Here is a 57,671-nt window from a genome sequence, read left to right on the forward strand (position 1 = left end):
AGAAGGCGTTCTACATCAGCTCTGGGTACGTGACCTTCAACCACATAATCACCAATCATTGCGGTGTGGCAAGACGCCATTTCGCGAGAAATTCCATTCTGTTGTTTCACCTGCATCAAAACAGGAGTTGGTACTTCTTCAACTGCAAAATCTCCTTCCATCATATGACTGCCCCATCGGGTACAGCACTCACAACCTTGATTCTTATACATTACCACCTCGGTCTTGTCGGACATCATGTTGCTTGCGGAACTTCCCGGCCAAAATAGATAACCGGCAACACCCGCTGTTACCAATAGTCCAATAATCAATATCTTATTATTACTCATGTTCAATCTTTGTTTTTAAAAATGATTTGCGTCAAGATAACTCTCTTTCGGCAATTTTGTTTTATCAGAGCTATCAAAATAAGTTAAAGGTTGAGGGGTTAGTAAAATGGTTCTTCTATGCTGGGGCATTCTGGTTGCTCTGCTGCGGAAGCTTAACTTGAGGCTGAGCCTCAGACGTACATTACGGAGCGGAGCTCCGTAACGAGGTTTGGACTACAAAACAACAACAAGCCCTACCCATTCATCAGACGAGCTGTAGTCGTCAGATGAAGATGTGGGAATGGATTGTGACTCTTTGCCTATCAATTATGCTAATCCAGCTTCGCCTTTCCTAATCTTCTTGAATTAAAAACTACATTTATTGAACTAAATGCCATCGCTGCTTCGGCGAGTAGTGGATGGAGCCATCCTACGAAAGCCAGCGGAATCATGATCAGGTTGTAGAAGAAGGCCCAGAATAGGTTTTGCTTAATTTTTGTGAAGGTTTTATTGCTGAGATTTATCGCACGAATCACGGCTGACAAATCTCCTTTCACCAATACTATATCGCCGGATTCAATCGCCACATCGGTTCCGGTTCCAATAGCAATCCCAACATCCGCAAGGGTAAGCGCCGGGGCATCATTAATTCCATCGCCTACCATCGCCACTACTTTTCCGGCTTCTTGTAATTTTCGTATCTCATCTGATTTTTGGTCGGGCAGCACTTCCGCAATCACCTCATCAATCCCAACCTGATTGGCAATAGCCCGGGCTGTTTTTTGATTATCGCCTGTCAGCATGATGGTTTGTAATCCAAGTTTCTTCAGCTCTGAAATGGCCTGCTTGCTGTCTTCTTTAACTTCATCGGCAATTCCGACGAGCCCTACTAACTTTCCGGCATAGCTTATATAGACGGCCGTTTTAGCCTGTTCTTCCAGTTTCGCTTTTTGGGATGAAGCCTCCTCATCCACTTCGATACCAAGCTCTTCCATCAATCCTGAAGTTCCAACCCCGACGGCACCTTCAGCCAAGATGGCCTTCACTCCTTTTCCCGTGATACTTTCAAATCCCGTGACAGAAATCAGCTCCAGCTCTTTTTCTTTGGCGTGATGTACAACCGCCTGAGCCAATGGATGTTCAGAATTATGCTCCACCGATGCCGCCCATTTCAACACCTCTTCTTCTGAATTTTCTCCAAAAGTGATTACGTCGGTAACCGTTGGTTTTCCTTTGGTGATGGTGCCCGTTTTGTCCAACACAATGGCATTCACATCTTTCATTCGCTGAATGGCTTCCCCTTTTCGGATGAGGATTCCGTTTTCAGCTCCCAGTCCGGAGCCTACCATCAATGCGGTTGGTGTAGCCAAGCCTAAGGCACAGGGACAAGCAATGACCAGCACCGCTATCATTGCATAAAACGCCAACGCCGTTGAGCCTAAATCCGGATTTACCCAGGGAAGGAAACTGGCAGCCCATTCAACAATACCACCAAAGAAAGTGGGAAAAATAAGCCAAAGAGCTAAGGTCATTACGGCAAGTACTAATACCACGGGGACAAATACTTTGGTCACACGATCGGCGAAATCCTGTATAGGAATTTTACTCCCCTGCGCCTCTTCTACCATTTTAATCACCTGATTCAGGAAGGTATCTTTTCCGACTTTGGTAGCCTTCACTTTTAACACACTGTTGGTGTTTAGTGTAGCGCCAATAACCTCGTCGCCTGCTGATTTTTCTACCGGCATGGATTCTCCTGTAGCAATAGATTCATCCACGCTGCTGGTGCCTTCAACAATTTCTCCATCGGTAGGAATCTTCTCTCCCGGTCGAACCAGCATTACATCACCCAACTTTAATTCCTTAATTGGGATTTTTACTTCTTCCCCATCTCGAATAACGGATGCTTCTTTTGCTCCCAGCGTTAATAGCTTTCGGATGGCTTGAGATGCACTTCCCTTGGCTTTGGTTTCGATAAATCGTCCGGTCAAATGGAAAGCCATAATCATACCACCAATCATGGCGAAACTGTGGAAATCCGGTCCATAGCCTAGTTCATGAGACAGCTTCACAAATCCTGTAGAAAGCGAAGCTAATGCCCCGATGGCGATCAGCACATCCATGTTGGGACTCAAGTTCAACGAAGACTTCCACGCACTTTTAATGGTTTCCCAGCCGGGTACAAAAATGGCAAAACCGGAGAGCAAGATCATTCCGGCCTCCATTCCCACAGGTCCCAAAAACATATAGCCGGAAATCCACATAGGCAGCATCCATAAGATCATGATGGCTGTCGGAATGCCGGACCAAATCATGTTCCATTTCGCCACTTCAAATTTCTTCTGCTCTCGCTCTTCAACCTGCTCAGCTTTAGATTTGGTCTCAGATTCATCCCGAACCAAGGTATAACCCGCTTTGGAAATCGCTTCAGCAAAATCATCCGTACTGATGTTGCCTTCATATTCTACAATGGCAGATTCGGTAGCAAGGTTAACACTGGCAGACTTCACCCCTTCCAACGACTCAAGTTGTTTATCTACCGCATTGGCACATCCGGCACAATGCATCCCGTCAATTTGAAGTGTGGCCTTTTCCATTAGTTTATGATTTTACGCCTGTCATTTTATATCCGGCTTTTTCGATTGCTTCTTCAAAATCTGAGTGCTTTAAACCCGCTTCGGCATACGAAACTTCTGCTGTTTCATTCTTCAAATTCACCGATGCAGTTACAACGCCATCTAATGAACTCAAGGCTGATTCCACGCTGTCGGCGCAGCCACTGCATCCCATTCCTGATACTTTTAAAACTGTTGTTTTCATAGCATATATTTTTGTTTACTTATTAATTCTAATTTAACTGCTTTGATAGACTTGTGAATGCATAATACTGATGAATGTTTATCGAATTATGTTTGGCAGGTAATGTTCTATCTTCGCGGCAGGGTTGAAGCCCTTTGCTTGTGTAATGGAATATATTTTTCCCTGAATGAATGGTGAGCGAAGCGAAAAAGCATTCCCGTAAACAAGCTGGGCGTTCACGGCTGGTCTTGAGCCTCACATAATTTATAGATCATCCATAAACCAATTTTTGCAATTTTTCTCCTCCAAAGTTTTTATCCTCATCTATCATTTTTAAAGACTCAATCTTTGTCCAACCTATGAAAAAACTGATTCCAATTACTTTAGCACTCCTTCTTTTTGGGGCTGACCTTTTTGCCCAACAGTTTCCTGAAAAGCTAACGATGAAGGATATTTTTCATGAGCCTTTTATCCCGGGAACGCGTCCGTCTTTTTCTCATTTCTCTCCGGATGGAAAAACCATCTATTATTCTGCCAGTGATTCTGCAACTTCCGATACTGATTTATATCAGGTTGGATTGAGCGGCAGGAATAAACAAGAAGCTCCGAATGATGTAGTGAGGAACTATGAGCTTTCTCCTGATGGGAATCATGTTCTCTATATCGAGAATGGTGATCTGGTATTAGCCGACAAAGATTTTGAAAACAAACGAGTAGTTGTTGCCTCAAAAGGTTTTGATTACAGCCCTGAGTGGAGCGCCGATGGTTCTCGCTTTGCCTTCATCCAAAATGGAGATGTATGGGTTTCCGGTGTTGAACAAGCATTTATGAAGCAGATTACGGATCGAGAAGAAGGTCGCGCAGGTTATGGAATTGAGGGCTGGGCTGGTGATAAACTCGTGCTTTCACAAACAGACCGCTCAGATTACCGGACCGTTTACTTCCCGGAATACAACGATACATTTGTTGATCCCGGCCGTTCCAGTCGCGGTATCCCAACCCGCGTAATCTCTATTGCAGGTGTTGATTCCGGTGATGTTGAAATCATTTTTACTCATAAAGGATATTTAAATACCAGTGTGAGTGCATCCGGTAATTTTCTCGCTATCGATCAGATTGATCCTCCTATGAAAAACCGAAAAATTACGGTTTATAACGTGAATACCCTGGAAGCCAAAACGCTTTTTGAGGATTCTACTGAGGGCTGGATGTATAACACCAATCTTGAATTTGCTCCCGCTACCGATCGCCTAATGTTTCAGAGTGAGCAAGATGGGTGGAATCATATCTATACCGTCAACCCTGATGGCACCGGGTTTGAACAGCACACCTTTGGAGAGTATGATATTCCATGGGCAACATGGATGAATGAGCGAACCATTGTGATGGCTACTTCAGAAATGGATCCGGGCGAAATTCAGCTAAATAAGTTGGACATCATTACCAATCTCCCCACCAAATTAACAACAGCAGAAGGTTACCGAAGAGATTTTGAACTGAGTCACGACCGTCGATATGTGGTCTATGAAAAAACGTATTTCAATGAGCCCTTTGAGTTGTATGCAATAGATACCATGATCCCGAATCGGGAAACTCAACTTACCAATACGGTTCCGGATTCTTTTTACGAATACAACTGGCAGGAAGAAGAGTATGTAAAGGTAACCAGCCGTGATGGTGAAACCCGCTTATCAATGTCCGTACTTAAGCCAGAAAGGAGAAACCCGGAGGGTAATCCGGTAGTGGTTTTTGTTCATGGTGCCGGTTCGTTACAGAACGTGTATAAAGGCTGGTCAAATAATTACTGGCGCGAATACATGTTCCACCAATACCTGACGCATCAGGGATATTACGTGATTGAAGTTGATTACAGACACAGCACCGGTTACGGGCGCAAGTTCAGAGAAGACGTCACCAACTGGATGGGTAAATATGAAACCGAAGATATCGAAGACGGCTTGGCCTTCCTTGCCGATAATTATGATAAAGCCGATACTTCCCGAGTAGGAATTTATGGTGGAAGTTATGGAGGCTTTATGGCCCTTTATGCTGTTGGAGTTTCCCCCGAACACTTCGATGCAGCGGCTGGTCTCCGCTCCGTTACCAATTGGGAAAATTACTATTATGCTAACCCTTGGTACACCTTACCCCGTTTAGGAACTCCGGAAGATAATCCGGAAAACTATGCCCGAAGTTCACCCCTGACTTATGCTGACTCTCTGGAACAGCCCGTGATTCTCCTTCATGGCCTGACCGATGACAATGTTGGATTTCAGGATGCGGTACAATACATCGAAGTTCTTATCCAATCCGGAAATGAGGATTTTGAGATGATGATGTATCCGACTGAGCGACATAGTTTTCAGGATGAAGATGCCTGGTATGACGAATACCGACGTATTTACGAGTTCTTTAACAAGCACTTGAAATAGATCTCTTTTTTGAAATGTATTCTTAGTATAAAAGGTTATCATCGAGGACTAAATTACTCCCTATGAACCTATTTACTAAAATCATGATCTGGATTTTCGGTGCGGCGGCACTTTTCGCATTGATTATTGTCATACTTGGCAAAACCTTTTCCCAGCCAGGCTATGATGGTCCGGAATCCAATCACTTCAATGGTACTACCTTCGAAAATACAGGAGATGTTCCATCCAAAGGGTTTCTCGATGTAATGAAATGGTACCTGAATCGGGATCAAGGGGAATGGAAAGAAATACCAGAAGAGGAAGTTGTTTTTGCTGAACGCCCAGCTGACAATGTGACCTCGGGAATGAAAATCACTTACGTCAATCACTCCACCTTTCTCATACAAACAGCAGGAGTTAATATTCTCACCGACCCTGTTTGGAGTGAGCGAGTGAGTCCGCTTGATTTCGCCGGCCCTAAGAGGTTCCGGCCTGCCGGAGTAAAATTTGAAGACCTTCCGCCCATCAACTTGGTATTGATCAGCCACAACCATTATGATCACTTAGATATTGAGACCCTAAAGAAGCTAAATGAAAATTTCAGCCCACGTTTTATTGTGCCATTAGGCGTTGACCGATACCTCACTGAAGAAGGCCTCGAAAATATATCTCCGATTGACTGGTGGCAGTCAAAACCTATTGACAGTGACATCACTATTCACTCCGTTGAAGCCCAGCATTTCTCAGCACGTGGTTTATTTGATAGAGATAAAACATTGTGGACCGGATATGTTATCGATACACCAACCGGTAGCGTTTACTTTGCGGGAGACACCGGTTATGGTGATTTCTCCAAAAAAATTGGCCAGCGACATCAGGATATTAAAGTCGGTTTAATTCCGATTGGAGCCTATAAGCCTCGCTGGTTTATGAAGCCTATGCATGTGAATCCCGAAGAGGCCATCCAAATCCACAAAGATGTTAATGCTGAAATCAGTTTTGGCATGCATTTTGGAACGTTCCCTTTAGCTGATGATGGCATGAAAGACCCTGAAAATGATTTCTCCAAAGCCATGCTACTACCCGAAAATGCCGGAGTGAACTTTAAACTGCTTACCGAAGGGGATAGCTTTCAACTGTCTGAATGAGTTCTTAATAAAACTAATCAGCAATATCACTTTATTGGCCCAATTCCACTCTCCAATTCTTCTCTTCTTTTTGTACATTGTTTCAGATCAAAAGCGACCTTTATAAATGTCAGAAACGTACCGAGCACTTACCCGAAAATACAGACCGCACACCTTTGAGGATATTGTCTCACAAGAGCATGTGAGCAGTACCATCAAAAATGCGATTAAGCAAAACAGGCTATCCCATGCCTATATGTTTTGTGGTCCTCGTGGCGTAGGGAAAACCACCATGGCTCGCGTACTTGCCCGAACCATTAATAAGATTGATACCAGTATCGATGGCGAGTCGCTGAATCAGACGCTCAACATCGTTGAGATGGATGCCGCTTCCAACAACAAAGTGGATGATGTGCATCACCTCCGGGAAAGCGTTCGCATTCCTCCGCAAAATGGTCGCTACAAAGTCTTTATTGTGGATGAGGTTCACATGCTTAGTAAAGCAGCTTTTAATGCGCTGCTGAAAACGCTGGAAGAACCGCCCGAACACGCTATTTTCATTTTCGCTACAACAGAACCACACAAGGTTCTGCCGACTATTTTATCACGGGTTCAGCGCTTCGACTTTAAGCGAATTGCTGTTACTGAAATTGTAGAACGACTTCGCAAGATCTCTCTGGACGAAGATATTTCAATCGATGAAGAGTCCCTCCACGTCATTGCTAAAAAAGCCGATGGCGCACTCCGTGATGCTCTTGGACTGATGGATCAGGCAATTGCATTTTGCGGTGATACTATCACACATGATGAACTGCTCCAAGCGCTGAATGTGGTTGGCAGCGAACGCCTCTTTCAGTTTATGAACTGTGTGAAAGAAAATGATGCCGACAAAGGTCTGGATCTCATCAACACCCTGCTGCAAGAAGGATATGATATTCAGGAATACCTGATTGGACTGACTGAACACCTCCGTAATCTCTATATCGCTCATGAATCAGAACAACTCTATTTAGTTGAAGCCTCAGAAGAAACAAAGAAGCGATATAAAGAAACGGCTACCGATTTTTCACGGGATGATTTGATGCGTATGCTGCACATTATCAGTGAAGCTCAAATAAAACTAAAAGATGCCAGCCAACCGCGTATTCAGTTTGAGATTACCTTATTAAAGCTGATCCATATGGAGCGATCAGAGAAGCTATCTGAGCTTCTTGCCGGCCTTGAGGAGTTAAAAAAAAACTCCGGTAATTTCGTAAAGCCTTCCCAAAACGGTTCAGCTCCAGAAAAACCAACCGCAGAAGCAGAAAGCAACTCTGAGCCAACTTCAGAAGATTTCAAAACTCAAGTTAAGCGGGAAGGTGAACCTTCTGAGCCTCCTCAAAATGAAGTAGTTAATACTGAGGAAGCTTCTAAAACAGAAGCAGATCAAGAACCTGTAAATGAGGTCGAAACTCAACCTGAAGCAGCTAATACAACAGATTTTGAATCTGATCCAGAGCCCTCTAGTTCTGATCAGCAAGAACCTGAGCAGGAACAACCTTCTGAGCCTGTAGCGATTGAAGAAGATGACTTCGATTTTGGCGCTCCTGCCCTTGTCACCAATCTTTCCAAAAAGGCCATGGCCTCTAAAAAGCATGGTTTGCAAAATGGGGCACAATCAGCTCCATCCCCTGCTCCCCGACAAGAGACTGATGAGGCCCCTAAAAAAGTCACCCAGGAATATGTTAAAGAGCAGTGGCCTCAATATCTGGAGTCTTTAAAAGGAGATTTCCCAATGCTGCTTCATCTGCAAATGGAGCGGATGAAAGTCGTCAAAGTAAAAGGATCAGAACTATTTCTGGAATGCGATAATCAGTTTGCTAAGAAAATGGTTGAAGAGCAAAGTTCTGATCTTCAAAAGAAATTAAAGGAATGCGTGGGTTCACTGCTGCGTTTTAATGTATCTGTTGGAGAGCTGGAAGAACGTGAAAAACCAATGAGCGTATATGAACGCTTCAAACAGATCCAACAAAAAGACCCCATCATACGCGATATTGTTGAGATATTTGGGGCCGAACTGGAGTATTAATTTTTGCCACTAAATCTCTAAAACACTAAATGAATGTTTAGAGCGAGGGCATTACAAATTTTGTGCTTTCGTGTTTTAGTGGCCTAATAAAAGTGAAAATTTTAAACTTAATATAGAATTATGAGTGATTTTAACATGGCCGATATGTTTGGCAAAATTCAGGAAATGCAATCTAAAATGCAGGAAGCACAAGAAGGCTTGAACGATGTAGTGGTTGAAGCAGAAGCTGGCGGCGGCATGGTGAAAGTGAAAGCCAACGGTAACAAGCAGATTGTTTCTATAGAAATGGATAAAGATGTAGTAGATCCTGAAGACAAAGAGATGCTGGAAGACTTGATTGTAGCCGGGGTCAACAAAGCTCTTGAGAAAGCTGATGAAGCTTCAAAAGAAAAAATGCAGGAAATGTATAAAGGCATGATACCCGGCGGCGGAATTCCCGGAATGGATATGTCAAAATTTGGACTCTAAGGAAATTCAAAATGAAAAATGAAAGATTAAAAATGGGTTCTCCGAGCCCTAATTTTTCATTTTTAATCTTTAATTTTTAATTCCTGAATGCAGATAACTTCAGAATATTTAGAGCGGGCTATTGAACAGCTTGCCAAACTTCCCGGAACGGGACGGAAATCAGCGCAGCGTATCGCTATTCATCTTTTAAAGCAGAATGATGATTATGCACATAAGCTTGCTCAGGCGATTGTTGATCTCAAAGAAAAAGTTACCCGTTGTTCGATCTGCGGAAACGTAAGTGATTCCGACCCTTGCAAAATCTGCGATAATCCTAAAAGAGATACGACCGAGATTTGTGTGGTTGAGGAATTCAATGATGTGTATATCATCGAGAAATCGAATGAGTTCCGAGGAAGGTATCATGTGTTGGGTGGGGTGATTTCTCCGATGGACAACATCGGCCCCGACAAGCTCCGCATTCAGGAACTATTAAAACGTGTTGGTGAAGATGACCGGATTGATGAAATCATTCTGGCTCTTAACCCGGATGCCGAAGGTGAAGCCACCTCTTACTACATCAATAAATTACTCAAGGAATACGACGTAAGCGTAACCAGAATTGCATATGGTATTCCTATGGGAACCGAACTCGAATTCATCGATGAAGCTACTCTTAGCCGGGCATTTGCTAGTAGAAACAGCTTTTGACATTCTTTTAACCGCATAAAATGCCAAGTTTTCGCAGAGTTCGCTATGTTACCATCGGTAACAGAGTATCAGATTTTAATACAGATGAGTTTTATATAACCTTTAACTTCGCGTCGTTTGCGTAACTCAGCGCTATTCGCGATAAATATCAGATGGATGAAACACCTACTTTCTTTTTTACTGGTCACCCTGCTGGCCATTTCCTCACTAAACGCTCAGAACCGAAATTATTGGCAGCAGAAAGTCGATTACAAAATGGAAATCGATGTTGACGCTGAAAACCATCAGTATTCTGGAACACAGACGCTGAAATACACCAACAATTCCCCAGATGAACTTACCCGGGTTTACTATCACTTATATTTCAACGCTTTCCAGCCGGGAAGTATGATGGACATTCGTTCACGAACTATTGAAGATCCGGACAGTCGTGTTGGAGATCGAATTTATGGGTTGTCGGAAGATGAAATTGGCTACCAGCGTGTAAATTCCCTCACTCAAGACGGTAAAGATGTAGAGTATGAAGTTGATGGTACTGTTCTCGTTGTTGAGTTAAACAAACCAATAAAGCCGGGAGCTTCCACTACTTTTAAGATGGAGTGGGATGCTCAAGTTCCTTTGCAAGTCCGACGTTCCGGCCGTGATAATGCGGAGGGAGTAGAATTCTCTATGAGTCAGTGGTATCCAAAGCTTGCTGAGTATGATTTCCAGGGATGGCATCCTAATGAGTATGTTGGCCGTGAATTTCACGCCCCTTTTGGCAACTTCGATGTGAAGATTATGATTGACCGCGATTATATACTTGGTGGAACGGGAATCCTTCAAAACCCAAACAAAGTTGGTTATGGTTATGAAAAAGAAGGTGCTAAAGTAAACCGACCTTCCGGAGAGAAATTAACTTGGCACTTTAAAGCCGAGAATGTAATCGACTTCTTCTGGGGAGCCGACCCTGATTTTGTACACACCAAAGCTCAGGTTCCAAACGGACCTACCCTTCACTTTTTGTATCAGCAACCGGTTGTTGATGTGGAAGCAAGTGAAGAGCAGAACGCTCAGTTCAAGTCAAACTGGGAGCAGCTTCCTGAACTCACAGTGCGTGCTTTTGAATATGCTAACGAGCATTTTGGTGAGTACCCCTACCCTCAGTTTACAACACTGCAAGGTGGCGATGGTGGTATGGAGTATCCCATGGGAACGCTTATTACCGGCGGACGTGGATTAGGGAGCCTTGTTGGAGTAACCGTCCATGAAATGTATCACAGTTGGTATCAGAATGTGTTAGCCACTAATGAAAGCCTACTGGAGTGGATGGATGAAGGCTTTACCAGTTATGCTTCTGCTGAAACTATGGCCAGCCTTTTTGACCGCCAAGGCGATCCATATCGCGGCTCTTATTATGGTTATTACAGTTTAGCTAATTCCGGAAAAGAGGAACCAATGACCACGCATGCCGATCACTATAACACCAATTTTGCATACGGACGTGCCGCCTATTCGAAAGGTGCGGTATTCCTTGGGCAGTTAAGTTATATCATGGGTGATGAAGCCTTCAGAAAAGGGATGTTAAGCTACCATCAGAATTGGAAACTTAAACATCCGACGGCCCTGGATTTCATTAACGTAATGGAAGAAGAGTCTGGAATGATTTTAGACTGGTACTACGAGTATTTCGTGCAAACAACCAAGACTATCGACTATGGAATTACTTCTGTAATTGGCGATGATAGTAAAACGGTTGTTAAGCTTGAACGAATTAACCTTATGCCTATGCCATTGGATGTATTTGTAGAATATGAAGATGGAACCGGCGAGTATTTCTACATCCCACTTAGAATGATGCGTGGACAGAAGCCGGCTGAAAATGATATGAAACGTACCGTACTTGAAGACTGGCCTTGGGTACAGCCTACCTATAATATGGTGATCGATAGACCAGCTTCCAGCATTAAGTCCGTAACTATTGACCCAAGTCAGCGCATGGCCGACATTAATATGCAGAACAACGGATTCAATGTTTCAGAAATGCTGAAAGACTAAATCCATTATAAAAGCAAGGTGCCTGAATCACAGGCACCTTTTTCATTTTGATAATTTTTATTCAGGAATAACCTACTTACATGTCAAAAGACTACGCTAAACTTGCCATTGAAGCCCACAAAAAAGCAAAAGGCAAAATTTCCATTGAGTCCAAAATGCCCCTTGAGACTAAAGACGATCTGAGTATCGCTTATACACCGGGTGTTGCACGTCCTTGTGAGGAAATTGCTGAAGATGTTGAAAAGGCTTACGAGTATACCTCAAAAGGAAATATGGTGGCTGTTGTAAGTGATGGGTCTGCCGTGCTGGGCTTGGGAAATATTGGTCCTGAAGCCTCCCTACCCGTTATGGAAGGTAAAGCTGTTCTATTCAAAAAGTTTGCCGGAGTAGATGCTGTTCCCATCGTGCTTGCCACTCAGGATACAGACGAAATCATCCAAACCGTAAAAATGATTGCCCCGGGATTTGGCGGTATTAACCTCGAAGATATTTCTGCACCGCGCTGCTTCGAAATTGAACGGCGTTTAAAAGAGGAGTTGAACATTCCCGTTTTTCATGACGATCAGCACGGAACGGCTATTGTAACCTTGGCCGGAATGTATAACGCCATGAGACTCACCGGCAAAAAACTGGAAGATCTCTATGTGGTTGTGAATGGATCCGGAGCTGCCGGAGTAGCTATTGTGAATCTGCTTTTTGAGGCAGGTGTGAAAGATGTTGTAATGTGTGATAGCAGCGGCATCATCCAAAAGGATCGGACGGATCTTAATGCCACTAAGCAAGAAATGGCTAAGATCACCAATAAGGGGCAGCGAACAGGTCAGCTTAAAGATGCTATGTCAGGTAGTGATGTTTTTATAGGCGTTTCTGTGCCCAATGTATTGACCCAAGAAATGGTGAAAACCATGAATAAAGACCCGATGATTTTTGCGATGTCGAATCCGATACCGGAGATTATGCCTGAAGATGCCAAGGCTGCCGGAGCTGCAATAGTTGCCACCGGACGTTCTGATTTCCCTAATCAAATTAATAACGTTTTAGCTTTCCCGGGGCTTTTCCGCGGAGCACTTGATGCACGGCTTACCAACCTAACCACCAAGATGTTCATCACCGCTGCTAAGGCCATCGCTGACTGTGTTGAAGATGTATCTGCTGATATGATTATCCCAAGCCCATTCGATGAACGGGTGCCAGGACGGGTAGCCCAAGCTATCAAAGACAATGCGGAATAGAGCCAACTACTAATCTTCCAGTTTATAGATTTTAACACTCACGATGTTGGTTAAATGCCTAATTTCTGAGCCTGAAATTGGAGTCGGAAAAATTTAAAATCAGCGGCATGAGGGTAACATCAGCTACCTTTTTAGTACTTGTTCTATCTATTCTTCACACAACTTTGAGTATTGCTCAAAGTCAGCCTAAGGTATCGGCACCAACTGATTTTGAGGTTAGAGCCGTCTTTACAGAAATAGCCCCATATATTGATGGTGACCTCAATGATGAAGTCTGGCAGAATATCCCTCCCGTTACGAACTTTACTCAAGTTTGGCCAAACGACGGTGCCGCTGCTACTGAAGATACGGAAGTCCGCATAGCCTACGACCGGGATAACCTCTATTTCGCTTTTCGATTTTATGATGACAACCCCGAGGGGATTAAAGCCCGAAACCTAACGCGAGGCGGACGAAACAGCCGTGATGATCACGCCTACATTGGGTTGGACACATACATGGATGGCCGTAATGCCTACCTCTTTGAAGCCAATGCCCTTGGTACCCAGGATGATGCTTTGATAACAGATGAGCGACTCGACTACGGCGGCTTTTCATGGGATGCTGTTTTTATCACCGAAACTAAAATTGACGACAAAGGCTGGACACTGGAAGTTGCCATCCCATTCCGTCAGTTGCGCTTCCCAGATGAAGAGGAACTAGAGTTTGGACTCATGCTTTCCCGAACCATCATCAGAAAAAATGAACGGGTTCTGTGGCCTGCTATTGGTCAGGAATTTGGGGGATTTAACGGAGTACGTTCAGCCGTTTCACAGTATGGAGTGCTGACTGGTATTAAGAATGTCCGCCGCGGAAATAACATCGAACTGAAACCCTATGTTATTTCAGGAGCACAGGAAATCCGCCCCAACCTTCAAAATGAGCAAACAGATGTAGATTATAATTATGACATTGGTGGGGATTTCAAATGGAGCATTTCCTCCAACCTGACCTTAGACATGACGGTAAATACAGATTTTGCACAAGTGGAATCGGATAATGTGCAGCTTAACCTTTCACGATTCAGTCTCTTTTTCCCCGAAAAACGAGAGTTCTTTTTAGAGCGTGCCGGACTTTTTGAACATGGAAATACCAGATCAACCCAAACTTTTTTCTCTCGCAGAATTGGGTTGAGCAACCAAATTTTAACCGGAGCCCGTGTCACCGGTCAAAGTGGAAGACTTTCCTACGGAGCCATGAATATTGAAACCGGTTCTGAGATGGGAGATCTGTTTGGCAGTCAATCCGCAAATAATACGGTAGCCCGCCTGCAAGCTGAAGTCCTCCCCCGTGCAACCGTCGGCTCTATTGTAACGAATGTAGAAGAAATAGGCGGAGGTTTTAACCGCGCTGTTGGGCTCGATGGAAACTACCGCTTTTGGAGTTCAAGTGAATTCAGAACTTGGGCTACTAATGTTTGGGATGACAACGAAAGCCTAAGCGATCATGCAGGACACGCAAGCCTTCAATTAGATAATGACACCTACTCAGCCGGTTTTGCTTACACTCACGTTGGGCGAAATTACAATCCGGCACTGGGATTTGTAAGGCGTAATGATATCAAACAGTATTCCGGTAGTGCTGGCTACAATCCTGAAGTCGAATATGCTGGTCTTCCAACATTAGCTCGTTTCAATTTTGGCGCAGGTTATGATTACATAGAAGGTCAGGATAGAGTTAAGCAATCTTCTGAATTGGGAGGGTCAGCCCGACTCGAGTTCGTTAATAATCAGTCTGTGGAATTGGAAGCCAGCCAGCAGTTCGAGCGCCTTTTTTCTCCTTTTGATATTCGTCCTGATGCAATCATCCCGGCAGGCGACTATACCTTTTACCGTTATAGCATTGGGGGAGAAACTGATGACAGTAAGCGCCTTTATGCCTCAGCTGGAATGAGTGTTGGTAGTTTTTATGATGGGAATCGAACGGATTTAGAAGCAAGGATTGGTTTTCGCGTTTCCAATCACTTAGGTATTGATGCAAGAATCGATCACTCTATCATAGACTTAAACATTCCAAATGGAGAGTTTGAAGCCACTACAGTTTCTTCGGATTTCTCAATTGCTGTAAACCGCGACCTGTTCGCCAAAGCCCTGATCCAGTATGATAATTTCTCTCGTGACATTCAGGCAAACATCAGAGTGAACTGGATTCATACCCCCGGCAGCGATCTCTTCTTAGTTTACAATACTTCTTACCACCTCACAGGTAATAATGAAATGCTTTTTGATCCCCGCAAAGATCTTATCCTAAACAGCGAAGCCGCCATCATCAAGCTGACTTATCTGATTATGTTATAAAAAAAGCTCCAACTCAAAGCATCGGAGCTAGGTTTTTGAGTAACCCGTAGAACGGACAGGCTGTCCGTTCTACGGGGCGCAACTCTTTAATTATCTAATTATCATTTGAATCTCGATCAGGTCGCTTCCATCGAACAGGGTCGGCGGGTGTTTTAATGATTGGGTCTTCATAATTCTGCAACAACCTGATCGCTTCCTTAATAGCTGCATCGAGCTGAGGGTCGTGACCATTTATGACTTCTTTGGGAAGCTGCATCACTTCGATATCAGGAGCAATTCCTATTCCCTCTACATCCCACTCACCGTCCATATTATAGAATCCACCGCGGGGCGCTACAAAACGTCCGCCATCTACAAAAGGAGGTGTATCCCAGGTACCTACTAAACCACCCCAGGTTTGAGCTCCCACTAACGGACCGATTTCCATCTTACGAAATAAGAATGGAAGCAAGTCTCCACCAGATCCTGCCCGTTCATTAATAACCATAACTTTGGGGCCCCAGATTCCAGCGCCGGGAGTCGTAAATGACTTACGATCTCCGGCTTTGCTGTTGAAGAAGCCGTGTAAATCACGAGCCATGATATCAACCATATAATCAGCGGCCGAACCGCCTCCGTTATTTCTCTCATCAATAATGGCGCCCATTTTATCTTGCTGAGCAAAGTAATAGCGATTGAAATATTCATACCCCCCGTTTCCGGTATTTGGCACCCAGACATAAGCCAGCTTTCCATCCGACATTTCATCAACCTTACGGCGATTTCCTTCAACCCAATCTCGGGTTCTGAGGCCATATTCATTGGAAATTGGAACTACAGTTACCAATCGGGCACCTTCAGCTCTTGGGCGGTCATTTACTAACAGCTGAACCTGCCTGTTTACCGTTCCTTCAAATGGTTTAAAGAAGTTTTCTTCCGCAGAAATCTCTTTTCCGTTAACGGCAAGAATGTAATCCCCAACATTTACATCGATTCCGGGACCGGAAAGTGGAGCTCGTAAATCAGGATTCCAACTTTCACCGGTATAAATTTTATCAATGCGATATGCTCCATTCTGAAGAGAAACATCAGCACCTAATAATCCGGCCTGAACTTCTTCCAGATCGGGAAAGTCGCCACCTCTCACATAAGAATGTCCCACTGCAACTTCGCCGCTCATAATATCCAGCACATAGTTCAGGTCAGATCGGTGCTTCGCGTGTTTAACCCACGGAGCATACCACTCATATACTTCATTCCAGGGAGCGCCATGCATGTTATCAACGTATAGGAAATCTCTCATAAATCGCCATCCATCCCGGAATATCTGCACAAACTCTTCTTGAGGATCTACTTTGATTTGAATACCTGAGATATTCAAGGCTCCGTCACCGGATTTTTTCTCTCCGGTTTCCGTACCTACAATTCCCCAGGTTCCCCCACTTCGGTACAACATATTTTTGCGATCCTGAGAAACAACGCCTTCACTGAAATTGCTCAAGAATAAACTTCCTTTCCGAGCATCCAGATCATATTTATGAAGGCGCGTTCCTTCGTTTTCCACTGACTCAGCATAAAACACATCGCCACCAGGTCCCGGTACTAAACCAGAATAATTTCGTTGAGGAATATCAACCGCCAGCGTTCTTTCAGCGATGCCATCCAGGTCAATAGTTACTTCTACTTCAGCCTCTTCCTCTGATTTTTCTTCTTCTGAAGTTTCTTCGTCATCACTTTTTGGAAGCAGTGGTGAAGGCTCATCATCAGAAAGGACAATCATATATAAAGCCCGAGTAACCGGCATGTTATAGGAGCTCATATCCAGCCAGCCTGTATTCAAGCCATAATCGGTACTGGCCAGGAAGTAGAGATACTTCCCATCCTCACTCCAAACCGGGGTAATTGCATCCGACATTCCATCCGTCAACTGATGCGTTTTTCCGGTTTCTACATTATGCACTTTAACTGCTTTAAACTGATTGTCTAATAATTTAACATAGGCAATCCACTTGCTATCTGGCGACCAAATGGGATTCAGCGTCCGGTTCGGATGCGCATAGCCATCGGTATCTACTTTTGTAGCTTTTCCGGATTCTATATTTACATACCAAAGATTATAATCCGTATCCGTGTAGGCGATGTATTTGCCATCAGGCGACCAATCAGGCCGAAAGTAGTATGTTGGGTTGGGAAGTGAAATAGACTTCGGCTCATCCAATCCATACTGATCTCCAATCATCAGCGTATACTCTCCGCTTTGATCTGAAAACCAGGCAACCTGACTTCCATCAGGCGACCATATCGGATATCGCTCTGCACTTGAAGATGAGTTACTCAAATTTCTCCATGTCCCATTTTCTTTAGGAACTGTGATGATTTCACCCCGAAACTGAAAAACCGCCCGTTTCCCTGTTGGTGAAATTGCTGCATTACTCAAGCTAAATGCACTTGGTTCCTCCCAGCGCGGACGGCCCCAATTCATATCGCCGGCAACATGTATTTCAAGCTGTTCGGTTTCCCCGTTCTCCGGATTCAACAGATGCAAGTAACCGCCCTGCTCATATACAATCATCCCAAAACCGGCATCAATATTTTTGGCATCAAAATCAGAGTGGAACGTCCACTGTTTTTCTTCTTCCGTCTCAGGATTATAGGACCAAACATTATTAGCAAAATCTCTTTCTGATAAATAGAACACAGAGCCATCGTGCCAGACCGGATCGGTATGTCGTTCATTATCAGTTCGTGGAGTTTGCACCAGTTCAAAAGATTCAAGATCAACAATCCAAATGGGCTGAGCCTGACCGCCCCGGTAATTTCTCCATTCAGGATCCCAAAACGTAATGGGGTTATAGGCCAGGTATTTTCCATCCGGTGACATTTCACCCGTTGCGGCTCTTGGGATTGCCAATACTTCCGGCATTCCACCTTCGGTGCTCACTTTCCAGATTCGGTTAAGCTGGGTTGGATGTGATGTTCTCGTGGATCGAAATAGGACTTCCCCTTCTGGTGTCCAGCCGGTTACTACATCATCAACAGCATGCCAGGTTAGCCTTTTTGGGGATCCTCCTTCTGCGGGAATTACAAAAACGTCGGAGTTTCCATCATACTGTCCGGTAAAGGCGATCATGCTTCCGTCCGGCGAAAAGTGCGGATTCGATTCACCGCCGATATTACTGGTCAGGCGAACCGCATCTCCGCCGTTTTTATCCACCGTCCACAGATCATTGGCATGAACAAATACAATGCTCGTTTCTGAGATGGTCGGCTCACGTAAAAGCTGAGTGCCTTGAGCAAAAACATCGACCGTTATAATTGTTGTGAGAAGAATACTGAGAGTGATTCCGAATAAACGTTTCATAAATTCCCGTGTTAGTTGATGTGCTTCAGGAATATAATGAATCGGACGAGAGTGTAAAGTGGTGTTGAAGATTCTTTACAAACAGAATTCAACCCCTATGAACATGTACCATAAATGACGACAAGAGCTTCATCCGACGACTTCCAGCTCGTCTGATGAATGGTATAGGGAGCAATCTCTTTATCAGTTTTTCCTGTGCCTTCCAATCGTCAGACCACTCCGAAGTGGGTTTAACTTTTCAAATCGGTTTAGTGGTCGGACGAATTCTTGGTTTTATTTCTTTCATTCATAGCAATGAAAACTGATTCGTACATTTTCTTTAACCCAGCATCTGTAATTGTTTGGCGGGAGTTGACCCAAAATCTCAGGCGGTCACCTTATAAAGAATATACTTTTTGTTATTGGCCAACACTTCCCCTTTATCAAAAATCTCGTTCAAATGTGTTTTATAATTCAGGTGTTGATTGGCGACACAGATAAATTTCCCGCCCGGTTTTAGTATTTCCGAAACCTGTTTAAATAACTGGATTGAAACCTCAATATTCGTCTCATGACCAAAATGAAACGGGGGATTTGAAAGCACCAAATCAAAACTATCTTTTTCTAAACCGTCAAGGGTGTCATCCCAGTGAAAGTGCACATTTTCGGGATTTAGATTCAGCTTTGAAGACTCGATGGCAAGCCTGGAATCATCTACTAAATGAATTTCGGCCTCAGGTTTCTGAATTTGAGCAGCCCGGGCAATCACTCCATTTCCTGATGCAAGGTCCAGTACTTTTTGGTCCTCACCGGAGAGGCTTAAATGTTCAATCAAAAACTGTGTGGCATAATCAATGCTGCCACTTGAAAAAACGCCGGGATATTGCTTTAGGTTTTCCTCATTTCCTTCACTAAAGCTAAAAGGAATCTCTTCCACAAAGGATTCTTCTTCTCTCTTTTTCTTTCCTTTTAAAGTTAGAATACGTGACTTCTTCCTGGCCAGGCTTTGGTCCACTTCCTCAAAATACTCTTCGGCAATAGACAGCATTTGTGGAGAAAAATACTTGGTCATAAAGGAACATAGCACCACCCCATCTTCTTTTAGTGATTTGCTGGCCTGCTGCAGATATAGTTTGAATAAATCCAGTGTTTTGGGAATTTGAATAGTGGCAATATCCACGGCTTCCGGAAGCTCCTGAAGTGGCGACAAACTCCGATCCTCCACACATTCAAAATCATGAGCTTTCAGGTTTTGCTGAATTGCCCTTTCCTGACTTTTCCATTCAACTACCACATATGGATTAGCCTCATGTAGAATAGTGCTCAAAAACCCGAACCGGTCGTTGATAATAACTATGGATTTCCCGGCATAACCCATCTCCTCCAACCTGCTTAGTACATATTCATCGCCGGCATTCCATGCCCGAAGTGATTTATTTGAGGTCTCAGGATATCGAACAATATTAAACTGCTTTTCTTGAAAGGTAAACGACATGAGGTAATTGATTTATGAGATGGGCTTTGAACAAGAATTCTTGCTCTGTCTTAAAACAAACTGGTCTGCTCTTTGTCTTCTTTTTGAGCCTGTTCAATTTGAGGGTCATCGGAGGGTGTAAATGTTTTGAGCATTTCGGGCATAAACCGTTTTTCGTAGATGCGCCGGGTAATTCCGTGCAGTGCTTTTTCACCACGGGGCGGAATCCGTAAAAAGCCACTGTCATCCTCATTTAAAAAGCCAAATTGCCGGAGGTCATTAACAATCAGGTAAGCAAGTTTTTCTGTGACACCAGAGTTCTTCTCTACATATTCCCGATGAGGTGGCTCGTCTTCACTGATATACACCAAACCAAGTACATTCAGTTCAACATCAGTTAGGGGAAATCCTTCACTGCCTTTTGTTAGTAGGTTATCCCATGTTTTTTGGGAATAATAAACGCCAAACCAAGATTTAGCTTCGCGAAGCAGGTGGCCACTCAAAGCACACCCAAAATGTTGACCGGGGCTAGCCTTGCGAGGTTCCCCTCGGGTGCGAAACATATTCACCATAGTGGCAAGATCTAACTCCCCAATGTTCGGTGGATATCTGAAGTAAAAATCACTCCTTTTTTGCATGATATTTGAACCCAGTCTCTTTCTTTTGAAAGCACGATAATAAATCTACAAAACTTTTTCCAAAGCCAATAGAACATTTGGTATTGAATGTTCTGTGTTTCTACACTATTTCCCTTTTTCTTTAATCAAGGCAACTGCTTTATCCATCGTAAAGTCTTCGGGAGCTTCCCCGTCAGGCAGGCTGATATTCTTCTTGCCGTGCTTAATATATGGACCATAACGTCCCGTCATCACCTTAATCGGCTTTTCTGTTTCCGGGTGATCTCCAAGTTCTTTGATGGTATTGCTTCCACGCTTGGATTTAGATTTCTGAGCCAGCAATTCTACCGCCCGATCTAATTCAATGTCCAACACACTGTCAGATTTCGGAATAGATTTGAACTTACCATCATGAACCACAAAAGGACCATAGCGTCCTACTCCAGCCTTAATAACTTTGCCGTCTTCGGGGTGATCTCCTAAAGGACGGGGAAGTTCTAATAACTTCAACGCCAGATCAATATCTACATCTTTTGGCTCCATTCCCTTTAACAAGGAAACGCGTTTCGGCTTTTTATTCTCTTCGGTAACTTCACCTCTCTGCACATATGGACCATATCGTCCTGATAGCAAGAATATAGGTTCACCGGAATCAGGATCTTCCCCAATCGGCTTATCTTGCTCTTCGGAAATCTTGATAAGTTCTTCGAGTTTTTCTGAAGATATATCGCTGGGATCCATGTCATTTGGTAAAGAAGTCGTTACTTCTTCCCCGTCTTTTTCCATGCGGGCATAAGGTCCAAAGCGGCCTACAGCCACCTTAATTCCTTCCATACCTTCAAGCGGAAGATCGAGCAGTTTTGCTTCCTGAGGATCAATCTTATCTTCTTGTGTATCTACTTTGGCTTTCAAACCATTTTCACCGTTATAATAATCTTCCAGATATTTCACCGGATCCTGAGTTCCACTTGCAACAGCATCCAATTTATCTTCAAGCTGAGAAGTGAAATCACTGTCTACAAGATTTGGAAAATGTTTTTCCAGCAAGGAAGAAACCGCAAAAGCAGTGAAGGAAGGTATCAATGTTTTCCCATCACTCTTCGCATATCCACGATTCTGTATCGTACTGATAATAGAGGCATAGGTACTAGGTCGCCCCACTCCTCGCTTCTCTAGTTCCTTAACCAAGGTCGCTTCCGTAAATCGGGCCGGTGGTTTGGTTTCATGGCTCACAAAGTCCAGATCATCCAATGCTGTGGTATCACCTTCAGCCATTGGAGGAAGGTAAATCTCTTGGTTTTCGAGCGCTGCTTCCGGATCATCGCTTCCTTCTACATAAGCCCGGAAGAAGCCGGGGAATAAAATCTTTTTGCCGTTTGCGCGAAAGTCTGCATCCGTACCATTATTGGTTGCACGAATCGTAACGTTCGTAAACTCAAGCTCGGCCTGAGCCATTTGGGTTGAAATAGTTCTCTTCCAGATTAAATCATAGAGTTTAAATTCTCTATCACGTAAACCTGCCTTCTCCGGCTTTACAAACCGTGAACCCGAAGGGCGAATAGCTTCGTGAGCTTCCTGAGCTGATTTCCCTTTCTTGTTATAATTACGAACACGTTCAAATAGATACTCATCACCATACTCTTCCGTAACAGCATCGCGAGCTGCGCTGATAGCCTGACCGGAAAGTCGGGTAGAATCCGTACGCATGTAGGTGATAAATCCTTTCTCATATAATTTCTGAGCAACACTCATTGTATCACGGGCAGAGAAGCCAAACTTACGGTTCGCTTCCTGCTGCAAGGTGGATGTAATAAAAGGAGGAGATGGATTTCTCTTCTGTGTTTTCACATCCACATTAATGACAGACCATGACGCTTCTTTCAGGTCATCAACCAGGCTACTGGCTTTATCTTCATCCAGCAAAACCACATTATCAGGTTTCTTCAGCTTGCCGGTATTTTCATCAAAATCTTTACCGCTGGCTAATCTCTTTTCGTTGAGGTGCGTCAGGTCGGCATCAAACTTATCTTTGTCACCTTCTTTATGAAGTTGGGCTTTCAAATCATAGTAGGTCGCGCTTTTGAACTTCATCCGTTCACGCTCACGTTGCACCAAAAACTCTACCGCTACCGACTGAACCCGACCGGCTGAAAGGCCAGGAGAAATCTTCTTCCATAATAAAGGTGAAACGGTATAGCCGGCCAGCCGATCCAGAATCCGTCGCGTTTCCTGAGCATGAACCAAGTTCATGTCAATATCACGCGTATTCTCTAATGCATTTAAAACCGCTTCTTTAGTAATCTCACGAAAAACCATCCTCTTAACCGGAATTTTTGGCTTCAGGATCTCCAGCAGGTGCCAAGAAATAGCTTCCCCTTCCCGATCCTCATCCGTCGCCAGAATAAGTTCGTCAGCGTCTTTGAGTAGCTTTTTAAGTCTTGTAACCACTTTCTTTTTGGAAGATGGAATCACATACAGAGGATCAAAACGGTCATCCACGTTGATTCCCAAATTCGACCAGCTTTCCTTTTTATACTTAGCAGGAATTTCTTTAGCTGATGAAGGAAGATCACGGATATGACCCATTGAAGAGTCTACAACGTACCCATCAGGTAAGTACTTCTTAATCGTTTTAGTTTTCGTAGGTGACTCTACAATTACAAGACTTTTCATGCAGTAATACTAAATTATTTCAAACTTTTGACCAACTCTTTCATTTCAGCAGCGTGGTCTTTGGTATTCACTTTTTCGACAGTGCCCAAAATAGTACCATCTGTATCAATAACAAAGGCCGAACGCGATGGAGCTTCATACTCTCTGCCATACATCTTTTTTTCTACGACTGAATCGGTAGCCTGGGCAAATTTATAGTCAGGGTCTGAAACTAACGTAAAATCAATTCCCTGTTTTTCTGCATATCGTTTATGAGAACCACAGGTGTCCTTACTAATAGCCACTAAATTATATCCATGTTCCTTGAACCATTCTGCCTCATCAGCAAGATCTTTTGTTTGGCGATCGCAGCCACCAGTGTTGTTCTTCATATACACTGATACAATTGTGGGTTGATCCAGCAGGTCAGCGAAATTAAGTTCTTTTTCTTCCCCATTTTGTACCGCTTTTATGGTGAAGTTGAAGTCTGCTTTTGATCCTTGTTCAATCATGAGTCTATAAATCTTTGGGTTTTGCGTTGGGATGGAATAACTGGATTTAAGGACGAATTCGTTCAATGCTTATTGACAGATTTAGGAACTGAAGAGTTTTTTCCTCTTTCATTATTTTAAATCTGAGTTAAACTACACCTTCCTCGAATTGGCCTGACAATTGAAGAGAATCTCAGAGCTTTATTAAAAAACTATCTGCCCATAACCATTCATCAGACGAGCGTAAGTCGTCGGATGAAGTGCGTTGGTAGTCGTTATTTACTTAAGGCTGCCCAGCCAGCTCCCGACAAAAATTGCAGACGCTGAGATAAAGAAAATATACGAATCGGTTTTTCGAATGCCATGATAGAAAAAGCCCAAGAATTCGTCCGACCACTAAACCTAGCTTGAAAGTTAGACCCTACATCGAAGTGGTCTGACGATTGGAAGTAGCAAGAAAAGTTGACAAAGAGATTGTACCCTACACCATTCTTCAGACGAACTGGGAGTCGTCGGATGAAGTTCCGGACTCGTCCGACCACTGAACAAGCTTAGTATTTCTAATTCTACCTCGTAATGGTTTGACGATTTATTAAGCCGCATAACAACTTTTTTAAATATCTCCATCATCCCCGCCACAGTAAAAACTTAGCCACCGCCGCTACCACCAGCGAGTGATGCACTTCTCCCCGATTCACCATCTCAAGGAAATCATCGAGTGGCATCAGGTGTACATTAATACGCTCGTTTCCGTCCAGTTTTTGCTCCTGAACTTTTTTGCAGTTTTTGATTACATAGGTGTAGGTATAATTGGTGAGCATTGCCGGATTAGAACTCACCCTGCCCAAGTCAACAAATTCATCGCCGGCATAACCGGTTTCTTCAAGCAGCTCCCGTTTACAGGTTTCAAGCGGGCTTTCACCCAGATCAATCATCCCTCCGGGAAGCTCTAAGGTAGGCTCCTCAATTCCATAGCGATACTGCTCTACCAGTACAATTTCATTTTCTTCGGTTAACGGAATTACATTTATCCAGTCAGGAGCTTCTATAATGGAGAAAGTAGCTTTGTGATCTTCCGACTTAATCTTCATATCCCGACTTAAAAGTTTGAATATATTCGTCGTATATTTGACCTCTTCATCTGTGGTAACCCACGGTTCAATTGTAAATGAAAAATCACTGCTACTCATATGTCAGACACGCTCAAATTGGTTAAAGATCAGTTTTCCACGGAGGCAGAACTTAAAAAAGCTATCGATAAAGCGTGCGATTTGATGGAGGAAATTTACGATTCTGGCCAATACCCCAAGATGATTGTTGAACGTACCTGGAGTCAACACAACCCTATTATTGACGGCGAACTTGCTCAACCCAAAGCTTACCGCTGGTATTTAAAGCGTGAAATTGAGCGACTGGTGACAAACGGAGCCACGGTTTTTGTAAAGCCTTCCCGCGATGTACTCCCATTAAACAATCCAGATTTATTTGATAACCTGGATGAAAATGACTGGGACATCACCCAAAAAAAACTCTTTCTATTTCGGGCTGAACGCATTGACATTTCGCTCGACCGACTTGAACATTACACCGGAACCAAGCCTGAAGATTTCCAGCGATATATTCTTTTCACTAACTATGACATGCACGTGGAAGTATTTCTGGACAAATTTCCGGATTGCGTAAAGCCAGCCCGAGCCGGTGTTCAGATGCCAGCTTATCATCACAAAATGGACAACAACTCCGGACTTACTCTCATTAACATCGGAGTTGGACCTTCCAATGCAAAAACCATTACCGATCATGTTGGAGTACTCCGACCGGATGCCATGGTTATGGTTGGTCACTGTGGCGGACTTCGAAACCACCAGGGGATAGGTGACTTTGTTCTAGCCAACGGGTACTACCGCGCTGATAAAGTGCTGGACGACTTGTTCCCAATCGGCATTCCCATTTCCCCAAACTACGTGCTCAACCGATATCTAAAAGAAGTGCTCGATCAGCATGAGATGGAGCACCGAATTGGAACCGTATATACTACCGCCAACCGAAACTGGGAGTTTTCTAAAGCGAAGTCGGTAGAGGAAATTCACATGAGCCGAAGCGTCGCAATTGATATGGAATCTTCGACAGTGGCTACTAATGGGTTCCGATATCGTATTCCTCATGCTACTCTTCTTTGCGTGAGTGATAAACCACTTCACGGCAAACCTAAGCTATCAGGTGCAGCACAGTCCTTTTACCAAAACTCTAAAGAGATGCATCTGGAAATGGTAATCGAAGCCCTTCAAATGGTGAAAGATTCCTATCCGGAAGGACTGCCCAACTCCAGCATCCGTGCCTTCAACGAACCCCTTATGGGCGGAAGTGGGTGAACGCTGAACACTCAACATTGAACAAAGAATGTTGAGGTAATTGGCATATTGCTCTTTTAACTGTTGGGGATTTTTATAGAATAAGTTGTCATTCCTGCGAAGGCAGGAATCTGGATATCTCCAACGGCCATAATAGTTTTCCTTAATCAAACATCCAGATCTCGGGCATTCGCCGCGAGATGACAGCTTCTGAAATCAACCTTTCTCAAAAAAATCTGTAAGGAATTCTTTTTAAACCGCTCTGACTAAAGAAAAACAAGCAGAGCACCATGACACATGAAGAATCCTTTTCCATCGAACACTTCCACAGCCGGACGGTTAAAGACATGCAGCCGGATGAACAACCCCGTGAGAAGCTCATGCGCTACGGCGCCGATTCCCTTTCCGACTCCGAACTACTCGCCATCCTGATCCGCACCGGCACCAAAAAGCTAAATGTTATTGAAACAGCAAAAGCATTACTGACTCAGTTTGATGGATTACATAATCTCGTTCGGAGAGACTGGCAAGCCCTAAAAGTGATTCCCGGTATTGCTAAGGTGAAGGCCATCACGTTAGAGGCTGCATTCGAATTAGCCCGACGAATTCAGGTCGCAAACCTGGGCGAAGAAATTCAGATTACTTCGCCGGAAGATGTAAATGCCTATTTTGCCCCGAAGCTCCGGCACCTAAATAAAGAAACCTTTCTCGTCGCCTTTTTGAATAACGCCAAGATACTTACAGGCTTTCAGCGCATAAGCAGCGGTGGCAAAACAGCAACTATTGTTGATCCGGCGGAAGTCATGCGGCAGGCCGTCCTCAACGAGGCCAACTCCATCATCCTCATCCACAACCACCCTTCCGGTAACGACAAAGCCTCAACCGCAGATATACAACTCACCAAACGACTTTCTGAATGCGGTAAGTTACTTTCTATTCCGGTTGATGATCATGTGATTATAGCGGGTTATAAGTTCGTAAGCCTGAAGAGCGAAGGATTGTTTTAGCGAGTAAGACCTTTGCCAATAAATTGTCTATTTTTGGGAGCATTAGAACTCAACATTATTTAAAGGCTTTATGATTTACGAATTCCTGAAACGCTCCCCTCAATTTGATGAGACTGCTTTTGTGGCTCCAAGTGCAGATATAATTGGTGATGTAACCCTTGGCAAAGAATGCAGCGTTTGGTTTAATACAACTATTCGCGGGGATGTGAATTACATTCAAATTGGTGACCAAAGTAATATTCAGGACAATGTGTGTATTCACGTTATGAACCAAACCGGGCCTACTATAATCGGTGAGAAGGTGACGGTTGGACACGGAGCCGTTGTGCATGGTTGCACCATCAAAGATCGTGTACTTGTTGGAATCAATGCGACTATTTTAGATGAAGCGGTCATTGAATCGGATGTCATTATCGCAGCCGGGTCACTGGTGCCTCCCGGAAAAACCCTCGAAAGTGGCTTTATGTATATGGGTTCTCCGGCCAAAAAAACCAGAAAGCTTACTGAAGAAGAAATAGCTTCCATTCCTAAATACGCCACTAACTACATCAAATATTCCCGAGCGTATCAACAAAAAGATACTTACGACGACAATCCTTTCTACTCGAAGTAATTGGCAATGCTGAATCATGGATTTTGAATGAATTTAGTTCAAAATCCATAATTTATAATTCAAAATTCCCCATGAGCGGCATCTATATCCACATTCCTTTCTGTAAACAAGCCTGCTCGTACTGCGATTTCTATTTCGTGACCCGGCATCAGCAGAAACAGGACTTTGTGGATGAGCTGATTAAAGAAATTCAGGCCAAAAAAGATACCCGATTTACACATGAACCCGTTCGCACCATCTATTTTGGTGGCGGAACTCCTTCTCTTCTCAGCCCGCAACAAGTGGAATCTATTCTTGAAGCTATCCATTCTGTTTTCAATGTAGGGCTGGAAGAAATCACCCTCGAAATCAATCCGGATGATGTAAGCAGAGATTATTTGGCTGGGCTGAAGTCCGCTGGCATTAACCGTGCAAGCATGGGCGTTCAGTCGTTCAATCCCGATCTCCTGAAGTTTATGAATCGAGCCCATACATCAGAAGAAGCGCTGCAATGCCTTGAGATGTTAAGAGATTCTGCTTTCAAGGTTTTTACGGTTGATTTAATCTATGGAAACCCGGGGCAATCACTCGATATCTTACAACAGGACATTGAAACCATTCTTCAATTTAACCCTCCTCATGTTTCGGCTTATTCCTTGACCATTGAGCCTCAAACCCGACTGGGTAAACAGGTTAAACTTGGCCGCCTCATCCCTCCAAAGGATGATACCGTTTCAGATCATTTTGATTTAGTGGTCGATAAGCTTGGTGAGGCCGGTATTTATCAGTATGAGGTTAGCAATTATGCGCGGCCGGGCAGTGAGGCTGTTCATAATTCCAATTACTGGCGCCATGAAAATTATCTGGGTTTGGGTCCCGGAGCTCATTCATTTTGGTGGAATGAGGATAAAAGAACAGCTCAACGGTGGAGTAATGAGGGCAATCTAAAAAACTACCTGAATGAAGGCTGGAGAAACCCCCATGAACTTGAAACACTTAACCTTTCTGACCTTGCGGAAGAGCGTCTTATGCTTGGCCTTAGAACCAAAAAGGGGCTTGATGTGGATTCGCTGAAAACAAACTATCAGTTTAGCCTAAGCAACCAGCAGAAGTCTTATCTGGAAAAGCTTCAGAAAAATGGAAAGGCAGAACTTGGTCAGCGTATTCAGCTAACTACTGAAGGGCTTAAAATAGCCGACTCCATTCTCCTCGATTTAATAACAATCTAGTTTTAAAACTACTCTGTCCCCAACCGCTCCCACTTTTTAGCAAACCGCGCATACTCTTCAGCTTTATCTGTCCGCCCAAATTTTTCATAAGCTTCTGCAACAAGTGCAGTTGCTTCAGCAAGTCGCTGATAATCACTTGGGGTTGGGTTTTCAGCTGTCCCTTCAAGTTCCGGAACTCTTAACTTCACTCTATTGGCCAATGAGTCGGGATGTGTTTCTAAAGAAAAATTCTCCTGATAGATAAGTGGCCAGAACCTCGACATGCCATAAACCTTCTCCGCAATCACCCAGAACCATTCGTTTTGGTTGACCTCATAAATATTAGACATGGACTCCGTTTCAGGCTGTGAAACCGGCTGTATAGATTCCTGACCTGTCTCAACCATTTCAGTCTCCATGGTGCTTTCTGGATTAACCGCAGCTCCCTGTTCAGCTCCCGATTCTACCTTCTCCAGATTATTGCTTTCGTTGTTAGTAGCGGGTTGAGGGTTCACGGGCTGCTCAACCGCGGCTTGCTGTGGAGTGTAAGTAGCAGGCTCTGTCCGTAAAAAGAACCACCAGATTGAAACCATCGCAATTGCAAAAATTGCAGCAATAGCCATGATTAAAACCATGTTGCTACCTTTTTCTTCCTCAACAACGGGTTCCTCTGTCTCCTCTTCAAATTCAATCTTTTCCTCTGGCTCAGGGTCATCTGGCGAATCCGGCTCCTCTTCAGGCTCATCAAAGGCAAAAGGATTATCTTTTATGTCATTATCGGTCTCTTTTTCATCCTCTTTATCAGAAGCTGCTTCATCAAATTGGAAAATCGTTTCTGCTACCTTTTCCTCAGGCTGTTCCTCTTTTTGCTCAGGTTCATTGCTTACGATTTCCGGTTCCTGCTTCTCCTCCTTCTCTTCTTTTTCACCCAAAAGCTCCGTTTCGAGGTGAGCATATTTCGCATTCACCTTTTCTTTTAATGCCTTGTATGGAGTGAATGATACCCGATTGTGCGCCGGTATCGTTATAGGCTCTCCCGTTTGGGGATTTTGACCCTGCCGTTCGGCTACTCTTTTTACCTTAAAGCTTCCAAAGTTAGTGATGGATGCTTTCCCTGTATCCTCCAGCGCTTTTTTAACCAAACCGATTAAGGCTTTAGAAAAGGCTTCACTTTTTTGCTTGCTGAAATCGGTTTCCCGCGATAAGGCTTCTATAATCTCGGCATAGGTGACTTTATTACTCATTTTCACCCTCATTTATTTGGTCACGAAGCGTGGTGCTCTGGGTATAATGCACAACCTGTTTCTTAGGAATGCGCATCATTTGTTCGTAATGAGGGTTATAAGATTTATGTTCCTCACGAATTTCAGGTTTAAAACTACCCAATCCCGGCAGGGTAAAACCCTTGCCATTTGCCAGAAGAAGAGTCAGGCTATCCACAAAAGAATCATAGAGTTCTTCTGCCTCTGCCTGGGTTAAATCAAGCTCTTCAGCTAAACTTTTCAGTACCTCCGTTTTCGTCATACCAACACCTAATAATATTAATACCAACTAACCAAGAAGAAATGCTAAAACGGGCAAATAAGCAATTATCAGCAGATTTTTGTAAATCTTTGCTCTTTAACGATTTCACTGTTTGATGAGGATGCTTATCATCCATCAATATCTAACCGGCCTGAACCCACATAATGATGCTTACTTCTTTTATTGATGTTCACCCTGATTCCAATTTCCCCATACAAAACCTCCCCTATGGAGCCTACCGGACAGAACACGGTGATATACACCTTTGCTCAGCAATTGGTGAGTACATCATAGATCTTTACGTGCTGGATGAACATGAGCTTTTTGACGGACCTCTTCTAAACAACCAGCTTGTTTTTCAGGACTCAACACTTAATTATTTTATGAGCCTGGGCAAACCTGTCTGGCAAGAAGCACGAAAAACACTCCAATCCCTATTATCCAATGATAATCCCAAACTGCGCGATGATGCAGGACTTCGAGATCTGGTTTTCAAACTAAGAGAAGACATCGAGATGGTAATGCCGGTACAAATTGAAGATTACACCGATTTCTACTCTTCCGAGCAACATGCCAAAAATGTTGGATCTATGTTTCGAGATCCTGAAAATGCCCTGCTTCCGAACTGGAAACACCTTCCGATTGGCTATCATGGAAGGACCAGTTCTATTGTATTGAGTGGCACTGAAGTCCACCGCCCAAAAGGACAGATTCTAAAAAAAGATGCAGTCCAGCCTGCTTTCGAACCTTCAAAGAATCTGGATTTTGAGTTAGAGGTTGGGTTCTTAACCGGCCCGGGCAATAAGCTTGGAGAATCAATTTCCGTTGACGAAGCTGAAGATCATATCTTCGGAATGGTTCTCGTAAACGACTGGAGCGCCCGCGATATCCAGAAATGGGAGTACCAACCACTTGGCCCTTTTTTAGCCAAAAGCTGGGCTACTTCTATTTCTCCATGGATCGTTACTTTAGATGCACTCGAACCTTTTCGGTTTCCATCAACCCCACAAGATCCAACCCCTTTAGAATACCTCAATCAAAAACAACGTACGACTTTTGATATTGAACTTGAGGTCTTCCTTAAAACCGAAAAGCTTTCTGAACCTTACAAACTCTGCTCCTCCAACTTCCGCCATCTCTACTGGACCATAGCTCAACAGCTTGCCCATCAAACCGCTGCAGGGTGTAATGTACGACCGGGCGGCCTCTATGCCTCGGGCACCATCAGCGGCCCTACCGAAGACAGCTATGGAAGCATGCTGGAATTAGCCTGGAAAGGAACCAAGCCTATTACATTGCCTTCAGGCGAAACAAGAACTTTCCTTGAAGATGGAGATGAAGTTACGATGACCGGCTTTGCTCAAGGAGACAACTTCCGAGTTGGTTTTGGTGAAGTTATTGGGAAAATCTCACCTGCCAAGTGAGCGTAACGAGCTCAAGTGTTTAGGTGTTTATGTGTTGAGGTATTTTTAACCTGATCTCGTCCACGTAAATACATAAACACTTATTTAACCAGCGTCATTTTTTTTGTGAAGATGGCATCATCAATTTGAAACCTGTAAAAGTATATTCCTGAGCTTAGCCCTTGTGCATTGAAGGGAATTGAATATGAACCAAGCTGATAAAACCGACTCGTTAACTCCTGAACCTTCCGTCCTGTAATGTCATAAACGTCGAGTTCAACAAAGGCTGAGCGTGGTAATTCAAAATCAATATTTGTTGTTGGGTTAAAGGGATTGGGGTAATTCTGATACACCCTAAATGACTTTGGAAGGTCTGCATACTCAGGATCACGAACAGTTATTGCATTGCCGTTTTTCCCCATCGCCAAAGCCAGACTACGTGTTGAAGTTTCGCCGCTATAGTTTGCTATCACAACGCCCAGCCGGTCAATATTCTCCCAGGCAATATCGGTAGGTACGTACAATTGGCTTTTCCCTTCCCCGGTGGCAACCCGTTCTTTCATCTCGCCATCTTTCATATAAAAAAGAAGCCCCAACCCAACCTGGCTGCTATCAAAGTCGACTGCAATATCAATCATACCATTATCTCCAGAGCTTGGATAAACCTCAAAGTAGCGAGCTGCTAATGGCCGAATGGTATTCACCTCTTTTTTCTGAAGGGGAACAGTATTAAACATCGTGTCCACATTAGAAAATGGATATTCACTTTTTTCAGCAAATCCATAATCATCTAGCCCAATTCTTGATCCCGACGCAAAATGCCACAGGTGGTTTTGCACAAAAGTGATTGGAAAATCAGTTCCTCGTCCGGGCAGTACTTGACGTAGGGCATCATCAATACTTAAAAAATTATCTTCTTCAATTAAAGCCCACACTTCTTGCCAAATATCATCCCCAAAAACTTCTGAGTAAAAGATCATCCAGCTCACATGGTAATAGGCGCCGGGAGTACCGTTCTGCGGGGCAAAAAAGATAGAAGAGCTGTAGGGAGTTGATGCCCCAAAGCCTGTTTTAATGTAATTGTAGTAGTCATTCACATCATCATAAACGACTTCCTCAAAAAGAGTCGCATCCATTTCAGCCCAGTTCAAAGCACCTGACGGGGCCGCCCATCTGTTCTGGGCATACTGAATGGCATGCTTAAATTCGTGAGCTACCGTCACGTAAACCGCACCAACTTCATCACCTTCAGGATGTGAGTTTTCCGGAAAATTCTTAAAGTCGTTCTCCAATCTAATGTAGGTCTGAGGAAAACTGCCTGTAGTTCTTGTCTCACCATAAAATGACAAGTTTTCCAATACTATCCGGTATGTAGAGCCTGCAGGTATAGGGTCTTTAAAGCCAAGCCTCAGTACTTCGTGCCGGTAACTTGAGTCTGCTGATTCGGCCACTAAATCCACATAATCAGGAACGCCGTTTTCATCATCATCTACGACAGAAACAGAGTCAGGACCTGAAGTCTCATATTCTATTTCGAATTTACCCGATGGAGATATATAGGTTTGTGTAGTAAGGCTTTTACTCGCTGAACGTGGTGGATTTTGATACGCTTCAATCTTGGCAAGAGCGGATGATGAAATCTGGTCCCTGAAGTTATAAACAAACATCGTTGCTGGAGTTGCACATTTATGCAGAACCTTGCTTTGCTCTCCCAAACCTCCAGTAGCATATAACAGCCGAACCTGCTCCAATGCCGCCGTTTCAACGTCAATTTCACCCTGCAAAAAAGACTCCTGTATCTTATGGAGCTGAGAGCCTGTAACCCCAACCTGCCCAAACGAAGTAAAAGGCAAAGCAAGTACAACCAAAAGAGCACCTGCTATAGCTTTTATAAATTGATACTGGGACTTATGCATTGTTTGGATTTTGCTTAACTTTGGGGTTCGCAAATGATGAACGCTGTAGCTATACAGTTCTTATAATTTAAGAGAAAAAATGTATCAAGTAATACTTTATTACAACTTTGAACCGATTGAAGATCCCGATCGTTTTTGCAAAGCACACAAAAGCTTTTGCAAAGAAATTGGGTTGAAGGGAAGAATCTATATTTCTGATGAAGGAATTAACGGAACTGCCGGTGGAACTGACCAGCAAATTGAAGAATACAAAAACTACCTGTGGTCTTTACCCGGTTTTGATGACACCGAATTTAAACAGGAAGAAAGCGACTACATCCCCTTTGCTAAGCTGATCTGCAAGACCCGTGATGAAATTGTAGCCCTGCACGTCGATGACGTCAACCCGGAGAACGGCGGTAATTACCTGGCTCCTGATGAATGGCGTAACGTGATGGAATCTCAGGATGATTACGTGATGATTGACGTTCGAAACAATTATGAATCCAAGATCGGACATTTCAAAGGCGCACTCACCCCGGACCTTGATAACTTCTACGACTTTCCTGAGTGGCTGGAAGAAGCCAACATTCCCAAAGACAAAAAAGTATTGATGTACTGCACCGGCGGAATTCGCTGTGAGAAGTTTTCTGTTTTGATGAAGGAAGGCGGCTGGGATGATGTAAATCAACTGCACGGCGGAATTCTAAAGTATGCCAAGGAAGAAGGCGGAAAACACTTTGAAGGCAAATGCTTTGTGTTTGATGATCGCCTGGTGGTGCCTGTAAACCCAAAAGATTTGGAGCCTATCGCCCGGTGTGAAATCACCGGAAAACCGGCTGATACCTACATAAACTGTGCGAATATGGAGTGTAATAAGCTGTTTGTCTGCTCGGAAGAGGGTGCTCATAAAATGGACGGGTGCTGTAGCGAGGAGTGTCGCCAAAGCGAATACAAACGCCCTTTTGATCCGGAAAATGCATTTAAGCCATTTAGAAAATGGTATAATTATTTCGGTGAAGACTTCAAAGAGAGAGACCTTGAGCAACAGCAAGCTGCACAGTCGTAAAGTTCGGATTGTAGAGCCTTATCCTATTACGTATCGGTTTACGGTGAAATCGGAGTTCAATGGGAAACCTCTGCTCGAATTAATGACCACCCGATTTCCATTTCACGGTGCAAAGGTTTGGGAGTCTAAAATAAAGGCCGGGCTTGTTGGGGTGAATGGAAGTGAAGCAGATTCAAATTACATTCTTTCTAAACACGATCAAGTCTATCATCATAACCCTAAAGTCGTGGAGCCTTCCGTTCCCGATGAAGTTGAAGTATTGGAGCAAACCGATGATTACCTCATTGTATTTAAACCCGCTCCATTGCCGATGCATCCCGGTGGCCGGTATAACAAAAACTCGCTGACGGCTATTCTGGAAGAGCAGGGATTCGAGAACTTACGAATTGTTCACCGGCTTGATGCTGTAACTTCAGGGCTCGTACTCTTAGCTCGCAATAAAGCCTTTGCTCAACAGGCGATGATTGCCTTTAGTGAATCTAAAGTCAAAAAAACCTACTTCGCTCACATCTCTGGAAATCCAAAAGAGAATGTAATCACCATCGACTCTCCCATTCGAAGAAAAAATGGATTTGTCTTTGAAAGTAAGCTTGGGCTTAATCAGGCTAAAGAAGCCATCACGCATTTTGAAGTTGTAGAGCGGTCAGGGAAATCTACCTTAATTAAATGCTCCCCAAAAACAGGCCGTACGCATCAGATACGATTACATCTCGAACAATGGGGCTATCCTATCATCGATGATCCTATTTATGGGATTAATGGTGATAAAAGCAGCAGGAAGGCTCAGAAAGCAGGAATCAGCTTACTCAATGCCGGACTGGAAATAGAAGAGCTTGGGGTGAAGTATTTTCTTGATAGAAGTGAGATTCTAAACGTAAGATATTAGATAAATAACCTCACATCTATCATCTAATATCTTACATCTACTTTAACCCTTAAAAAAAGCTTCTGCTATCCTCGCAAACTGCTTGGGCTTATCGAGAAAGGCATAGTGACCGGCATCTTCGATAATGACCAGTGCGGCATTATTAATTCCTTTTTCAATTCGCTGTCCCTGATATACAGGAGTTGCATCATCATTTCTTCCCCAAAGTAAAAGCACTTCATGCGGAATATTTGGAAGTGAAGATTCTAAATATTCCGTCACTGACTTCACGAAAGTTTCTCTCATAACCCCCGACAGTTTACTGTAGTCGCTTGAGCCCAAGCTTTTCCAGACGGCTGTAGTCCGCAACCATCCCAGCGCTTTGGCTCGGAGTGATCCGGGTAAAATCATAAAAGGTGCTTTCAGAATTTTGGCTGTGTATTTCCTGATATAGAATTTTAATGAGCGCTTTGGCTTCATGCCTGCTCCACCCGTAATCAGGACCTTATCGACATGAGATTTCCCAAACTCTCTGGCACACAGCTTCAGCATAATTCGTCCGCCGAATGAGTGCACCAGCAGGTCAACTTTATCCTCTTCTAAGGATTCTATAAAAGCCTGAATAGCGTCCGCATAATCATCAATGGCCCAAGCCCCGGAAGGTTCTGGCGAATCTCCAAAACCGGGAAGGTCTATCACATAGCTCGTTCTAAGTTGAGCAAGGTTTTGGGCGACCGGCATCATTGCTCGCTTACTGCTTCCCCAGCCGTGCAGTATTACTAATGGCTTCCCATTGCCGGCTTTTTCGTAGGCAATTTCCTGATCCTGATATTTGAATGTGTGGTTTTCTGACATAGCTTAAATTTTGCCAAACTTCTCACTTCCCTCATTAGGAAACAAGGAAAGATTCGAAGTTGAGTTTTTCCGGCTCCTAAACCATATTAGGTACATGAAATTTAATGACCTGAAACGTAAAGCATTCTTCTGGATTGATCGCCTCCAGATCTCCCGCACCGAACGCATCTCGGTGGTTGCCTTACTGGTGCTGATTTCTATTCTCCTGATCTCGAACTTCTTCATTTCAAAAACCTATAATTACAGCCAGCAAAAGTACGATGCTATTTCTGCCGAATTTAATAAAAGAAGTCAGCTGCTTCGGGAAGAACAAAAGGAACTCGATGCAAAATATAATCCTCCCCAAGTTGTTAGTGAATCTACTTCTCCGTCTGATAATTATGAAACCAGTTCCACAGAAACAAAAGAACAAATTCCGGCTTCAACCGAAAAGATTAATATAAATACAGCAACCAGTTCAGAGCTACAGACATTAGACGGAATTGGCGAAGCCTATGCTCAGCGAATTATTGAATACAGAGAAGCAAATGGCGGTTTTGATTCCATAGATGAACTCGTTAACGTAAAAGGCATTGGCGAAAAAAGGCTAGAAAATATCCGGCCATTTATAACTCTCGGCAAATAGAATTAAAAAGCCCCTAAATCACAAATTGTTGAAGAACCTAAACGAACTTATCTTTTAGTGTTTTAGAGGCAATAAAATTAAAGAACTTCATGCCAAAAATACTTTGGGCAGATGATGAAATCGATCACCTGCAATCACATATTATATTTTTAGAAAAAAAAGGATTTGAAATCACACCGGTATCTAACGGGGATGATGCCGTCAGTATGATATCCTCCGAACCATTCGATATCGTGTATTTGGATGAGCAGATGCCGGGTATGGGCGGACTGGAAACCCTCGAGAAAATCAAAGCCATTCAGCCTTCTATGCCGGTGGTTATGATTACCAAGAGTGAGGAGGAATCGATCATGGAAGATGCCATTGGAGGTAAGATCTCTGATTATCTCATCAAGCCGGTAAATCCGAACCAGATTTTACTCACTACAAAGAGGCTGCTTGAGCGAAGCCGACTTCAATCTGAGAAATCTGCCCAAACATATCTTAAGCAGTTCAATGAGCTTTCGTCTCGCATTCACCCCGGAACGCACTGGAAAGAATGGATAGATATTTATAAAGAGCTTACCAACTGGCAAATTGATCTGGGTGATAGTGATGAAGGCTTGGTTCAGGTCCTCGACGATCAGTTTCAGCAGGCAAATAAGGAATTTGGAAAGTTTCTGAATCAGGAATATAAAGACTGGGTTCAAAAGGATGACAGCCGGCCTTTATTATCGCATGAAATTTTCAAGAAGTATGTGAACCCTCGTTTAGAGAAGGATGAAAAAGTGATGTTCTTTCTCGTTGATTGTATGCGGTACGATCAATGGCTCGTTTTTGAGCCGGTGCTATCGAAGTACTTCTCAATCGATACGGATTTCTACTATTCTATTTTACCTACCGCAACGCCTTATTCCCGAAATGCTATTTTCTCAGGACTATATCCGGCTGATATAGAGCGCATGTATCCGGAACTATGGCAACAGGGTCAGGACGAGTCTTCACTGAACCGCCACGAAGAAGAGCTGCTTCAAAAACAACTGAATCGAGATGGTATTGACATTAATTTCAAATATGAAAAAATACTGAATGCCGATGCCGGCCGAAAAGTTGCCGATAAAATTGGCAGTTATGCTCAATCTAAACTGGCAGCCTTTGTGTTTAATTTTGTAGATACGCTGGTCCACTCCCGCTCAGATTCTGATGTTATTAAAGAACTGGCACCCGATGTTTCCGCTTTCCGGGCCGTTACGGAAGCTTGGTTTCAGCACTCTTCTCTGCTGCAAATGTTCAAAGGATTGGCAAAAGAAGATGTTACTCTAATCATCACTACCGACCACGGCTCGGTTCGTGCTTTGCGCGACACTAAGGTTTATGGTGATAAGGACACCGCCACTAATCTTCGCTACAAATATGGCCGCAACTTAAAGGCTGATGAAGCTGATTCTGTAATTTTCATGGACGACCCTGAGCAGTATCGCCTTCCCAAAGTCGGATCCGTCAATAACTATATGATTGCCCGTGAAGACTACTACTTTGTGTATCCAACCAACTACCATAAATACCAAAACCGGTACCGTGATACTTTTCAGCATGGTGGTGCTTCGATGGAAGAGATGATTTTACCGGTAGCCACTCTAAAACCTAAGTAGCGTGCAGTCAACTGAGAGTACATCCGTGGAAGAAACCATTCGTGTTGGTTTTGAGTTTGGCAAACAGCTTGAAGCAGGGGATGTTGTATGCCTGGATGGTGATTTAGGGGCCGGTAAAACGCACTTCGTTAAAGGCGTTGCTTCTTATTTTGGGATTAATCCTGAAAAAGTCAGCTCACCTACCTATACTTTGATCCATGAATATTCCGGGGAACTTCCCGTGTATCACTTTGATTGTTATCGACTGAAGCACGAACAGGAAGCTCTGGAAATTGGAGCTGAAGAATACTTTTACGGTGATGGCGTTTGTTTAGTCGAATGGCCGAAAAGAATTGAAGGCCTGATTCCTGAAGAGGCAATCTGGATTGAGATTTCGCACCTTTCAGATTCAAAACGAAAAATTAATATTCATCAGAAGAAGTAATACTGATGGGCAGTACAAAAAAACGAAGACTTTCATACCGACTTGATCTCCTCCCGGTGATTCTACCCTATCACCGCCGTGCAAAAAATACGCTTCGCACCGGCGATCTGGTTTATTACGGTCCCAGCCCAGAGTTTTATGGGATTGGCGAAGTGGTTCAAACTGCAGAAAAAATTTGCATGGTCGATTTTCGGGGAACTGGAGAACTGGGCATCCACAAAGACGAAATGCTTTCCTCTTATCTCATTCCTATTCATAAACTAAACCTTTCAGGTGTATTGAAAGGGCGGTAGTGAATAAAGTCATTCTGAGCATATTTGCGAAGAATCTTCCCAAGCCTATTCCCGCTTCAATTCTATTTCACACTCATGTAGATCCTTCGCAAATATGCTCTGGATGACCTTGATTGGTTTCTATTTATCAGCCCTTAAGTCATTCATTCTGGGGTCCTCACAAAAGTTGGCTTTCAGTTTTTATTCTTTTCAAGTAAGAACATATTCGTCATCATTCCTTACGGAATTTTTCTATTTTTGCCGCTCACTTAACTCATATCCATGGAATACATCATCGAAGGTATTATAAACGGCATCATCCAAACCACCACTTTGGAGTGGATTGCCGTGGCTACCGGTTTGATGAGCGTTTGGTTTTCCATGAAAGAGAACATTCTGGTTTATCCCACAGGAATCATCAGTGTATTGATTTATGTGTACCTCGCCTTTCAGTATAAACTCTATGCTGATATGGGCGTCAATTTCTATTACTTCGTGATGAGTGTGTATGGCTGGTACTTCTGGCTTCATCCCAAAAGTAAAGATCGGGAACAGGTTCGGGTGACTATCAACAACCAAAAAGAAAACCTGATTACCGCTGCTCTGTTATTGGGCTCCTTTGCCATCCTGTATTTTGTGCTTACTAACTTTACCGATAGCGATGTGCCTTTCTGGGATTCTACCACTACCAGTTTTGCTATAGCCGGAATGTGGCTGATGGCTCGGAAGAAAATCGAAAACTGGGTTGCCTGGATCATCACCGATATTATTTCCGTGCCTCTTTATTTCTACAAAGGATTGGTTCTCACCAGTTTCCAGTTCCTTATTTTTACTGGCTTAGCTTTTGCAGGATACCTCGCCTGGAAGAAGTCGATGGAAAAAGTAGCTGAGAGTTAATGTCAGTCTGAGGGTACTCCCGAAGAATCTCCCCGAGCTAAGACAAACTCCAACACCTTCTTTCTTTAGACCCAGCACAAGTCTGCTCAGGATGGCTTCTACTCTACCGTATTCTCCAGAAAAACAGCTAGCTCTCCTTCTTCAATTTCTATAGAAAATTCTCGTTCATTATTTTCATTAGAAGTCCCATCCCGTTTTCCGTTTTCTAATGCTTCCCCGTTTAGCTGAAACTTCAATCCCTTTGTAGTAACCCCACTTACTTTTCCTGATAATGGAAATAATGAAACGATACTGCCAATTGGCCGCTCAGCTTTAAAAGTTGAAGTCACCATTTGAGCGGTCAGACTCTCATCCACAAACATCAGGTTTTCAAATTTGGGGTGAAATTGACTGAGAACAGACAGGTTTTTCAAAGAGTGATCCATCCGCTTACCAAAAGCGCCTAACACCACACAGGTTTTGGCCCCTCTTTTCAGTGCTAATGAAAGTGCTTTCTCCAAGTCATTAGTTTCCTGATCAGGATCTTTGATGATTTCAAAGTCAACCGTTTCCGGCTTTACAAAACTGTCTAAATCGCCAATTACCACATCCGGTTTCACCTTATTTTTGATCAAGGTATTCCCACCTCCATCCGCACCAATTATGATTTTCACTGACTTCAGTTCTTCTTTCAATAATTCTTTGCCCGGCGGAAATCCGTTACTAACTATAACTGCGTGCATGTGTGTGTATTAAGCTGACTATTATTTCACTGTAAAATAAATGGATTTGTGTCAATGTTCGCCTATTTTTGAGCCTATGGAAACAAATATGTTTAAAAACTTTATTTCAAAAATTCAGAAACATCAAAAAGTAGCTGTTTTCTCTCACGTTCGTCCCGATGGGGACTGCCTTGGGTCTCAGGTTGCACTTAGCTTATGGCTGCAGAAAAACGGGATTGATACTACTGCTTTTAATGAAGACTCCATCCCTCAAAACATGGAGTGGTTGCTCAATTTTTTCCCCATCATAAAACCTGCTAAAAATCATCTCACTGATTTCGATGCCTTTGTGGTTGTAGATGGAAATGCTTTACACCGTTTTGGTGAAACTGCTGAGTACCTATCGGAATTGGGGAAGCCTATTTATATGATTGACCACCACCCCGACCCTGATAATATTTTTGAGGAGTTTGTTTCGGAGGTGAGTGCTTCTTCCACCTGTGAACTTGTTCATAAACTCTACAGCGAGCATGATCCTGATCAAATTGATGAGCACGCAGCCAAAGCGATGTATCTGGGACTGGTAACCGATACTGGTTCATTCCAATTTGACAGCGTGAAACCGGGAACGCTAAGTGCCGGTGCTGATTTGCTGAAACGAGGTGGTTTTACCCCAAATGTAATAACGGAGAAGATTTACAGTTCTCGTCCGTTAAAGCAATTGAAGCTGCTCAGCATGGCGCTCGAAACCATCGAACTACACGTAGATGGACAAATTTCTACCATCACTATCACTGAAGAAATGTTTGAGCAAACCGGGACATCAAACGAAGACACCGAAGGCTTTGTGCAGTATCCGCTGAGCATTGAAGGCGTCAAAGCCTGTGTGCTATTTCGTGAAGATGGCGACCGGGTGAAGTTAAGCCTGCGTTCACAAAGCAATATAGATGTAAACAAGTGGGCGCGCCGCTTTAACGGTGGTGGTCATAAAAAAGCAGCTGGAGCCTGGCATGCCGGTCCGGTTAAAAAAGCTATGGAAGAAGTAATTAGCGTAGGGCAAGAACAATTATAGTTCTAATTCCGAGTTTTTTACTATAATAAGGCATCATAATTTGTTTAGAGATACATCATGGAGCACGAATATAATTTACTGATCATCGACGACGATACTCCGATGCACCTCATGCTGAATAAGCTCTTGGGAGATGAGTACAACATCCTAATGGCCGGAACTGCACAAGAGGGCATTGATATGCTCAGCGAACATAAGGTGCATTTTATTCTCACCGATATTCATATGCCCGGCATGTCAGGATTGGAATTTCTACAGGTTTTGATGGAAGACGCCGACCGGCGTAATATTCCCGTTCTGATTATGACCAGCCTTCCCTCTGTTGAAAAAGAACAAATTGCTCTTGATCTGGGTGCATCTGATTTCATTGACAAATCCCTTTTCAACTCAGATATGGAATCCGTTCGCAATCGGATTCGCGCTAAGTTTGTAGCCAGTGTTGACATCCCTGATCTTCCTGAAAAATTAGTTTACGATAAAAAGGAAATAACTAAGCAGATTTTATTTGAGCTTTCATCCGGAGACTTTGTCAGTACCGCTCAGAAATTATGCAAGATCTTAGGCAATAAACTTCATACTGATCACCTTTCATTTTGGACCATTAAAGACGGAAACGTTCAAATGTTACTGGCAAATGGAACACAGCTTCCCCGCAGGTATGGCCCAAGGGAACTGATGCGGGAAGACACATTCCAGCGCGTACTTACCCAAAAACGGCCTTATTTAGTCAACAATGTGTACACTTCCAATAAGGGGATTCTCCCGAGTATGTCTAAAGATGAAGGACTACCTGCTGAAATTGGCATACCTCTTTTTGCGATGACAGAAAAGCAGCTCATCAAAAACAAGATGAAAATACCTCCTAAAACCCCGCTATTCGGATATATTGTTCTAAAGCGCAAAAGGGTCTTTACCAGCAAAGAGTACAAATTAACGTCGGTTTTGATGATGCATATGGGAACCATTCTTTTTAGGCTTTACCATCGGCTTTAATTTCAGTTTTAGTAATTAATCAGACAATCACTACCCGATTAATCCGTTAATCGACTCCATTTGCAACTACACATTTCATTCTGAAATAATAATCGCAGCTAATTTAGTTTATGATCAGAACCGTTACTATTCTACTTATATCTCTTCTTTTTGCAGGATGCTCGGCTAATCAGGATCAAGCCGCTCTCAAGCCATCTCCATTAGCATCGGTAGGCACCTTTGCAAATGCTCAGCAGGATACTCAGCTAAAAGCTCAACCTAATCAGCCTGCTTCCGTTGATGACAGCCGCCGAAATGCAATTACCAATGCTGTTGAAAAGGCCGGGCCAGCTATTGTAAGCATCACGGTTACGGAACTTCAGCGCGGCTACACCCGCGAGTTTGATGCCTTCTTTTTCCGATATTTTGATGTCCCCATTCAGAGAGAAGTAAAGAGTGTAGGTTCAGGATTTATTATTAGTGAAGATGGATTGGTTGTAACCAATGAACACGTAGCCAGCAAGAATTCTAAAACAATCATGATCGCCCTTTCTGATGGCAATACTTATGAAGCCGAGCTGCTCGGATCGGATGAACTTGCCGACTTATCTTTGCTCAAAATTAAAGGAGACCGCGAGTCTTTCCCTTACATAAACTTCGCAGATTCTGATGAAATCATGGTGGGCGAATGGACGATCGCGATGGGGAATCCATTTGGGCTTTTTTCAGATGGTCAGCCTTCAGTAACGGTAGGAGTGGTTAGCGCCAAAGAAAGAGACTTCAGGCCTGACCCCAAGGACCCACGCGTTTATGTTGAAATGATTCAAACCGATGCGGCCATTAACCACGGTAATTCCGGCGGCCCTCTTGTGAACAGTAACGGCGAGGTGATGGGAGTAAATACTTTTATTTATACCGGTGGTACCAGCGGTGGATTTGTAGGTCTGGGATTTGCAATACCCAGTAACAGGGTCAAAAAAATTATTGGACAGCTAAAAGAGTCGGGCTCCGTTTCCCTGGAATATGATCCAGGGATGAAGTTTGTGCCCGTCACCCGACAGCTAATCATGCAGTATCCAAGCATCCCACGAGTATTAGGGCTCTTTGTGACGGAGGTTAACAAAAGCGGTCCGGCCTATGAATGCGGAATTATGCCGGGCGATGTAATCGTACAAATTGGAGATGAGCGCGTAACCAGCGAGATGCATGCCTGGGCTTTGATGCGCGAATACGTTGAAGGCGAAGAGATGAGCCTCCACCTTGTCCGGGATAACAAGCAGTATAAAACCAGCATGAAGCTACGAAAGCGCGTACAGGGGCGGTAGTAATTAGTAAGGGCATCGTGAGGAAAAGCAACTAACATAAAAGCACCGCGATGCCGTAAACGACTCGCTTACATACCGGAAGACAAATAATTATACTCACTCTCTTCCAGTAAACAAGTGAAGGGTTTTAGCCCTTCACAACCCGATTTCAGTATTTTATAAACGGTTTTGAAGCGATCGGAACATCAACATTAAATCTGGTTCAGACGCTCTGCGTCGGAACCAATCACCCCAACTCTTCCCTGATTTTAACCAATAAGTCTTTAGTCGCCATAATACCTTCATTAGCTGGCAGCGAGCTTCCCTCATACTCCACACCGACGTACCCACCATTGAAACCCGATTCTTTCACAATCTTCATCAGCCTCATATAATCAAGTGTGGATTCATTCCCGTCTTCATCAAAGGCATAGGTTTTGGCGCTCACTCCATGGGCAAAGGGCATCAATTCTTTTACTCCTTTATAGGTATCATATTTTTCTACGCATGTATCTCCCCATCGGGCATTATCGCCATGGCTGATACAGAAGTTTCCAAAATCAGGCAATGAACCCGCCCACTTACTGTCAACTTGTTTGAGGACATCTGCTAAATGGCCGGCATGAGAAGACAGCCCTCCGTGATTTTCAACGATTACACTGATTTCCTGCTCACTTCCATACTCAGCCAGCTTACCCAATCCATCAACTCCAGCACTCTTCCATGCCTCCACATCCCCTTCCGTTTCTATTGAACCGAACAAGTTAATTCGGATTGCATGGCAGCCCAGAAATTTTGCTGCATCCACCCATTTTTTGTGATTATCTACAGCCGCGTTTCGTTCTTTATCATCAGCTGCAGCCACGAAGCCTTCGTTATCTACCATGATCAGAAGATTTCTAACTCCCTGATCTTCGGCTCTCATGTTCAGCTCTTTCAGGTAATCCATATCCTTCGCTTTATCTGCAAAAAACTGATTCACATACTCAACCGCATCAATCCCGAAGCGGGTTTTTGCTACTTCCGGAAAATCAAGGTTCGTCATTTCACCGCCAAAAATCTGTTGATTCAGGGACCACTCTGCGAGCGAGATTTTGAAGTCAAATTTCTCATCAGCCCCAAATACAAGTGAGGGATTTGCGGCTGCAAAAAACACTCCTCCGGTTGTTAAAGCTGTTTTTTTGAGGAAATCGCGGCGTGAGTTGTTCATGTCTGTAATTAGATAGTTAGAATGGTTTTGGTTCTTTGAACTTCTGTAATAAATGGATAAAAAGGAAAACAGAGATTACTGCACAACTATTTTATATCTCTCCAAGACTCAACCTTATATAAACAGAAATCTTTTTTACATTCCACACCTCACTTACACTCAAAACAATTTTATGTCATCATCCCAAGAAGATCTTTCTTATCCCAAAGAAAATATCAAAGTCCTTTTGTTGGAAGGAATTCACCCCAAAGCAGAAGAAAATTTCAAAAATCACCAATTCCTGAATGTTGAAACTCAGGATGAAGCCTGGAGTGAAGATGAGCTCCTCGAAAAAATCCAGGATGTACACCTGATTGGCATTCGCTCCAAGACTCAGATGACTGAGAAAGTGATTAAAAATGCTCCAAAACTTAAGGGCATTGGATGTTTCTGTATTGGAACCAATCAGGTTGATCTGGAAGCCGCCATGTTAGCTGGCGTCACCGTCTTCAACTCTCCCTATTCAAACACGCGCTCTGTGGCTGAGCTGGTTATCGCCGAGTCTATTATGTTGAAGCGACGCATCCCGCTCCGTGATAAAAAAGCGCACGAAGGCACCTGGCTGAAAGACGCTAAAGAAAGCTATGAGGTACGCGGCAAAAAAATGGGAATTATTGGCTACGGTCATATTGGCTCTCAGGTCTCTGTATTGGCTGAGAATATGGGGTTTGATGTACTGTATTATGATGTAGAACCGAAGCTCCCAATGGGTAATGCCACCCGAATTGAAACCATGGAAGAGCTCCTCGAAAAATCAGACATCGTAACTCTGCATGTGCCGGCTACACCAAGCACCGACATGATGATGGATGCCGAACGGTTTTCACAAATGAAACAGGGCAGCGTACTTTTAAATCTATCCCGTGGTTCGGTCGTTGATATTAAAGCTTTGAAAGAGGCCATTGAATCGGGACATATTTCCGGAGCTGGTATTGACGTATACCCTGAAGAGCCGGAATCATCGGGGGAATCTTTCCACACTGAATTGCAGAATTTACCCAACGTTATTTTAACCCCGCATATCGGCGGTTCTACCATTGAGGCTCAATACAATATTGGGTCCGATGTTTCTAATAAACTCATCAACCTGATTGATAATGGAACTACGGTGGGATCTCATTCCGTGCCGCCACTGAATCTGCCGGTACAAAAAAATGCGCATCGTATTTTACACATCCACGAGAACAAGCCGGGTGTGCTTTCTGAAATTAACCGCTGCCTGTCCGATTCAGACATCAACATTCTGGGGCAGTATTTGAAAACCAATGAGCATATCGGTTATGTGGTGTTAGATGTGGACAAAGAGTATGACGACCAGGTGCTGGAAGAAATCCGTAATGTGAAGCATACGATTAAGACTCGGATTTTGTATTAAGAGCTCAAACTCTAAGTACCAGGCTCCAAATCCCAATGACCAGTGACCAGGGTAACCTCTCTTTTCGGGTCATGCTGAGGATACTTCCGAAGCATCTTCTCGGGTAGATGCTATTTCTTACTTTTGCAGATCCTTCGGGGGCACCCTCAGGATGACTTGGGTTGGCTACTGCCTCTTCTGCCTAAACAATTGATTTTCCTTTCTGAAGAGAATTCGGCACATTCCTGTAGAATTTTATCCGGGACTTTAGACGACTAAGCAGACGGATAACATCCAAAAAACACCGAATCATGAGCTTGAGGGGCGATCACCGGATCTTATCCGCCGCGCCCTAACAAGCCCCTTGTTCGGATAATATTATGTTAGTGCACTTCTACAAATAACCAACCATGTCAGAAATTGTTCGGAAAAAAATGGAAGAAAAAAGTGAGGCCGAACTGCTTCATATCCTCCAGAATGAACATCAATTTAGACCTGAAGCGATAAGAATTGCTAAAGAGATTTTAGAAGAAAAGGGAAATGCTCCTGATATTGAAGGATCTCAAAGCGAAGTACCAAATTATTCAAATAGTAATCCTACACTATTTTACAATCTGTTCTTAAAACCTGAAATACCCTGGTACTACCGATTGAACAGATTCTTGGCACTGGTATTGTGCTTTCCCGCTGCATTGTATGTAATTATTGGAACAGTTATTCCAAATCCCAATATTGAAGTACGAGTGATCCTTGATAAAGAGCTTGGTAGCTACACAGTAAAATCTAAAGACTATACTTCTTACTCTTTAAAAATATAAGAAAAGGATATTAGTGTTCCTCCTACTGTGTATCACGTGGCTGAAGTCGGTGACACATTAAGATTGTAGACGGGAATTTCAGACATAGCAGGATATCATCTTATCGAACTTATCCAAAATGGAGAATCTAAAGTTCGAATTACCGATGATGCCCTTCAAATTGGAATAGCAATGGTATTTTTTCTTCTGTTCCCTTTATTAGTCTTTAATGACTATGAAAAATGGAAGGACAATATAATTTTTCGATATATGTATGCAGCTATTCCTGCGACAATTTCTTTGATTGTTTTATTCGGATTATTTATTGCATGGTTGGTTTCCTAGCAAAATAGAACGTGCACTAACAAGCGTTTCAAGTCGGACGCAGGTGGGTTCGATGGTAAGCTTGTGAGCAATAAAATTAATCCGTTACTTCAACGAAAACCGAGAACCTGCGCCGCTTAAACGCTGGGTCGTTAGCCTCCATGAAAAAACCAGAATTGAAATACCTTATCAGCACTGAACTCGATGAAGGGGAATTACCTGAAAACCCTGACAACTGTTCAGTATTCATCGAAGCCAATATTGGTTTAGAAGCTGAAGAAGGTTCTGATATTTTTTCATTTCATGTAGTTACCCCAAGTTTTCTCGAAAACGATGATAAGCCTCGTTGGGGACGAGGGTATTTAATTATTGATTACTTTTCTTGGGAATTGGTTGAGAAGTCCATCCAAAAATTACTTCGTCATTGTAATGGGAAAAACTGGGATGAGATTTCAACACAACTAAGTAAAGAACTTCACTGGGAGTTTGATAACTACAAAGAAAATGAAGGCTAACAAGGCGTTTTAAAGCGGACTGGGTGCGATGGAACTTGATTGCCAGGAATTAATTTCGCTACTTCAAGAAAATCAGAATCCCCGCGCCCGTTATGCGCAGGGTCGTTAGTTGCATCATGAATTTCCCAAAGAAAAAAACAATTCTTGGAAGTGTTACCCTTCTATTGACCATCATTATACTTGGCTTTGAGGAGAGAGATGTTGCTGTAAATGCTCTCCATATGATCGTTATTATTTCATGGGTAATAACTGTAGTTACTGAGGCGATTGTATTACTTTTTCTTAGAAAATGGAGACTAGGTTTATCTGTACTAATACTTTTTCCTTTATCTTTATTTCTCCCTGATCTAATTAATTACAATCCTGAAATAGTTTATAAAGCTCAGCTATTACTTTGGTTTATCTTACCTTCCTTTGCATCATTATTCTTAATCAACTATAAAGATGACAACTAACAAGCGTTGTAAATTCTAGAAAATGAAGCCAATCTTAATTCGTGCTTTTCAATGGACTTTAGCCAGTTTTCTTGTTGGTTTAATAGTTTGGCTAATTTTAGGTGGTTTAGTTTGGCCCGTATTTTTTTATGATTGGACTATTTCTGACGCTATTTCTCACTTTCCATTCTCACTGATTCTAGGCAGCTATTTTGCAGGAGCTGTAGGTTTAGTATTGTCACCTATTTATTTTGGATTGTACACAATATTTGAAAAAATAGCTGAATCTAAGATTTGGTTAAAAAATACTTCAATTGGCTTATTTATTACCGTTTTAATTTTGGCTTTACCTCCTGCTATTGGAATAGCGTATTCATTTGAAGAACCGATTCTTGGAGAAGATTTTAAGTGGATTGAGTTTGGTAAAACTTTCATGTTAACTGGAATTATATTTATATGTGCTGTACTAATTCCAAGACTAACACTAAAAAAATTAAAGCCAACAGAATCCGCGGTATAAATAACAAGGCGTTTTAAATCGGACGCGGACGGAGTGCGATGGAAACTTGTTTGCCAAGAATTAATTTCGCTAATTCAACTAAATCAAAATTCCAGCGCCGTTTAAACGCTGGGCCGTATTACCACAATGACGTCTATGTCAAAAATCGTCTTTAAAGCAGATAAATCCCGACTTCTTAATCGCTTAGTTTTTGGAATAGCAGGCGGTGCTTTTCTAATCTGGTTATATGCAACCGGAGTCGATAAAGCTTTTGTAATTCCATCTTTAATCCTATTTGCTATTCTTGCAGCCCGAGGTTTTTGGCGCCTTTTTCAACAATACCGAAATAGTGAACTTATAATTTTAGATGAAAATGGAATTACTGACAGTAGCTACGGTCTTGGATTTATTCCATGGGGAAACATTCAAGCTGCGAGAATTCATGAAGTAAATCGATTTATTCAAACATTTCGTGTCATAGAACTAAGCTTAAAAGACAACAAAAGATTTTTTGATAACAAAAGTTATGACCGACGTCTCATTGAAAAAGGTATTTCAAATGGTTCAACTGGAATTTGGCTGAATACTTGGAAATTACAAAGCTCTGATGAGGATGTTCTTGAAACAATTCGGGAATACATCTACAAATATTCTAGTTAACATTTTGCGGTATAACAATTGTTTTAAATCGGACGGGGTGCGATCGAACTTGATTGCCAGGAATTAATTTTGCTACTTCAAAATAAATCATAATCCCCGCGCCGCTTAAACGCAGGGTCGTTATGCAACCTAATCAAGAATCATTGGAGCTAACACTTTCTGATATTGAAAATCTTTCTACAAAGAATCAGGAATTCGCACAAGAACTTCAGCTTCTATACGATGCAATTAATGATTACCCAAAGTTGGGAATAGATTCGATTTCCAACTTGAAGCAAGATTTAGAAAATGAAGGCTTGAAGTCTTTCGGAGTAGAGGAAATCAAAAAATTCCAGAAAAGTCTCTCTGCTACTGAGAATGCATGGATAATTGAGTCTTTAGAAAGTATAATTGCTTTCTGCTCCAAAGTTGAAGAAAATGACTTCGTAAATGCTGTTCGGAAACTCACACATAAACTACGGGTTGCATAACAATGCGATTCAAATCGGACTCGGGCGGGGTGCGATGGAACTTGATTGCCAAGAATTAATTTTGCTACTTCAACTAAATTATAATCCCCGCGCCCGTTCTGCTCAGGGTCGTTATGTTCTTCATTTACTTCTCCTCTCTTTTCGCAATAAAATTTATTTGAAAAAGTTCGCATATATGCTAACTTTGAAATATGCGCGTTATCAAGTTTTACCGAACAAAAGCCGGGAATTGTCCTGTCGAAGATTTTTTGCACAGTCTTCCTGACAAACAATCCAAAAAAGTGGCCTGGACACTTCGTGTTGTTCGTGATTTAGAACAAGTTCCCACTCAGTATTTGAAGAAGCTCAAAAGCACCGATGATATTTGGGAAGTACGAGCAACGCTTGGTAACAATACTTTTCGGTTGTTGGGATTCTTTGACGGGCCAAAACTAATTGTCTTAACTAGTGGATTTGCCAAGAAGTCGAATAAAGTCCCAAAACAGGAAATTGAGACTGCCGAAGAACGTAAACGTGATTATTACCGGAGGAAAGAAGAATGAGTAAAGATGATTTAGAAATTTTTATCGATCAAAAGAAAGCCGAAAGCCCAGAGTTTGCCGAAAATTTTGAGGAAGGATACCTCAATTTCAAGATCGGAGTAATACTTCGTCAGGCTCGTGAAAATATGGGAGTAACTCAGGCTGATGTTGCCGAGAAGCTGAACACCACGAAATCAGTGATTTCCAGAATGGAAAATCATGCCGAGGATATTAAACTTTCTACGCTTACTAAATATGCGAAGGCATTAGGTAAAAAAGTAAAGCTCGAAATCCAATAAATTCAAATGAAATGCTCCGTTTATATCGCTACCAGTGCTGACGGTTTTATCGCAAAACCGGATGGGGATATTGAGTGGCTTCACAGGTCAGAGTATGAAGATGCAGCACAGGTTGGATTAGACTATACCGAATTCATTTCAACAGTGGATGCCATTGTTATGGGGCGCCATTCATTTGAAAAAGTATTGACCTTCGATGACTGGTATTACGAGGACATCGAAGTCATTGTATTAACCACAAGAAAACTGACGGTTCCGGAGCGTTTGGGAGATAAAGTACGAGTTGAGTCCGGAACTCCTCATGAGATTGTTACGACGCTTTCCGGGGAAGGCAAGAACCACCTTTATATTGACGGCGGTATTACCATTCAACGTTTTCTTAAGGCGAAACTCATTGATGAACTTACCATTACGGTACTCCCAATCCTGCTTGGAAACGGAATTCCATTATTCGGCAATGAGGGAATTGAGCAGTCCTTAAAGCTGATAGAAGTGTCTTCATCCCCCGGTGGAACTATCCAAAAAAGATATCGTGTGAAATCCACCGAATAACGTAAATACTTTGCTATGAAAACAACTCCTAAACACAATGCTCGAATTGCAAGTATGACCTTTGCCTCCGTATATCCGCACTATATCACAAAAGTTGAGGGTAAAGGCAGAACAACAGAAGAACTGCATCAGGTAATAACCTGGCTGACTGGATTTAGTGATCAAAAAATCCAAGAGCTTATTGACGAAAAAGTTACGTTTGAGACCTTCTTTAATAGAGCTCAGCTAAATCCCAATGCTCACCTTATCAAAGGAGTAATTTGTGGCTATAGAGTGGAAGAACTTGAAAACCCGCTTACACAAAAAGTGAGGTATTTGGATAAACTGGTTGACGAGTTAGCGAAAGGTAAAAAGATGGAGAAAATTTTGCGTGACTCTTAGGTTGGAAGAGTTAATTTAATAACCCTACCCCGACTGATCATTATCCAAATAAGATAGCATGAGCAAGGAAAGTCCCGAATCCTTTTATCCCAAAAACACCCAAGAATGGCGGGAATGGTTGACTGTCAATCATAAAAAGAAGAAATCAATCTGGCTGATTTTATACAAAAAGAACTCCGATGAACCGACCATCTCCTGGAGTGAAGCTGTTGATGAAGCCCTGTGCTTTGGATGGATTGACAGCACACGGAGAGCCATCGACGACGAGAAGTACATGCAGTATTTTTGCCCTAGAAAAGAAAAAAGTATCTGGTCAAAAATAAACAAAGAGAAAGTTAAGAAGCTCAAAGAAGCTGGCTTAATGACTAAGTCTGGCCTGAAAATCATTGAAACGGCAAAGCAAAATGGTTCCTGGACTATTCTGGATGGAGTTGAAGCCCTGATTATTCCCGATGATTCAGAAAAGGAATTCCACAAAAATTCAGGATCAAAGGAATTCTTTCTAAGCTTGAGTAAATCTGACCGAAAACGCCTGTTGTACTGGCTTGTATCGTGCAAGAAAAAAGAAACCCGGGAAAAGCGGATTGGCGAAATTATAAAGCATGCGGCCAACAATCAGAAGCCGCCTGCTTTTAGATAATACGGCAGGATGGTACTTCTATCCCAACCACTCGTTTCAAGTACGTAAAGCATAAGTAGTCATCCCGAATTTATTTCGGGATCTTAAGATGTGGCTAGAAGTTATACGGTTATTCTATTGATTGTTTGAGGCTTCAAAGGCTACTCCGTCCAAGAGACCTCACAAAGATCCTGAAATAAATTCAGGATGACGACATCGTCGTTAAACAGCGTCTTACAGGTTGTCTTTGTTACATGACAGCCCATAAAATCCATGCTCTCTTTACCGCGCCGCATTCACCAACTGCTTAAAAATATTTCGCTGTCGGGAAATTTGGATGAGATATTCCGGATGCCACTGCACCCCAATCATAAACGGATATCCTGAATGTTCGATCGCCTGCGTGATGCCAGTATTCAATTCTTCACACGCAACCTCAATACCCTCTCCGGGTTTATCTATGGCTTGGTTATGAAGTGCATTCACGTTGCAGACATCCGTTTGGAGCAGCTCACATAACTTGGTATGATCTTTAATCTTAATCCGCTTTTTGGGAAATATGGAAGAAACCTGCGCTTTCTCTGCATAAAACCCCCGAATGTCCTGATGCAAAGTCCCTTTGAAATGCACATTCATAAGTTGCATCCCGCGGCAAATTCCCAATACGGGAATACCTTTTTCAATGGCATCACTCAGATATCCAAGTTCTAGCGCATCCCGCTCTAAATCGATGGGTGATCTTTTAGTATGCTGAAAATAGCGAGCCAGCCAGTAGAGTGGAAAAAACAAGATGGAGAGCAGCCACTCGAAGATGGTCCGCTTATCTTTAGCCAGCGTTGCTTTCACGATCCGCTGCTGACCATATTTCAGCGGCTCAACATCGGCACCGCCACCAATTATAAGTCCGTCAATTTGATCGATACTTCTGGGTGTTTCCGTTGTAATTCGAAGAGGTTTCCCTCCTTGCAGTATGATCGAGAGGGCTGTAAAAATCCATGCACCTGTCCCACCTTCCTTAGGACCCGTAACTCCTATTGTAGGTTCACGATCTTTCATTGTCTACCCATCTTTGCATTAGCTTTACCCATTTCTTTTTCATGCTGAATAACGACTTATCATCCATTTCTAAAAAAGCTTTTGAATATCGTTTTAGTGCCTGCTCATCATCCGCTAATTTCTCTACCAGCCACCATCGGTTCCATTCCTGTGCAAGCGACCATTCTTCATTTTCTATCGAGCAGTTTGGAAGCCTATAATGAAAAGTGGGCCGGGCTGAAGTCAACTCCTCTTCAAGATGACTTTGCGTGAATTCTTCATCCATAAACATAAAAGCAGGCAACAGGTCAAGCGGACGGTTTCTGGAATTCTCATACTCAAAATAGTCTTTGATCAGCGTTTTCAGGTCAGGCTGATATTCCGGTCTGAGAATATGCCGGATGTACTTCATCTCATACTCGTTGATGTAAGGCGTCAGCTTTCGGCTGATATCAATTTCTGCATCCTGCCGAATCCAGGCGTCCAGCATCACATATGCCTTCAGATGCCTCGCAATACTTTCTGCTGTCAGTTCCGGTACTTCCGGGTTGATGTGTAACCCAAAGGCATAGAAAAATGAACTTCCTGTTCCCTTAGCTTTCCATTCGCGTAGTTTATCAACCAGCTTATCTAATTCATTAAGCCGTGAAAGAGGAATCGGCGGCGTTATAATCTCAAAGGGGACTACCGTTGAAGCCATGCCCCGAAGGGTGTCTTCAAGCTTGTCTTTATTCTTTAATTTCTTCACATCAATCCCGACCGACTCCAGGACCTTCTCATATTTCTTATTCAGAAAAAGACTGGCGTCCAGTTCCAACGAGAAAGTACCGAACCGGGTGTCCTGAATTTCGAATTCATACCCGCTGATTTGGTTTACCTTGCCGCCGTACAGCTCCACAATCATCTCAGCAGCATCGATCATTTCAACACCGGTAAATTCAAATTCGAAACCGGCCGACCGTTCTTCACCGTCCTGATTTGTTGGTTTTGGGGGATTTTTAAACTTCAATTATTCCTTCTTTTTGTTATTCAATCAGCTTAAACAGATGTCAGGTTATATTCAATCCACAATATTTCTCACTCTAATACTTATAACCTATTACATATATGATAGCTATGTCTAACATACTTGGATATTAACATTCATTTTTTAAATTACAGTAACCAACAATAATTGGACAGCTTCATGACAACAAAACAAACAATTGAAGAATTTTTCGAGGAGCAATTTCAAAATACATCCCAATTTTTTCTCTATAAGGATAAACAGTTACTTAAAGATGGAAAGTACCAAGAATTTGCCCATGAGCAGCTAGATAAAGCTAAGAATATCTTCTGGTCAGTTGGTGCCGGTTTATTGATGGCTACCTGGTATGGAATAACCAGCTTTATCAATTACGGTACCGATCCTACAGTTATTAATTTAGCAATGGGATTATTTTGTTGGTTTGGCTTCATGGCCGGCTTACTCTTTAGTTGCAAAGAATATTACACCATCAAAAGTTCTATGACCTTACTTATCAAACTTATGGATGAAAAGGAGTAGCATTCTCTTTGTTGAAGATTGCATACTTATTCCCCTCATATGTTGACGATTGGTATATGATCTTCAGATTGTAGTAACCCACCATTTCTTTTCTATATCTCTTGCTTAAATCCCGCTATAAAATCCGTATTTTAGGGCTTCATCAACTGAGTTCTAATTCCCAATTTTTTCATGACCTACCTTTCAACCGAAAACCTTTCCAAACATTTTGGAATTAAACCTCTGTTTGAGGACCTCACCTTTGGCATTTCACGAGGTGATAAAACCGCCCTTATTGCTCCCAACGGAACAGGAAAGTCCACCCTCCTGAAAATTTTAGCCGGTGAGATGGAACCCGATAGCGGGAAAGTCATGACCCGAAATGGAATTCAGGTTGGCTTTTTGGCACAGGAGCCGGATATGGATGAAAGCATGACCATCAGCGAATTCATTGCGCACGGAAACTCAGAAAAAATCCGGGTTGTCCAGCGATATGATAAAGCCGTTCGTGACCAAGCCGAAGACTTCAACACACAAAACCAGCAAGCGTTTGAGAAAGCTTCAGCTGCCATGGATGCCGCCGAGGCCTGGGATGTGGAACAGCAAATGGAACAGATTTTGGGCGTCCTCAACATCCACGATCTGGATCAATCTATCGGTTCTCTTTCTGGTGGGGAAAGAAAAAGAGTAGCACTCGCTTTTGTGCTTTTGGATGAACCTGATTTGCTGATTTTAGATGAGCCGACTAACCACCTGGATGTGGAAATGATTGAGTGGCTGGAATCCTATCTCGCCAAGAGCAAGATGACCCTCCTGATGGTTACTCACGATCGCTATTTTCTGGATCGGGTGTGTAATCATATTCTGGAGCTGGATTACGGGAAGCTCTATCATCACAAAGGGAATTACGAATACTATTTAGAGAAGAAAGCTGAGCGGGAAGAAGTGGAGGCGACCGAGATCGCCAAAGCCGGCAAGCTGATGAAAAAGGAGCTGGAGTGGATGCGCCGCGGACCTAAGGCCCGAACAACCAAGTCTAAATCCCGAATCAAAGATTTTTATAAGACTAAAGAAAAGGCCAATGCAGGGCGGGAAGAAAGTGAACTGCAGCTGGATGTGAACATGAGCCGCATGGGCAGTAAAGTGTTGGAAGTTGAAAACCTTTCCAAAGCATTTGAAGACACTGTTATCTTGGATGATTTCAGCTATCAGTTTTTGCAAGGTGAACGCATTGGAATTCTTGGTAAGAATGGAGTTGGTAAAAGCACCTTTTTGAAAATATTAATGGGAGAAGAACCTGCTGACTCGGGTCAGGTAGAAACCGGCGAGACCATCGTATTCGGTCATTATCAACAGCAGGGTATTGAAATTGATGAGTCGAAACGGGTAATCGAAGTTATTAAGGAAGTTGCTGAAGTGATTGAGCTCGCCAATGGAGATCGTATCACAGCTTCTCAGTTTCTCGAGCATTTTATGTTTCCTTCCAAAATGCAGTACACCCCGGTAGAAAAACTCAGTGGTGGCGAAAAGCGCAGGCTCGGACTGATGATGGTGCTTATTAAAAACCCGAATTTCTTAATTCTGGATGAGCCCACCAATGACCTTGATCTGCTCACCTTGAATAAACTCGAAGATTTTCTCATGAATTTTGGCGGCTGCCTGATCATCGTTTCTCACGATCGCTTTTTCATGGATAAACTTGTAGATCATTACTTTGTATTTGAAGGTCAGGGCGCCATTC

54 protein-coding genes (2 of these 54 cut by a window edge) are annotated in these 57,671 nt (G+C 43.0%); 37 read left to right on the forward strand and 17 right to left on the reverse strand.

Annotation, left to right across the window (positions count from 1 at the left end; translation table 11 throughout):
• From CL667_12645 to CL667_12655, 3 genes are all read right to left on the reverse strand, one after another.
• Positions 1 to 329 carry the 5' portion of a hypothetical protein gene (locus tag CL667_12645; GenBank protein MAL18546.1) on the reverse strand. 148 nt of this gene lie to the left of the window's left edge, so the window shows 329 of its 477 coding nt (coding positions 1–329); its start codon is at positions 327 to 329; its stop codon lies off the left edge, out of view.
• A 311-nt stretch (positions 330 to 640) separates the two neighbouring features.
• Complete coding sequence (locus CL667_12650; GenBank protein ID MAL18547.1) at positions 641 to 2,905, reverse strand: heavy metal translocating P-type ATPase; 2,265 nt, start codon at positions 2,903 to 2,905, stop codon at positions 641 to 643.
• 4 nt (positions 2,906 to 2,909) lie between these two features.
• Positions 2,910 to 3,128: a heavy metal transporter gene (locus CL667_12655; protein MAL18548.1), complete on the reverse strand. Its 219-nt coding sequence runs from the start codon at positions 3,126 to 3,128 to the stop codon at positions 2,910 to 2,912.
• Positions 3,129 to 3,466: 338 nt separating this feature from the next.
• On the opposite strand from CL667_12655, the gene CL667_12660 reads away from it, so the two are divergent.
• The 8 genes from CL667_12660 to CL667_12695 all read left to right on the forward strand — a co-directional run bounded on the left by CL667_12660 (position 3,467) and on the right by CL667_12695 (position 15,476).
• Positions 3,467 to 5,539, forward strand: coding sequence for a S9 family peptidase (locus CL667_12660; protein MAL18549.1), 2,073 nt, complete (start codon positions 3,467 to 3,469; stop codon positions 5,537 to 5,539).
• 83 nt (positions 5,540 to 5,622) lie between these two features.
• Positions 5,623 to 6,666, forward strand: coding sequence for a twin-arginine translocation pathway signal (locus CL667_12665; GenBank protein ID MAL18550.1), 1,044 nt, complete (start codon positions 5,623 to 5,625; stop codon positions 6,664 to 6,666).
• A gap of 106 nt (positions 6,667 to 6,772) precedes the next feature.
• Entirely contained in the window at positions 6,773 to 8,713 is a 1,941-nt protein-coding gene (locus CL667_12670; GenBank protein MAL18551.1) for a hypothetical protein, read from the forward strand.
• Positions 8,714 to 8,833: 120 nt separating this feature from the next.
• The gene (locus CL667_12675) at positions 8,834 to 9,181 is read left to right on the forward strand and encodes a hypothetical protein (GenBank protein ID MAL18552.1); all 348 of its coding nucleotides are present in this window, start codon (positions 8,834 to 8,836) and stop codon (positions 9,179 to 9,181) included.
• An 87-nt stretch (positions 9,182 to 9,268) separates the two neighbouring features.
• Complete coding sequence (locus tag CL667_12680; protein ID MAL18553.1) at positions 9,269 to 9,871, forward strand: recombination protein RecR; 603 nt, start codon at positions 9,269 to 9,271, stop codon at positions 9,869 to 9,871.
• A 156-nt stretch (positions 9,872 to 10,027) separates the two neighbouring features.
• Entirely contained in the window at positions 10,028 to 11,908 is a 1,881-nt protein-coding gene (locus CL667_12685) for a peptidase M1 (GenBank protein MAL18554.1), read from the forward strand.
• 80 nt (positions 11,909 to 11,988) lie between these two features.
• Positions 11,989 to 13,140 (forward strand): NAD-dependent malic enzyme, encoded by a 1,152-nt coding sequence (locus tag CL667_12690; protein MAL18555.1) that lies wholly within the window; start codon positions 11,989 to 11,991, stop codon positions 13,138 to 13,140.
• A 107-nt stretch (positions 13,141 to 13,247) separates the two neighbouring features.
• Positions 13,248 to 15,476, forward strand: a complete 2,229-nt coding sequence (locus CL667_12695; protein MAL18556.1) for a hypothetical protein — start codon at positions 13,248 to 13,250, stop codon at positions 15,474 to 15,476.
• 94 nt (positions 15,477 to 15,570) lie between these two features.
• Here the strand turns inward: CL667_12695 and CL667_12700 are convergent, their stop codons facing one another.
• The 6 genes from CL667_12700 to CL667_12725 form a co-directional block, all read right to left on the reverse strand.
• Positions 15,571 to 18,816: a protease gene (locus tag CL667_12700; GenBank protein MAL18557.1), complete on the reverse strand. Its 3,246-nt coding sequence runs from the start codon at positions 18,814 to 18,816 to the stop codon at positions 15,571 to 15,573.
• A 364-nt stretch (positions 18,817 to 19,180) separates the two neighbouring features.
• Positions 19,181 to 20,290, reverse strand: coding sequence for a hypothetical protein (locus CL667_12705; protein ID MAL18558.1), 1,110 nt, complete (start codon positions 20,288 to 20,290; stop codon positions 19,181 to 19,183).
• Between the two features lie 50 nt (positions 20,291 to 20,340).
• The gene (locus CL667_12710) at positions 20,341 to 20,907 is read right to left on the reverse strand and encodes a hypothetical protein (protein ID MAL18559.1); all 567 of its coding nucleotides are present in this window, start codon (positions 20,905 to 20,907) and stop codon (positions 20,341 to 20,343) included.
• A gap of 105 nt (positions 20,908 to 21,012) precedes the next feature.
• Positions 21,013 to 23,559: a DNA topoisomerase I gene (locus tag CL667_12715; protein MAL18560.1), complete on the reverse strand. Its 2,547-nt coding sequence runs from the start codon at positions 23,557 to 23,559 to the stop codon at positions 21,013 to 21,015.
• Positions 23,560 to 23,573: 14 nt separating this feature from the next.
• Positions 23,574 to 24,050, reverse strand: a complete 477-nt coding sequence (locus CL667_12720) for a peroxiredoxin (GenBank protein ID MAL18561.1) — start codon at positions 24,048 to 24,050, stop codon at positions 23,574 to 23,576.
• 605 nt (positions 24,051 to 24,655) lie between these two features.
• Positions 24,656 to 25,219, reverse strand: a complete 564-nt coding sequence (locus CL667_12725) for an NUDIX domain-containing protein (GenBank protein ID MAL18562.1) — start codon at positions 25,217 to 25,219, stop codon at positions 24,656 to 24,658.
• On the opposite strand from CL667_12725, the gene CL667_12730 reads away from it, so the two are divergent.
• The 4 genes from CL667_12730 to CL667_12745 all read left to right on the forward strand — a co-directional run bounded on the left by CL667_12730 (position 25,220) and on the right by CL667_12745 (position 29,208).
• Complete coding sequence (locus CL667_12730; protein ID MAL18563.1) at positions 25,220 to 26,401, forward strand: AMP nucleosidase; 1,182 nt, start codon at positions 25,220 to 25,222, stop codon at positions 26,399 to 26,401.
• Positions 26,402 to 26,670: 269 nt separating this feature from the next.
• Entirely contained in the window at positions 26,671 to 27,387 is a 717-nt protein-coding gene (locus tag CL667_12735; protein ID MAL18564.1) for a hypothetical protein, read from the forward strand.
• 70 nt (positions 27,388 to 27,457) lie between these two features.
• Entirely contained in the window at positions 27,458 to 28,000 is a 543-nt protein-coding gene (locus tag CL667_12740; protein ID MAL18565.1) for a gamma carbonic anhydrase family protein, read from the forward strand.
• A 71-nt stretch (positions 28,001 to 28,071) separates the two neighbouring features.
• Positions 28,072 to 29,208: a coproporphyrinogen III oxidase gene (locus CL667_12745; GenBank protein ID MAL18566.1), complete on the forward strand. Its 1,137-nt coding sequence runs from the start codon at positions 28,072 to 28,074 to the stop codon at positions 29,206 to 29,208.
• 8 nt (positions 29,209 to 29,216) lie between these two features.
• Here CL667_12745 and CL667_12750 read toward each other — a convergent pair whose 3' ends face one another.
• Entirely contained in the window at positions 29,217 to 30,443 is a 1,227-nt protein-coding gene (locus CL667_12750) for a hypothetical protein (protein MAL18567.1), read from the reverse strand.
• On the reverse strand, positions 30,424 to 30,711 hold the full coding sequence (locus CL667_12755) for a hypothetical protein (GenBank protein MAL18568.1): 288 nt from the start codon (positions 30,709 to 30,711) through the stop codon (positions 30,424 to 30,426). Before CL667_12755 ends, CL667_12750 begins: the two co-directional genes overlap by 20 nt.
• 167 nt (positions 30,712 to 30,878) lie before the next feature.
• Between CL667_12755 and fahA the strand changes: the two genes are divergently transcribed.
• On the forward strand, positions 30,879 to 32,135 hold the full coding sequence (gene fahA / locus CL667_12760; GenBank protein MAL18569.1) for a fumarylacetoacetase: 1,257 nt from the start codon (positions 30,879 to 30,881) through the stop codon (positions 32,133 to 32,135).
• An 80-nt stretch (positions 32,136 to 32,215) separates the two neighbouring features.
• Here the strand turns inward: fahA and CL667_12765 are convergent, their stop codons facing one another.
• Positions 32,216 to 34,030, reverse strand: a complete 1,815-nt coding sequence (locus tag CL667_12765; GenBank protein ID MAL18570.1) for a hypothetical protein — start codon at positions 34,028 to 34,030, stop codon at positions 32,216 to 32,218.
• A 79-nt stretch (positions 34,031 to 34,109) separates the two neighbouring features.
• Here CL667_12765 and CL667_12770 point away from each other — a divergent pair, with 79 nt between their 5' ends.
• Together CL667_12770 and CL667_12775 are read left to right on the forward strand one after the other, a co-directional pair.
• Positions 34,110 to 35,078, forward strand: a complete 969-nt coding sequence (locus CL667_12770) for a hypothetical protein (GenBank protein ID MAL18571.1) — start codon at positions 34,110 to 34,112, stop codon at positions 35,076 to 35,078.
• The gene (locus CL667_12775) at positions 35,065 to 35,964 is read left to right on the forward strand and encodes an RNA pseudouridine synthase (GenBank protein MAL18572.1); all 900 of its coding nucleotides are present in this window, start codon (positions 35,065 to 35,067) and stop codon (positions 35,962 to 35,964) included. The genes CL667_12770 and CL667_12775 overlap by 14 nt, the downstream gene beginning before the upstream one ends.
• 42 nt (positions 35,965 to 36,006) lie before the next feature.
• Here CL667_12775 and CL667_12780 read toward each other — a convergent pair whose 3' ends face one another.
• Complete coding sequence (locus tag CL667_12780) at positions 36,007 to 36,798, reverse strand: alpha/beta hydrolase (GenBank protein MAL18573.1); 792 nt, start codon at positions 36,796 to 36,798, stop codon at positions 36,007 to 36,009.
• Between the two features lie 94 nt (positions 36,799 to 36,892).
• Between CL667_12780 and CL667_12785 the strand changes: the two genes are divergently transcribed.
• From CL667_12785 to CL667_12805, 5 genes are all read left to right on the forward strand, one after another.
• Positions 36,893 to 37,423, forward strand: coding sequence for a hypothetical protein (locus tag CL667_12785; protein MAL18574.1), 531 nt, complete (start codon positions 36,893 to 36,895; stop codon positions 37,421 to 37,423).
• An 89-nt stretch (positions 37,424 to 37,512) separates the two neighbouring features.
• Entirely contained in the window at positions 37,513 to 39,054 is a 1,542-nt protein-coding gene (locus tag CL667_12790; protein ID MAL18575.1) for a response regulator, read from the forward strand.
• 1 nt (position 39,055) lies between these two features.
• A complete protein-coding gene (locus CL667_12795; protein MAL18576.1) occupies positions 39,056 to 39,478 on the forward strand; it encodes a tRNA (adenosine(37)-N6)-threonylcarbamoyltransferase complex ATPase subunit type 1 TsaE in 423 nt (140 codons plus the stop codon).
• A gap of 5 nt (positions 39,479 to 39,483) precedes the next feature.
• Positions 39,484 to 39,771 carry a hypothetical protein gene (locus CL667_12800; protein ID MAL18577.1) on the forward strand — a complete coding sequence of 96 codons (288 nt, stop codon included), beginning with the start codon at positions 39,484 to 39,486 and terminating at the stop codon, positions 39,769 to 39,771.
• 255 nt (positions 39,772 to 40,026) lie between these two features.
• Positions 40,027 to 40,647, forward strand: coding sequence for a nicotinamide mononucleotide transporter (locus CL667_12805; GenBank protein MAL18578.1), 621 nt, complete (start codon positions 40,027 to 40,029; stop codon positions 40,645 to 40,647).
• A gap of 98 nt (positions 40,648 to 40,745) precedes the next feature.
• On the opposite strand, the gene CL667_12810 is transcribed toward CL667_12805, so the two are convergent.
• Positions 40,746 to 41,369: a thiamine diphosphokinase gene (locus CL667_12810; GenBank protein ID MAL18579.1), complete on the reverse strand. Its 624-nt coding sequence runs from the start codon at positions 41,367 to 41,369 to the stop codon at positions 40,746 to 40,748.
• A gap of 88 nt (positions 41,370 to 41,457) precedes the next feature.
• On the opposite strand from CL667_12810, the gene CL667_12815 reads away from it, so the two are divergent.
• The 3 genes from CL667_12815 to CL667_12825 all read left to right on the forward strand — a co-directional run bounded on the left by CL667_12815 (position 41,458) and on the right by CL667_12825 (position 44,717).
• Positions 41,458 to 42,420 carry a DHH family phosphoesterase gene (locus tag CL667_12815; GenBank protein ID MAL18580.1) on the forward strand — a complete coding sequence of 321 codons (963 nt, stop codon included), beginning with the start codon at positions 41,458 to 41,460 and terminating at the stop codon, positions 42,418 to 42,420.
• Positions 42,421 to 42,477: 57 nt separating this feature from the next.
• The gene (locus tag CL667_12820) at positions 42,478 to 43,413 is read left to right on the forward strand and encodes a response regulator (protein MAL18581.1); all 936 of its coding nucleotides are present in this window, start codon (positions 42,478 to 42,480) and stop codon (positions 43,411 to 43,413) included.
• Between the two features lie 110 nt (positions 43,414 to 43,523).
• Entirely contained in the window at positions 43,524 to 44,717 is a 1,194-nt protein-coding gene (locus CL667_12825; GenBank protein ID MAL18582.1) for a hypothetical protein, read from the forward strand.
• A gap of 226 nt (positions 44,718 to 44,943) precedes the next feature.
• On the opposite strand, the gene CL667_12830 is transcribed toward CL667_12825, so the two are convergent.
• Entirely contained in the window at positions 44,944 to 45,906 is a 963-nt protein-coding gene (locus CL667_12830; GenBank protein ID MAL18583.1) for a xylose isomerase, read from the reverse strand.
• Positions 45,907 to 46,078: 172 nt separating this feature from the next.
• Here CL667_12830 and CL667_12835 point away from each other — a divergent pair, with 172 nt between their 5' ends.
• From CL667_12835 to CL667_12890, 12 genes are all read left to right on the forward strand, one after another.
• Complete coding sequence (locus tag CL667_12835; GenBank protein MAL18584.1) at positions 46,079 to 47,320, forward strand: phosphoglycerate dehydrogenase; 1,242 nt, start codon at positions 46,079 to 46,081, stop codon at positions 47,318 to 47,320.
• Positions 47,321 to 47,709: 389 nt separating this feature from the next.
• Positions 47,710 to 48,117, forward strand: a complete 408-nt coding sequence (locus CL667_12840) for a hypothetical protein (GenBank protein MAL18585.1) — start codon at positions 47,710 to 47,712, stop codon at positions 48,115 to 48,117.
• A 464-nt stretch (positions 48,118 to 48,581) separates the two neighbouring features.
• On the forward strand, positions 48,582 to 48,935 hold the full coding sequence (locus CL667_12845) for a hypothetical protein (protein MAL18586.1): 354 nt from the start codon (positions 48,582 to 48,584) through the stop codon (positions 48,933 to 48,935).
• Positions 48,936 to 49,027: 92 nt separating this feature from the next.
• Complete coding sequence (locus tag CL667_12850) at positions 49,028 to 49,390, forward strand: hypothetical protein (GenBank protein ID MAL18587.1); 363 nt, start codon at positions 49,028 to 49,030, stop codon at positions 49,388 to 49,390.
• Between the two features lie 22 nt (positions 49,391 to 49,412).
• Complete coding sequence (locus tag CL667_12855; protein ID MAL18588.1) at positions 49,413 to 49,889, forward strand: hypothetical protein; 477 nt, start codon at positions 49,413 to 49,415, stop codon at positions 49,887 to 49,889.
• A 135-nt stretch (positions 49,890 to 50,024) separates the two neighbouring features.
• On the forward strand, positions 50,025 to 50,528 hold the full coding sequence (locus tag CL667_12860; protein MAL18589.1) for a hypothetical protein: 504 nt from the start codon (positions 50,025 to 50,027) through the stop codon (positions 50,526 to 50,528).
• Positions 50,529 to 50,650: 122 nt separating this feature from the next.
• Positions 50,651 to 50,998 carry a hypothetical protein gene (locus CL667_12865; protein ID MAL18590.1) on the forward strand — a complete coding sequence of 116 codons (348 nt, stop codon included), beginning with the start codon at positions 50,651 to 50,653 and terminating at the stop codon, positions 50,996 to 50,998.
• A gap of 191 nt (positions 50,999 to 51,189) precedes the next feature.
• Complete coding sequence (locus CL667_12870) at positions 51,190 to 51,540, forward strand: hypothetical protein (GenBank protein MAL18591.1); 351 nt, start codon at positions 51,190 to 51,192, stop codon at positions 51,538 to 51,540.
• Complete coding sequence (locus CL667_12875) at positions 51,537 to 51,818, forward strand: transcriptional regulator (GenBank protein MAL18592.1); 282 nt, start codon at positions 51,537 to 51,539, stop codon at positions 51,816 to 51,818. Before CL667_12870 ends, CL667_12875 begins: the two co-directional genes overlap by 4 nt.
• A gap of 6 nt (positions 51,819 to 51,824) precedes the next feature.
• Positions 51,825 to 52,370 (forward strand): deaminase, encoded by a 546-nt coding sequence (locus tag CL667_12880; GenBank protein ID MAL18593.1) that lies wholly within the window; start codon positions 51,825 to 51,827, stop codon positions 52,368 to 52,370.
• Between the two features lie 15 nt (positions 52,371 to 52,385).
• A complete protein-coding gene (locus CL667_12885; protein ID MAL18594.1) occupies positions 52,386 to 52,751 on the forward strand; it encodes a hypothetical protein in 366 nt (121 codons plus the stop codon).
• Between the two features lie 58 nt (positions 52,752 to 52,809).
• The gene (locus CL667_12890) at positions 52,810 to 53,391 is read left to right on the forward strand and encodes a hypothetical protein (protein MAL18595.1); all 582 of its coding nucleotides are present in this window, start codon (positions 52,810 to 52,812) and stop codon (positions 53,389 to 53,391) included.
• Positions 53,392 to 53,652: 261 nt separating this feature from the next.
• Here the strand turns inward: CL667_12890 and CL667_12895 are convergent, their stop codons facing one another.
• Together CL667_12895 and CL667_12900 are read right to left on the reverse strand one after the other, a co-directional pair.
• Entirely contained in the window at positions 53,653 to 54,426 is a 774-nt protein-coding gene (locus tag CL667_12895; GenBank protein MAL18596.1) for a gamma-glutamyl-gamma-aminobutyrate hydrolase, read from the reverse strand.
• Complete coding sequence (locus CL667_12900) at positions 54,413 to 55,414, reverse strand: hypothetical protein (GenBank protein ID MAL18597.1); 1,002 nt, start codon at positions 55,412 to 55,414, stop codon at positions 54,413 to 54,415. The genes CL667_12895 and CL667_12900 overlap by 14 nt, the downstream gene beginning before the upstream one ends.
• Before the next feature lie 177 nt (positions 55,415 to 55,591).
• Between CL667_12900 and CL667_12905 the strand changes: the two genes are divergently transcribed.
• Together CL667_12905 and CL667_12910 are read left to right on the forward strand one after the other, a co-directional pair.
• On the forward strand, positions 55,592 to 55,951 hold the full coding sequence (locus CL667_12905) for a hypothetical protein (protein ID MAL18598.1): 360 nt from the start codon (positions 55,592 to 55,594) through the stop codon (positions 55,949 to 55,951).
• Between the two features lie 171 nt (positions 55,952 to 56,122).
• Positions 56,123 to 57,671, forward strand: the 5' portion of a protein-coding gene (locus CL667_12910; GenBank protein ID MAL18599.1) for an ABC transporter. It continues 347 nt past the right edge of the window; 1,549 of the gene's 1,896 nt are visible here — the first part of the coding sequence; its start codon is at positions 56,123 to 56,125; the stop codon falls past the right edge of the window.

The sequence above is a fragment of the Balneola sp. genome (assembly GCA_002694685.1).
Lineage (GTDB): Bacteria > Bacteroidota > Rhodothermia > Balneolales > Balneolaceae > Gracilimonas.

Coding starts and splice junctions, on each gene's coding strand:
- CL667_12650 (MAL18547.1), bottom strand. CDS start 2,905: ATGGAAAAGGCCACACTTCAAATTGACGGGATGCATTGTGCCGGATGT.
- CL667_12655 (MAL18548.1), bottom strand. CDS start 3,128: ATGAAAACAACAGTTTTAAAAGTATCAGGAATGGGATGCAGTGGCTGC.
- CL667_12660 (MAL18549.1), top strand. CDS start 3,467: ATGAAAAAACTGATTCCAATTACTTTAGCACTCCTTCTTTTTGGGGCT.
- CL667_12665 (MAL18550.1), top strand. CDS start 5,623: ATGATCTGGATTTTCGGTGCGGCGGCACTTTTCGCATTGATTATTGTC.
- CL667_12670 (MAL18551.1), top strand. CDS start 6,773: ATGTCAGAAACGTACCGAGCACTTACCCGAAAATACAGACCGCACACC.
- CL667_12675 (MAL18552.1), top strand. CDS start 8,834: ATGAGTGATTTTAACATGGCCGATATGTTTGGCAAAATTCAGGAAATG.
- CL667_12680 (MAL18553.1), top strand. CDS start 9,269: ATGCAGATAACTTCAGAATATTTAGAGCGGGCTATTGAACAGCTTGCC.
- CL667_12685 (MAL18554.1), top strand. CDS start 10,028: ATGAAACACCTACTTTCTTTTTTACTGGTCACCCTGCTGGCCATTTCC.
- CL667_12690 (MAL18555.1), top strand. CDS start 11,989: ATGTCAAAAGACTACGCTAAACTTGCCATTGAAGCCCACAAAAAAGCA.
- CL667_12695 (MAL18556.1), top strand. CDS start 13,248: ATGAGGGTAACATCAGCTACCTTTTTAGTACTTGTTCTATCTATTCTT.
- CL667_12700 (MAL18557.1), bottom strand. CDS start 18,816: ATGAAACGTTTATTCGGAATCACTCTCAGTATTCTTCTCACAACAATT.
- CL667_12705 (MAL18558.1), bottom strand. CDS start 20,290: ATGTCGTTTACCTTTCAAGAAAAGCAGTTTAATATTGTTCGATATCCT.
- CL667_12710 (MAL18559.1), bottom strand. CDS start 20,907: ATGCAAAAAAGGAGTGATTTTTACTTCAGATATCCACCGAACATTGGG.
- CL667_12715 (MAL18560.1), bottom strand. CDS start 23,559: ATGAAAAGTCTTGTAATTGTAGAGTCACCTACGAAAACTAAAACGATT.
- CL667_12720 (MAL18561.1), bottom strand. CDS start 24,050: ATGATTGAACAAGGATCAAAAGCAGACTTCAACTTCACCATAAAAGCG.
- CL667_12725 (MAL18562.1), bottom strand. CDS start 25,219: ATGAGTAGCAGTGATTTTTCATTTACAATTGAACCGTGGGTTACCACA.
- CL667_12730 (MAL18563.1), top strand. CDS start 25,220: ATGTCAGACACGCTCAAATTGGTTAAAGATCAGTTTTCCACGGAGGCA.
- CL667_12735 (MAL18564.1), top strand. CDS start 26,671: ATGACACATGAAGAATCCTTTTCCATCGAACACTTCCACAGCCGGACG.
- CL667_12740 (MAL18565.1), top strand. CDS start 27,458: ATGATTTACGAATTCCTGAAACGCTCCCCTCAATTTGATGAGACTGCT.
- CL667_12745 (MAL18566.1), top strand. CDS start 28,072: ATGAGCGGCATCTATATCCACATTCCTTTCTGTAAACAAGCCTGCTCG.
- CL667_12750 (MAL18567.1), bottom strand. CDS start 30,443: ATGAGGGTGAAAATGAGTAATAAAGTCACCTATGCCGAGATTATAGAA.
- CL667_12755 (MAL18568.1), bottom strand. CDS start 30,711: ATGACGAAAACGGAGGTACTGAAAAGTTTAGCTGAAGAGCTTGATTTA.
- fahA (MAL18569.1), top strand. CDS start 30,879: ATGCTTACTTCTTTTATTGATGTTCACCCTGATTCCAATTTCCCCATA.
- CL667_12765 (MAL18570.1), bottom strand. CDS start 34,030: ATGCATAAGTCCCAGTATCAATTTATAAAAGCTATAGCAGGTGCTCTT.
- CL667_12770 (MAL18571.1), top strand. CDS start 34,110: ATGTATCAAGTAATACTTTATTACAACTTTGAACCGATTGAAGATCCC.
- CL667_12780 (MAL18573.1), bottom strand. CDS start 36,798: ATGTCAGAAAACCACACATTCAAATATCAGGATCAGGAAATTGCCTAC.
- CL667_12785 (MAL18574.1), top strand. CDS start 36,893: ATGAAATTTAATGACCTGAAACGTAAAGCATTCTTCTGGATTGATCGC.
- CL667_12790 (MAL18575.1), top strand. CDS start 37,513: ATGCCAAAAATACTTTGGGCAGATGATGAAATCGATCACCTGCAATCA.
- CL667_12800 (MAL18577.1), top strand. CDS start 39,484: ATGGGCAGTACAAAAAAACGAAGACTTTCATACCGACTTGATCTCCTC.
- CL667_12810 (MAL18579.1), bottom strand. CDS start 41,369: ATGCACGCAGTTATAGTTAGTAACGGATTTCCGCCGGGCAAAGAATTA.
- CL667_12815 (MAL18580.1), top strand. CDS start 41,458: ATGTTTAAAAACTTTATTTCAAAAATTCAGAAACATCAAAAAGTAGCT.
- CL667_12820 (MAL18581.1), top strand. CDS start 42,478: ATGGAGCACGAATATAATTTACTGATCATCGACGACGATACTCCGATG.
- CL667_12825 (MAL18582.1), top strand. CDS start 43,524: ATGATCAGAACCGTTACTATTCTACTTATATCTCTTCTTTTTGCAGGA.
- CL667_12830 (MAL18583.1), bottom strand. CDS start 45,906: ATGAACAACTCACGCCGCGATTTCCTCAAAAAAACAGCTTTAACAACC.
- CL667_12835 (MAL18584.1), top strand. CDS start 46,079: ATGTCATCATCCCAAGAAGATCTTTCTTATCCCAAAGAAAATATCAAA.
- CL667_12840 (MAL18585.1), top strand. CDS start 47,710: ATGTCAGAAATTGTTCGGAAAAAAATGGAAGAAAAAAGTGAGGCCGAA.
- CL667_12845 (MAL18586.1), top strand. CDS start 48,582: ATGAAAAAACCAGAATTGAAATACCTTATCAGCACTGAACTCGATGAA.
- CL667_12850 (MAL18587.1), top strand. CDS start 49,028: ATGCGCAGGGTCGTTAGTTGCATCATGAATTTCCCAAAGAAAAAAACA.
- CL667_12855 (MAL18588.1), top strand. CDS start 49,413: ATGAAGCCAATCTTAATTCGTGCTTTTCAATGGACTTTAGCCAGTTTT.
- CL667_12860 (MAL18589.1), top strand. CDS start 50,025: ATGTCAAAAATCGTCTTTAAAGCAGATAAATCCCGACTTCTTAATCGC.
- CL667_12865 (MAL18590.1), top strand. CDS start 50,651: ATGCAACCTAATCAAGAATCATTGGAGCTAACACTTTCTGATATTGAA.
- CL667_12870 (MAL18591.1), top strand. CDS start 51,190: ATGCGCGTTATCAAGTTTTACCGAACAAAAGCCGGGAATTGTCCTGTC.
- CL667_12875 (MAL18592.1), top strand. CDS start 51,537: ATGAGTAAAGATGATTTAGAAATTTTTATCGATCAAAAGAAAGCCGAA.
- CL667_12880 (MAL18593.1), top strand. CDS start 51,825: ATGAAATGCTCCGTTTATATCGCTACCAGTGCTGACGGTTTTATCGCA.
- CL667_12885 (MAL18594.1), top strand. CDS start 52,386: ATGAAAACAACTCCTAAACACAATGCTCGAATTGCAAGTATGACCTTT.
- CL667_12890 (MAL18595.1), top strand. CDS start 52,810: ATGAGCAAGGAAAGTCCCGAATCCTTTTATCCCAAAAACACCCAAGAA.
- CL667_12895 (MAL18596.1), bottom strand. CDS start 54,426: ATGAAAGATCGTGAACCTACAATAGGAGTTACGGGTCCTAAGGAAGGT.
- CL667_12905 (MAL18598.1), top strand. CDS start 55,592: ATGACAACAAAACAAACAATTGAAGAATTTTTCGAGGAGCAATTTCAA.